56 protein-coding genes and 4 tRNA genes (1 of these 60 cut by a window edge) are annotated in these 55,581 nt (G+C 58.8%); 29 read left to right on the plus strand and 31 right to left on the minus strand.

The annotated features are described in order from the left end of the window. The first annotated feature begins 18 nt into the window (after positions 1–18). Both tig and HNQ72_RS00620 read left to right on the plus strand, forming a co-directional pair. Entirely contained in the window at positions 19–1,503 is a 1,485-nt protein-coding gene (gene tig, locus HNQ72_RS00615; RefSeq protein WP_183989114.1) for a trigger factor, read from the plus strand. Positions 1,504–1,591: 88 nt separating this feature from the next. Then, complete coding sequence (locus tag HNQ72_RS00620) at positions 1,592–3,214, plus strand: ABC-F family ATP-binding cassette domain-containing protein (protein ID WP_183989115.1); 1,623 nt, start codon at positions 1,592–1,594, stop codon at positions 3,212–3,214. A 9-nt stretch (positions 3,215–3,223) separates the two neighbouring features. On the opposite strand, the gene HNQ72_RS00625 is transcribed toward HNQ72_RS00620, so the two are convergent. After that, positions 3,224–3,982 carry a bestrophin-like domain gene (locus HNQ72_RS00625; protein ID WP_183989116.1) on the minus strand — a complete coding sequence of 253 codons (759 nt, stop codon included), beginning with the start codon at positions 3,980–3,982 and terminating at the stop codon, positions 3,224–3,226. A 174-nt stretch (positions 3,983–4,156) separates the two neighbouring features. Between HNQ72_RS00625 and HNQ72_RS00630 the strand changes: the two genes are divergently transcribed. Then, complete coding sequence (locus HNQ72_RS00630; protein ID WP_183989117.1) at positions 4,157–4,642, plus strand: hypothetical protein; 486 nt, start codon at positions 4,157–4,159, stop codon at positions 4,640–4,642. Positions 4,643–4,705: 63 nt separating this feature from the next. Here the strand turns inward: HNQ72_RS00630 and HNQ72_RS00635 are convergent, their stop codons facing one another. From HNQ72_RS00635 to HNQ72_RS00655, 5 genes are all read right to left on the minus strand, one after another. Then, a complete protein-coding gene (locus HNQ72_RS00635) occupies positions 4,706–5,086 on the minus strand; it encodes a hypothetical protein (RefSeq protein WP_183989118.1) in 381 nt (126 codons plus the stop codon). 114 nt (positions 5,087–5,200) lie between these two features. Further along, complete coding sequence (locus HNQ72_RS00640; RefSeq protein WP_183989119.1) at positions 5,201–5,542, minus strand: hypothetical protein; 342 nt, start codon at positions 5,540–5,542, stop codon at positions 5,201–5,203. Between the two features lie 100 nt (positions 5,543–5,642). After that, positions 5,643–6,269, minus strand: coding sequence for a glutathione S-transferase family protein (locus tag HNQ72_RS00645; protein ID WP_183989120.1), 627 nt, complete (start codon positions 6,267–6,269; stop codon positions 5,643–5,645). Positions 6,270–6,368: 99 nt separating this feature from the next. Further along, positions 6,369–6,824 (minus strand): GNAT family N-acetyltransferase, encoded by a 456-nt coding sequence (locus tag HNQ72_RS00650; RefSeq protein WP_148146425.1) that lies wholly within the window; start codon positions 6,822–6,824, stop codon positions 6,369–6,371. Positions 6,825–6,895: 71 nt separating this feature from the next. Then, positions 6,896–8,107, minus strand: a complete 1,212-nt coding sequence (locus HNQ72_RS00655) for an NADP-dependent isocitrate dehydrogenase (RefSeq protein ID WP_148146426.1) — start codon at positions 8,105–8,107, stop codon at positions 6,896–6,898. 228 nt (positions 8,108–8,335) lie between these two features. On the opposite strand from HNQ72_RS00655, the gene HNQ72_RS00660 reads away from it, so the two are divergent. The 9 genes from HNQ72_RS00660 (at position 8,336) to rpsD (ending at position 16,935) form a co-directional block, all read left to right on the plus strand. Continuing rightward, the gene (locus tag HNQ72_RS00660) at positions 8,336–8,866 is read left to right on the plus strand and encodes a hypothetical protein (protein WP_183989121.1); all 531 of its coding nucleotides are present in this window, start codon (positions 8,336–8,338) and stop codon (positions 8,864–8,866) included. A gap of 60 nt (positions 8,867–8,926) precedes the next feature. Further along, positions 8,927–10,927 carry an FUSC family protein gene (locus HNQ72_RS00665; protein ID WP_244654255.1) on the plus strand — a complete coding sequence of 667 codons (2,001 nt, stop codon included), beginning with the start codon at positions 8,927–8,929 and terminating at the stop codon, positions 10,925–10,927. Between the two features lie 62 nt (positions 10,928–10,989). Further along, positions 10,990–11,829: an RNA methyltransferase gene (locus HNQ72_RS00670; RefSeq protein WP_183989123.1), complete on the plus strand. Its 840-nt coding sequence runs from the start codon at positions 10,990–10,992 to the stop codon at positions 11,827–11,829. Beyond that, positions 11,813–12,613, plus strand: a complete 801-nt coding sequence (murI, locus tag HNQ72_RS00675; RefSeq protein WP_183989124.1) for a glutamate racemase — start codon at positions 11,813–11,815, stop codon at positions 12,611–12,613. Before HNQ72_RS00670 ends, murI begins: the two co-directional genes overlap by 17 nt. 398 nt (positions 12,614–13,011) lie before the next feature. After that, entirely contained in the window at positions 13,012–13,263 is a 252-nt protein-coding gene (locus HNQ72_RS00680) for a hypothetical protein (protein WP_183989125.1), read from the plus strand. Continuing rightward, positions 13,260–13,715, plus strand: coding sequence for a GNAT family N-acetyltransferase (locus HNQ72_RS00685; RefSeq protein ID WP_244654256.1), 456 nt, complete (start codon positions 13,260–13,262; stop codon positions 13,713–13,715). Before HNQ72_RS00680 ends, HNQ72_RS00685 begins: the two co-directional genes overlap by 4 nt. A 64-nt stretch (positions 13,716–13,779) precedes the next feature. Next, positions 13,780–14,418: a LysE family translocator gene (locus tag HNQ72_RS00690; RefSeq protein WP_183989126.1), complete on the plus strand. Its 639-nt coding sequence runs from the start codon at positions 13,780–13,782 to the stop codon at positions 14,416–14,418. Between the two features lie 151 nt (positions 14,419–14,569). Next, on the plus strand, positions 14,570–16,093 hold the full coding sequence (locus HNQ72_RS00695; protein ID WP_183989127.1) for a helicase HerA domain-containing protein: 1,524 nt from the start codon (positions 14,570–14,572) through the stop codon (positions 16,091–16,093). Positions 16,094–16,317: 224 nt separating this feature from the next. After that, positions 16,318–16,935 carry a 30S ribosomal protein S4 gene (gene rpsD, locus HNQ72_RS00700; protein WP_148146435.1) on the plus strand — a complete coding sequence of 206 codons (618 nt, stop codon included), beginning with the start codon at positions 16,318–16,320 and terminating at the stop codon, positions 16,933–16,935. Between the two features lie 121 nt (positions 16,936–17,056). Here the strand turns inward: rpsD and sthA are convergent, their stop codons facing one another. Both sthA and HNQ72_RS00710 read right to left on the minus strand, forming a co-directional pair. Beyond that, positions 17,057–18,556, minus strand: coding sequence for a Si-specific NAD(P)(+) transhydrogenase (sthA, locus tag HNQ72_RS00705; protein WP_183989128.1), 1,500 nt, complete (start codon positions 18,554–18,556; stop codon positions 17,057–17,059). A gap of 200 nt (positions 18,557–18,756) precedes the next feature. Continuing rightward, a complete protein-coding gene (locus tag HNQ72_RS00710) occupies positions 18,757–19,608 on the minus strand; it encodes a helix-turn-helix transcriptional regulator (protein ID WP_183989129.1) in 852 nt (283 codons plus the stop codon). A gap of 105 nt (positions 19,609–19,713) precedes the next feature. On the opposite strand from HNQ72_RS00710, the gene HNQ72_RS00715 reads away from it, so the two are divergent. Further along, on the plus strand, positions 19,714–20,610 hold the full coding sequence (locus HNQ72_RS00715; protein ID WP_183989130.1) for an SDR family oxidoreductase: 897 nt from the start codon (positions 19,714–19,716) through the stop codon (positions 20,608–20,610). Positions 20,611–20,623: 13 nt separating this feature from the next. On the opposite strand, the gene radC is transcribed toward HNQ72_RS00715, so the two are convergent. The 4 genes from radC to HNQ72_RS00735 are packed head-to-tail and all read right to left on the minus strand — an operon-like array spanning position 20,624 to position 24,961. Beyond that, positions 20,624–21,442, minus strand: coding sequence for a RadC family protein (gene radC, locus HNQ72_RS00720; protein ID WP_183989131.1), 819 nt, complete (start codon positions 21,440–21,442; stop codon positions 20,624–20,626). 3 nt (positions 21,443–21,445) lie between these two features. Continuing rightward, positions 21,446–22,285 (minus strand): type I methionyl aminopeptidase, encoded by an 840-nt coding sequence (gene map / locus HNQ72_RS00725; RefSeq protein ID WP_183989132.1) that lies wholly within the window; start codon positions 22,283–22,285, stop codon positions 21,446–21,448. 47 nt (positions 22,286–22,332) lie between these two features. Next, positions 22,333–23,076 carry a DNA/RNA nuclease SfsA gene (gene sfsA / locus HNQ72_RS00730; RefSeq protein WP_183989133.1) on the minus strand — a complete coding sequence of 248 codons (744 nt, stop codon included), beginning with the start codon at positions 23,074–23,076 and terminating at the stop codon, positions 22,333–22,335. Positions 23,077–23,086: 10 nt separating this feature from the next. Continuing rightward, positions 23,087–24,961, minus strand: a complete 1,875-nt coding sequence (locus tag HNQ72_RS00735) for a PHA/PHB synthase family protein (protein WP_183991185.1) — start codon at positions 24,959–24,961, stop codon at positions 23,087–23,089. Between the two features lie 102 nt (positions 24,962–25,063). Here HNQ72_RS00735 and HNQ72_RS00740 point away from each other — a divergent pair, with 102 nt between their 5' ends. The 5 genes from HNQ72_RS00740 (at position 25,064) to recJ (ending at position 30,519) form a co-directional block, all read left to right on the plus strand. Continuing rightward, positions 25,064–25,495, plus strand: a complete 432-nt coding sequence (locus HNQ72_RS00740) for a hypothetical protein (protein WP_183989134.1) — start codon at positions 25,064–25,066, stop codon at positions 25,493–25,495. A gap of 109 nt (positions 25,496–25,604) precedes the next feature. Beyond that, entirely contained in the window at positions 25,605–26,825 is a 1,221-nt protein-coding gene (locus tag HNQ72_RS00745; RefSeq protein ID WP_183989135.1) for an LL-diaminopimelate aminotransferase, read from the plus strand. A 71-nt stretch (positions 26,826–26,896) separates the two neighbouring features. Then, positions 26,897–28,216, plus strand: coding sequence for a homoserine dehydrogenase (locus tag HNQ72_RS00750; protein ID WP_183989136.1), 1,320 nt, complete (start codon positions 26,897–26,899; stop codon positions 28,214–28,216). A gap of 202 nt (positions 28,217–28,418) precedes the next feature. Continuing rightward, a complete protein-coding gene (locus HNQ72_RS00755) occupies positions 28,419–28,640 on the plus strand; it encodes a hypothetical protein (protein ID WP_183989137.1) in 222 nt (73 codons plus the stop codon). A 46-nt stretch (positions 28,641–28,686) separates the two neighbouring features. Next, positions 28,687–30,519 (plus strand): single-stranded-DNA-specific exonuclease RecJ, encoded by a 1,833-nt coding sequence (gene recJ, locus HNQ72_RS00760; protein ID WP_183989138.1) that lies wholly within the window; start codon positions 28,687–28,689, stop codon positions 30,517–30,519. Positions 30,520–30,544: 25 nt separating this feature from the next. Here the strand turns inward: recJ and HNQ72_RS00765 are convergent. From HNQ72_RS00765 to gloA, 5 genes are all read right to left on the minus strand, one after another. Continuing rightward, positions 30,545–30,619 (minus strand) — tRNA-Glu (locus HNQ72_RS00765). Between the two features lie 140 nt (positions 30,620–30,759). Next, positions 30,760–30,834 (minus strand) — tRNA-Glu (locus HNQ72_RS00770). A 141-nt stretch (positions 30,835–30,975) separates the two neighbouring features. Continuing rightward, a tRNA-Glu gene (locus HNQ72_RS00775) sits at positions 30,976–31,050 on the minus strand. Positions 31,051–31,167: 117 nt separating this feature from the next. Beyond that, positions 31,168–31,776 (minus strand): hypothetical protein, encoded by a 609-nt coding sequence (locus HNQ72_RS00780; RefSeq protein WP_183989139.1) that lies wholly within the window; start codon positions 31,774–31,776, stop codon positions 31,168–31,170. 126 nt (positions 31,777–31,902) lie between these two features. Further along, complete coding sequence (gloA, locus tag HNQ72_RS00785; RefSeq protein ID WP_183989140.1) at positions 31,903–32,343, minus strand: lactoylglutathione lyase; 441 nt, start codon at positions 32,341–32,343, stop codon at positions 31,903–31,905. 195 nt (positions 32,344–32,538) lie between these two features. On the opposite strand from gloA, the gene HNQ72_RS00790 reads away from it, so the two are divergent. Then, entirely contained in the window at positions 32,539–33,117 is a 579-nt protein-coding gene (locus tag HNQ72_RS00790) for a cold-shock protein (RefSeq protein ID WP_148146447.1), read from the plus strand. A 35-nt stretch (positions 33,118–33,152) separates the two neighbouring features. Next, the gene (locus HNQ72_RS00795; protein ID WP_244654258.1) at positions 33,153–33,629 is read left to right on the plus strand and encodes a DUF192 domain-containing protein; all 477 of its coding nucleotides are present in this window, start codon (positions 33,153–33,155) and stop codon (positions 33,627–33,629) included. A gap of 147 nt (positions 33,630–33,776) precedes the next feature. Here HNQ72_RS00795 and HNQ72_RS00800 read toward each other — a convergent pair. After that, positions 33,777–33,853, minus strand: a tRNA-Pro gene (locus HNQ72_RS00800). Between the two features lie 415 nt (positions 33,854–34,268). Between HNQ72_RS00800 and HNQ72_RS00805 the strand changes: the two genes are divergently transcribed. Together HNQ72_RS00805 and HNQ72_RS00810 are read left to right on the plus strand one after the other, a co-directional pair. Further along, positions 34,269–35,021: a pyridoxine 5'-phosphate synthase gene (locus HNQ72_RS00805; protein WP_183989142.1), complete on the plus strand. Its 753-nt coding sequence runs from the start codon at positions 34,269–34,271 to the stop codon at positions 35,019–35,021. A gap of 158 nt (positions 35,022–35,179) precedes the next feature. Continuing rightward, positions 35,180–36,445: an NAD(P)/FAD-dependent oxidoreductase gene (locus tag HNQ72_RS00810; RefSeq protein ID WP_183989143.1), complete on the plus strand. Its 1,266-nt coding sequence runs from the start codon at positions 35,180–35,182 to the stop codon at positions 36,443–36,445. 30 nt (positions 36,446–36,475) lie between these two features. Here HNQ72_RS00810 and HNQ72_RS00815 read toward each other — a convergent pair whose 3' ends face one another. Together HNQ72_RS00815 and HNQ72_RS00820 are read right to left on the minus strand one after the other, a co-directional pair. Continuing rightward, entirely contained in the window at positions 36,476–37,504 is a 1,029-nt protein-coding gene (locus HNQ72_RS00815) for a GlxA family transcriptional regulator (protein ID WP_148146450.1), read from the minus strand. 285 nt (positions 37,505–37,789) lie between these two features. Further along, positions 37,790–37,987, minus strand: coding sequence for a hypothetical protein (locus tag HNQ72_RS00820; RefSeq protein ID WP_183989144.1), 198 nt, complete (start codon positions 37,985–37,987; stop codon positions 37,790–37,792). A 174-nt stretch (positions 37,988–38,161) separates the two neighbouring features. On the opposite strand from HNQ72_RS00820, the gene HNQ72_RS00825 reads away from it, so the two are divergent. Next, a complete protein-coding gene (locus HNQ72_RS00825; protein ID WP_373289340.1) occupies positions 38,162–39,100 on the plus strand; it encodes a LysR family transcriptional regulator in 939 nt (312 codons plus the stop codon). Positions 39,101–39,133: 33 nt separating this feature from the next. On the opposite strand, the gene HNQ72_RS00830 is transcribed toward HNQ72_RS00825, so the two are convergent. The 4 genes from HNQ72_RS00830 to HNQ72_RS00845 all read right to left on the minus strand — a co-directional run bounded on the left by HNQ72_RS00830 (position 39,134) and on the right by HNQ72_RS00845 (position 43,276). Next, complete coding sequence (locus HNQ72_RS00830) at positions 39,134–41,173, minus strand: ASKHA domain-containing protein (protein WP_183989145.1); 2,040 nt, start codon at positions 41,171–41,173, stop codon at positions 39,134–39,136. A gap of 10 nt (positions 41,174–41,183) precedes the next feature. Further along, positions 41,184–42,149, minus strand: a complete 966-nt coding sequence (locus HNQ72_RS00835) for a methyltetrahydrofolate cobalamin methyltransferase (protein ID WP_183989146.1) — start codon at positions 42,147–42,149, stop codon at positions 41,184–41,186. Positions 42,150–42,195: 46 nt separating this feature from the next. Continuing rightward, positions 42,196–42,498, minus strand: coding sequence for a virulence factor (locus tag HNQ72_RS00840; protein ID WP_183989147.1), 303 nt, complete (start codon positions 42,496–42,498; stop codon positions 42,196–42,198). Positions 42,499–42,634: 136 nt separating this feature from the next. After that, positions 42,635–43,276, minus strand: a complete 642-nt coding sequence (locus HNQ72_RS00845) for a DUF1638 domain-containing protein (RefSeq protein WP_183989148.1) — start codon at positions 43,274–43,276, stop codon at positions 42,635–42,637. A gap of 14 nt (positions 43,277–43,290) precedes the next feature. On the opposite strand from HNQ72_RS00845, the gene HNQ72_RS00850 reads away from it, so the two are divergent. Further along, positions 43,291–43,452 carry an entericidin domain-containing protein gene (locus HNQ72_RS00850; RefSeq protein WP_148146456.1) on the plus strand — a complete coding sequence of 54 codons (162 nt, stop codon included), beginning with the start codon at positions 43,291–43,293 and terminating at the stop codon, positions 43,450–43,452. Positions 43,453–43,505: 53 nt separating this feature from the next. Here HNQ72_RS00850 and HNQ72_RS00855 read toward each other — a convergent pair whose 3' ends face one another. Beyond that, on the minus strand, positions 43,506–44,207 hold the full coding sequence (locus HNQ72_RS00855; protein WP_183989149.1) for a corrinoid protein: 702 nt from the start codon (positions 44,205–44,207) through the stop codon (positions 43,506–43,508). 252 nt (positions 44,208–44,459) lie between these two features. Between HNQ72_RS00855 and HNQ72_RS00860 the strand changes: the two genes are divergently transcribed. From HNQ72_RS00860 to HNQ72_RS00880, 5 genes are all read left to right on the plus strand, one after another. Beyond that, positions 44,460–46,034, plus strand: a complete 1,575-nt coding sequence (locus HNQ72_RS00860) for a trimethylamine methyltransferase family protein (protein WP_183991187.1) — start codon at positions 44,460–44,462, stop codon at positions 46,032–46,034. A gap of 109 nt (positions 46,035–46,143) precedes the next feature. Further along, on the plus strand, positions 46,144–46,839 hold the full coding sequence (locus HNQ72_RS00865; RefSeq protein ID WP_183989150.1) for a 4Fe-4S dicluster domain-containing protein: 696 nt from the start codon (positions 46,144–46,146) through the stop codon (positions 46,837–46,839). Positions 46,840–46,952: 113 nt separating this feature from the next. Next, positions 46,953–47,318 carry a hypothetical protein gene (locus tag HNQ72_RS00870; protein ID WP_183991189.1) on the plus strand — a complete coding sequence of 122 codons (366 nt, stop codon included), beginning with the start codon at positions 46,953–46,955 and terminating at the stop codon, positions 47,316–47,318. A gap of 165 nt (positions 47,319–47,483) precedes the next feature. After that, the gene (locus HNQ72_RS00875; protein ID WP_183989151.1) at positions 47,484–48,011 is read left to right on the plus strand and encodes an RNA polymerase sigma factor; all 528 of its coding nucleotides are present in this window, start codon (positions 47,484–47,486) and stop codon (positions 48,009–48,011) included. Positions 48,012–48,013: 2 nt separating this feature from the next. Then, on the plus strand, positions 48,014–50,038 hold the full coding sequence (locus HNQ72_RS00880) for a VWA domain-containing protein (protein WP_373289341.1): 2,025 nt from the start codon (positions 48,014–48,016) through the stop codon (positions 50,036–50,038). 118 nt (positions 50,039–50,156) lie between these two features. Here HNQ72_RS00880 and HNQ72_RS00885 read toward each other — a convergent pair whose 3' ends face one another. The 6 genes from HNQ72_RS00885 to HNQ72_RS00910 all read right to left on the minus strand — a co-directional run. Continuing rightward, entirely contained in the window at positions 50,157–50,507 is a 351-nt protein-coding gene (locus tag HNQ72_RS00885) for a hypothetical protein (protein WP_183989152.1), read from the minus strand. 19 nt (positions 50,508–50,526) lie between these two features. Further along, the gene (gene bmt / locus HNQ72_RS00890) at positions 50,527–51,540 is read right to left on the minus strand and encodes a betaine--homocysteine S-methyltransferase (protein WP_183989153.1); all 1,014 of its coding nucleotides are present in this window, start codon (positions 51,538–51,540) and stop codon (positions 50,527–50,529) included. 102 nt (positions 51,541–51,642) lie between these two features. Next, positions 51,643–52,695, minus strand: coding sequence for a quaternary amine ABC transporter ATP-binding protein (locus HNQ72_RS00895; RefSeq protein WP_183989154.1), 1,053 nt, complete (start codon positions 52,693–52,695; stop codon positions 51,643–51,645). Beyond that, entirely contained in the window at positions 52,688–53,596 is a 909-nt protein-coding gene (locus HNQ72_RS00900) for an ABC transporter permease (protein ID WP_183989155.1), read from the minus strand. The genes HNQ72_RS00895 and HNQ72_RS00900 overlap by 8 nt, the downstream gene beginning before the upstream one ends. Positions 53,597–53,783: 187 nt before the next feature. After that, positions 53,784–54,779, minus strand: coding sequence for an ABC transporter substrate-binding protein (locus HNQ72_RS00905; protein ID WP_183989156.1), 996 nt, complete (start codon positions 54,777–54,779; stop codon positions 53,784–53,786). A 721-nt stretch (positions 54,780–55,500) separates the two neighbouring features. After that, positions 55,501–55,581 carry the 3' portion of a hypothetical protein gene (locus HNQ72_RS00910; RefSeq protein ID WP_183989157.1) on the minus strand. It continues 63 nt past the right edge of the window, so the window shows 81 of its 144 coding nt (coding positions 64–144); its start codon lies off the right edge, out of view — the gene reads right to left on this strand; it ends in the stop codon at positions 55,501–55,503.

The following is a 55,581-nucleotide window of genomic DNA, read 5'->3' on the forward strand; positions in this document are numbered from 1 at the left end:
CGATATGAAGGTTTGAAAATGCAGGTTACCGAAACGCTCGCTGAAGGGCTGAAGCGCGAAATCAAAGTTGTCATCCCGAAGCAGGAGATGGAAGCACAGCTGAACGTGCGCCTCGCCGACGCGAAGGATAAGGTCCGCATCAACGGCTTCCGTCCGGGCAAGGTGCCGCTCGCGCACCTCAAGAAGACCTACGGCAAGTCGATCATGGCCGATCTCGTTAACGAGATCATCCGCGACCGTCCGGGCAAGATTCTCTCCGAGCGCGGCGAAAAGTCGGCTACCCAGCCGTCGATCGCAATGACCGAAGATCAGGCAGAAGCTGAGAAGATCCTTTCGGCTCAGGCTGATCTCGAGTTCACGCTCACCTACGAAGTCATTCCCCCGATCGAGCTGAAGTCGACCGACAAGATCACGGTTACTCGTGAAGTCGTCGAAATCGCTGAGGAAGAAGTCAACGAGCAGATCGTCAAGATTGCTGAAAGCGCTCGTACTTACGAAACCAAGAAGGGCAAGGCCGCCAACGGCGACCGCGTCACCATGAACTACCTCGGCAAGGTCGACGGCGTAGCCTTCGATGGCGGCGCTGCCGAAGATGCCGAACTGGTTCTCGGTTCCGGCCAGTTCATCCCGGGCTTTGAAGACCAGCTGGTCGGCGTAAAGGCCGGCGACGAAAAGGTCATCACGGTCACCTTCCCGGAACAGTATCCGGCTGCAAACCTTGCAGGCAAGGAAGCTACCTTCGACATCACCGTCAAGGATGTTGCGGCTCCGGGCGAAGTCGAAATCAACGATGAACTGGCTTCCAAGCTCGGCATCGAATCGGTCGATCGCCTGAAGGAAATCGTTCGCGGCCAGATCGAAAGCCAGTACGGCAACCTGACGCGTCAGAAGGTCAAGCGCCAGATCCTCGATCAGCTCGATGAAATGTACCAGTTCGACACGCCGCAGGGTCTGGTCGACGCCGAGTTCGACAACATCTGGCGCCAGATCAACACGGATCTCGCTCAGTCGGGCAAGACCTTCGAAGACGAAGACACGACCGAAGAAGAAGCTCGCGCCGAATATCGCAAGCTTGCCGAACGTCGCGTTCGTCTCGGCCTCGTTCTCTCCGAAATCGGTGAGAAGGCTGGCGTTGAAGTAACCGAGGAAGAACTGCAGCGCGCGCTTTACGCACAGCTGCAGCAGTTCCCGGGTCAGCAGAAGGAAATCCTCGATTTCTTCCGCAACACGCCTGGCGCTTCCAACTCGCTGCGCGCCCCGATCTTCGAAGAGAAGGTCATCGACAAGCTGCTTACCGAAGTGAAGGTCACCGACAAGACCGTCACCAAGGAAGAGCTGATGGCTGACGACGAAGCCGAAGGCGACGACAAGCCGGCCAAGAAGAAGGCTGCGCCGAAGAAGGCCAAGGCCGAAGCTGCGGCCGAGGGTTCTGAAGGCGAAGAAGCCGCTCCGAAGAAGAAGGCTGCTCCGAAGAAGAAGGCCGCTGAAGACAGCGCCGAATAATCTTCGTAAAAAATGATTAGAAAAGCCGGGTCGGCAACGATCCGGCTTTTTTATTGTCTGCAACCCATCAACTGACGTCTGCCGAGCCATGATCCGTATCGAAAATATCAGCAAGTCGAACAGCCATCGCATTCTCTACATCGAGGCTTCGGCTGCGCTTAATCGCGGTGAAAAAATTGGTCTCGTTGGCCCGAATGGCGCCGGCAAGACGACACTCTTTCGGATGATCACCGGCGGTGAGATCCCCGACGAGGGGCAGGTCTCGGTCGAAAAGCACGTCACCATCGGCTATTTCAATCAGGATGTCGGCGAAATGTCCGGCGTCAGCGCCGTCACAGAAGTGATGGATGGCGCAGGCCCGGTCAGCACTGTTGCGGCCGAATTGCGCGAACTCGAAGCCGCCATGGTCGATCCCGACCGGATGGACGAGATGGATGCCATCATCGAGCGTTACGGTGAGGTTCAGGCTCGTTACGAGGAGCTCGACGGTTATGGTCTGGAAAGCCGGGCCCGCGAAGTGCTCGCCGGTCTCTCCTTCAGCCAGGAAATGATGGACGGTGACGTTGGCAAGCTTTCGGGCGGCTGGAAGATGCGCGTCGCGCTCGCCCGCATTCTTCTGATGCGCCCCGATGTGATGCTGCTCGACGAACCCTCCAACCATCTTGATCTCGAAAGCCTGATCTGGCTGGAGCAGTTCCTGAAAGGTTATGACGGCGCGTTGCTGATGACCTCGCACGACCGCGAGTTCATGAACCGGATCGTCAACAAGATCATCGAGATCGATGCCGGGTCGCTCAATACCTATGCAGGTGATTACGGATTTTACGAGCAGCAGCGGGCGCAGAACGAAAAGCAGCAGCAGGCGCAGTTCGAGCGTCAGCAGGCAATGCTTGCCAAGGAAATCAAGTTCATCGAGCGCTTCAAGGCGCGCGCCTCCCATGCTGCCCAGGTTCAGAGCCGGGTGAAGAAGCTCGACAAGATCGAACGTGTCGAGCCGCCGAAGCGCCGCCAGTCGGTTGCTTTCGAATTCCAGGCTCCGCCGCGTTCGGGTGAAGACGTGGCCAACCTCAAGGGTGTCCACAAGGCCTATGGCAGCAGGACGATCTATGATGGGCTGGATTTCTCCATCCGTCGCAAGGAACGCTGGTGCATCATGGGTGTCAACGGCGCCGGAAAATCGACGCTTCTGAAGCTGATTGCCGGTTCGGCCGAACCGGATCAGGGATCGGTCGCGATCGGTGCCAGCGTCAAGATGGGCTATTTTGCCCAGCACGCCATGGACCTGCTCGATGGCGAGCAGACCGTGTTCGAATGGCTCGAATCGGAATTCCCGCGTGCCGGGCAGGGCGCTCTCAGGACGCTCGCCGGCTGTTTCGGTTTTTCCGGCAATGATGTCGAGAAGAGGTGCCGCGTGCTTTCGGGTGGTGAGAAGGCCCGCCTCGTGATGGCGGCCATGCTGTTCGATCCGCCGAATTTCCTCGTCCTCGACGAGCCGACCAACCACCTCGACCTCGATACCAAGGAAATGTTGATCAAGGCGCTGTCCGAATACGAAGGCACGATGCTCTTCGTCAGCCACGATCGCCATTTCCTTTCCGAACTGTCGAACCGCGTGCTGGAAGTCTCGGCGGAAGGTGTGCATCGTTATGATGGCGGCTACCGCGAATATGTCGAGCGCACCGGATATGAGGCGCCTGGTCTAGTAGCTTGAACTGGCCAATCAGTTTGTCATTTCGGCCAATGCGCGATGCAGAGGAGCATCCGAGATCTGGATCAGGCCTGCAAACGGTGAATCCATGTCGAGAACCAGATAGATCGATATGGCGATCAGCAGCGATGAGGCGTTGAACATGATCAGCACCACAGCGTTTTTCGGTGCCCGGTAACCGAAGCTGGCAAAAATCAGCGTCAACCAGGCGACCAGCATGCCAATGACAGGCGCAGGTATGACACCGGCTTGTTGCTCCACGATCATCCAGCGCTTCTCCACGATGCTGCGATATTGCTGCCTGATATCCTCCAGCAGCCTCGCTTGCGCAGGCTCCGTGGCTTGCAGGGCGTTCAGATCGTTGCCAACCTGTGTCAGGCGTTGCTCGGCGTCGTTGCGACGGTGTTGCAACGCATCGTCAGCCCGGCTGGGATCTGCGATTGCGTGTTCGACATAGGTGACGAGAGATTTGCGCACTCCGGCGGTCTCATCTCCATAAAATTCGAGTGAGCGATCGAAGAGAATCAATTGTGTGGCGTAGACATGGACATTGCTGTCGAGTGTCTCGAACGTGTTCTTCGATGAATTGATCATCAGGCCGAAAACGAGCGATGTCATCACCACGAAGATGTTAGCAACAAGCCTGACCACGGCATTCGTTTCATCGTCGCGATGAGATGCCCTCAGTCTTGGGTAAAAATGCACGCAGGTATAGGAGGCACCGCTCAGAAGCACAAAGACAAGAATCGCTATCGGCAATTCGCTGGGCATAGGTGGTTTCCTCCTGGCACCTGCGCATTCTTTTCAAGTTATAATTATGCAGCCTGTACGCGACGCCAATCCTCGACGTTCGGATTATAGTTCCATCTTTCGCCTTGATCCGTCTTCCATGCCCTCTAGCTAGGCCTCAGGAGGCTCTGGCAAGGAACAAGGCGATGTCGAAATATGGATTTTCAGACCCTGCATTTTCGGGCTATGGCCCGGTTGTCGATTTTGAGCGCCATTCTCGCATCCTGCACGATCCCGCCTGATACGTCGCGGGTCGTGGCAGAAAACTCGACCGTAACGGCTGCGCGCAAGGAGCTGGTCGGTCTCGACGAGGATGATGTGCGCATGTGCGCCGGCTTCCCTAGCGCCAGCAGCACCACCGCCGATGGCGGTTCGATCTGGGCCTATCGTCGTGACATGCCGCGCGGAAACTGGAACGTCGTCAATCCGTCCTTCACGCTTTTCGGCGCGATACCTGCGGTCAACACGTCGACAAGCGGTTCCTCGGGCGGCAATTGCAGCACGCAATTCCGATTCGCCGAAAACAGGCTGAAGCAGGTGGAGTTTGCGGGCGATAACAACACGACGACCGATCTGAATGGCCTCTGCGTCAGCTTGATCGACAATTGCCTGATCTATGCCCGCAAGAAGAAGGCGCGATAAGCAGGCGCCATCTCATGAAAAAAGCCGCGCGATGCGCGGCTTTCAAAAATCTTGCGATATGCCTCAACGGCAGACGCGGATCGATTCCATATGCCAGCCGCCATCATAGGCGTTGCGAACACGCTGATCCTCGAACCAGCAGCGCGGCGGAGGCGGTGGTGGCGGCTCCACATAACGAGGGCCACCGCTATTGGCCAGCGCGCCGCCGATCAGGCCGCCGACGATGCCTGCAGCGAGGCCGCCGGCAATGACCTTGCCGGTATTGTCGTGATGACGGTGATGGCGATCACGGTCGCGGTCCCAGCGCGGTGGTGGCGGTCCGCGACGGTCGTCCCAACGCGGTGGCGGTCCGTCGCGCCATTGCGCCATCGCTGTTCCGGCCGGGGCCATGGCCGCGCTGGTGAGGATGGCGATGGAGAGGACAGAAAGAGCAAACTTCTTCATGTGTTTCGTCCCTGGGCGCCGGATTGTCCTTGGCGCTTCGATGGCGGACATTGCGTCAGTCTGCCTTAACGTAGCTTGAACGAAATCGCTCTTTCCGTGGACATGGCTCCAGCCCTACTGATGGATCGTGTAGGATCCCATGGCGCAAAGATCCTGAGTGTCTTCCATGTCCTCGAAATTGGAATCTTCGGTAAACTCGAAACGCATGTCGTATTTGCAGGTCCTACGACCGTCGGCGATCGTAATCTTCATGCTATCGCCCGGCTCCAGCACGTCATCACCGAACACGTCATCTTCCCAATTATCCACGCCGGTCGGCGAAGTATAGAACCGCTCGAGCGTGCCGCTGGTTTTGTTGATCAATGTAAAGACGAGATCGTCTGCAGCGCGCGAGGCGCCAACGGAAAGAATAAGCGCTGCAAACGCACCGGCGGCGATGGAGGTGAACCGTGACATGTGAAAGATCCCAGCCCATGATTGGGCGGTATATCATTACCGTACTGGAAGATGCCTTCAACATGTCTCCGGATTCATGATGAATCTTGGCATTCGTCAGTCAGGTGGTTTGAAGTGCGGATGCCGCCATGTCGTCTTTTTCCACCGCACGCTGATAGGCGTCGCGAAGGGCGATGCGCCCGAAATATTGCTCGAAAGCCGGCCGTTTTTCGATCGAGCCGAATTGCAGCCCCCAGCCGATCTGCGAGCCGACATAGACATCCGCCGCGCTGAATTTTTCGCCGGCTATGTAGGAATTGCTGCGAAGGGCGAATTCCAGCGCGTCCATCACGTCGGCAAAACTGCCGTAGCCTATCATCCGCTCGCGGCCGGGTGGAACTTCAAAGCCGAGCGCGCGGTTGCTGACGGCTGCTTCGAGCGGGCCGGCGGCGAAAAACATCCATCGATAATAGTCGGCGCGGTCGGCGGGTGAGGGCGCCAGGCCCTTTTCGGGAAAGGCATCGGCAAGATAGGCGCAGATCGCCGCACATTCCGTCACCGTCTTTTTGCCGTGAATAATTGCCGGGACCTTGCCCATCGGATTGACTGCCTTGTAGCTGTCATCCTTCATCGTCGTGCCGAATTGCAGGATTTCCGTGCGGTAGGGGGCGCCGATTTCCTCCAGCATCCAGCGGGCAATGCGGCCGCGTGACATCGGGTTGGTGTAGAATAGGATCTCATCTGCCATCCGTCATTCTCCTGTTGCCGCTCCTTGTTTTGGAGCGCGCGGCGACACAATCAAGGTTTGAAGTTTTTAGGCGATGAATGGATCGGACCGGCGTGCTTGCTACAGGGGCTTGCGGTACTGGATAAATCCCGGCGCTACGGCGACGCGATCATAGAGGCGTCTTGCCGCGTCGTTCTTTTCCTGCGTCAGCCAATACAAACGACCGGCATTCTTATCGCGAGCAAGCAGCGCCACCTTCTCGATCAACGCCTCGCCGACGCCGCGGCCTCTCTGGCTGTCATCGACATAGAGGTCCTGCAGGTAGCATGTCGTATCCGGCAGCCAGGTCGAGCGGTGGAAGAGTGCATGCACGATGCCGACAAGCTTGCCCTCGTCGAATGCGCCCAGTGCATGCATAGGTTCTTCCGGGTCGTGAAACCGAGACCATGTGATGTCGTACTGCTCCTTCGGCAGCTCCGATTCATAAAAGCGGATATAGGCCTCGAACAATGGCTGCCACGCCTCGCGGTCGGATGGCGCGAGAGGACGGATTTCGACAGGACGATTGGCAGACATGCTAAGCCTCCGGCGCAAAAGAAAACGGCGGGGAAAACCCCGCCGTTCAAATCTACTCTGAAGATTATGGCTTACGCCATGGCCTTCTTCAGGTTTTCGTCGATCTTGTCGAGGAAAGCGGTGGTCGAGAGCCACGGCTGATCCGGGCCGATGAGCAGCGCCAGGTCCTTGGTCATGAAGCCGGCTTCGACCGTGTCGATGCAGACCTTCTCCAAGGTGTCGGCGAACTTCGTCAGTTCCGCATTGTCGTCCAGCTTGGCGCGGTGTGCGAGACCACGGGTCCAGGCGAAGATCGAGGCGATCGAGTTCGTCGAGGTTTCCTGGCCCTTCTGGTGCTGGCGGTAGTGACGGGTAACCGTGCCGTGAGCGGCTTCGGCTTCAACCGTCTTGCCATCCGGCGTCATCAGGACCGAGGTCATCAGGCCGAGCGAACCGAAGCCCTGCGCAACGATGTCCGACTGCACGTCGCCGTCGTAGTTCTTGCACGCCCAGACGTAACCGCCGGACCACTTCAGTGCGGAAGCGACCATGTCGTCGATCAGGCGGTGTTCGTACCAGATCTTGGCTTCGTCATACTGAGCCTTGAATTCGGCGTCGAAGATTTCCTGGAACAGGTCCTTGAAGCGGCCGTCATAGGCCTTGAGGATCGTGTTCTTGGTCGACAGGTAGCAGGGAACGCCGCGCTGCAGAGCGTAGTTGAACGAAGCGCGGGCGAAGTCGCGGATCGAGTCGTCGAGGTTGTACATCGCCATGGCAACGCCGGAAGACGGTGCGTCGAATACGTCATGCTCGATGGTCTGGCCATCGTCGCCGACGAACTTGATCGACAGCTTGCCCTTGCCCGGGAACTTGAAGTCGGTTGCGCGGTACTGGTCGCCGAAAGCGTGACGGCCGACGATGATCGGCTTGGTCCAGCCCGGAACCAGGCGCGGAACGTTCTGCATGATGATCGGCTCGCGGAAGATGACGCCGCCGAGGATGTTGCGGATCGTGCCGTTCGGGCTCTTCCACATCTTCTTCAGCTTGAATTCTTCAACGCGGGCTTCGTCCGGCGTGATGGTGGCGCACTTGATACCGACGCCGTGCTTCTTGATGGCGTTGGCGGCGTCGATCGTCACCTGGTCGTCGGTGGCGTCGCGGTTTTCGACCGAGAGATCGTAATATTCGATGTCGAGATCGAGATAGGGAAGGATCAGTTTGTCCTTGATCAGCTGCCAGATGATGCGGGTCATCTCGTCGCCGTCGAGATCGACGACTGGGTTGGCTACCTTGATCTTCTGCATGGACTTCCTCTTGTCGTGAGTGGGCCGGAGCGGCCCCGAATGGATCAACGGGTTGCGCTATAACATCGCAGGGCAGGTGTGCAAAGCCGTGAGACGGGGATTGGCGGCTTTTCTGTGAGATTTCAACGCAGGCGCCGTTCGGCTTTGAAAAACAGCAAGAATGGTCATTGCCAAATAAAGGCCGAGGGGTAATGTCCGCGCAAATCGCTTCGAATACGGATCACCGCCATGCGAACTCTGCCGCTCGCTCTTGCCCTGTCGTTTCTGTCCACGGTTTCGGTCGCTGCCGAACCCGTGGATCCGGTCAAGGAGGTGATGAAGGTCACCGAGGACAACTGGAACAGCAATGACAGCGACTGGAAGTTCATCTTCGATCCGGAGCCACTGGCACGCCTGTTCAGTAAGCGTTTCCAGACGGCCTATGCCGATGCCGCCAAGCACCCGGCCTATGAAACGGAAAACAACCAGCCAGGCGATCCTTTCGGTTACGATGTCGTCACCGCCTCGCAGGATGGCTGCCCGCTGCAGGATATCGTCATGGCGCCGGGCGTGGCCGCGAATGGCAAAACGGATTTTAAGGTCACATTCAAGCAATGGACCTGCATCGATGACGCCGATTTGAAGGACACGGTCTCCGAAGTGCATTTCGATGTGATCGATGAGGGCGGCAAGCCCGTGATCGACGACATCCACCGCGTGGCCGATGGTGAAAGCGATAGCGTCGTCGAGGAAATGCAGTCGATCGCCAAGGGCGAGTGATGCCGGGCATGCCCGGCTTTCGGAATGATACAATCGATGTTTAGGGCGCGGCGGATGGTCATGACCTTTGCTGATCGTCTGCTGGCCCATGATCCCGCCTTGTCACGGGTGAAGATGGGAGCGCGCGTGACGCTCACCATCCTCGCCTCGATCCTCACCCTGATCGCCATTCATGTGGCGGTAACGCCGCTGCCGTCGATTTCCTATGCGCTGGCGATCGTGCTGTCGATCGAAGGCGGCGTTGCGGTAAAGGACAAGAGGCCTGGCGACCAGCTGACAACGCGCTTGATGGGCTGTGCAGCAAGCCTTTTCTGCATCACGCTTGCGGCAGCACTGGAGCCTTACCGGATTGTCGCCGACCTGACATTCCTGTGCGTGATATTGGCTGCGAGCCTTGCGCGCGTGTTCGGTCCACGCGGTTTTGCAGTCGGCATGTTCGCCTTCATTTCCTATTTCATCGGCGCGTATTTGCGACCGACATTTTCTGAACTGCCGCTTGCGGCATTGGGTCCGCTTTTTGCCGTCGCCTTCGGGCACCTGATCCGCAAATACCTGCTGGTTGACGACTGGCGTCGCGATCTCGCCAAGACCCTTCGGGCGATAGAGCATCGTGTTTCGGATATGCTGATGCGACTTGCCAGCCTTTCTGCGAGCGGAACCCTGACGGAGAAAGACCGCTTCGAACTGCGCCAGATGGAAGAACAGCTGAAGGACGTGGTGCTGATGGCGGAAGGCCTTCTCCCGCGTAATGCCGACGCTTCCATGCCCAGTGACAACAGTCCCGTCATGGCCGTCTCTATCGCCATATTCGATCTTCACCTCGCCGCCGAAAGCGTCATCGTACAGTCGCTGGGGGCCTTGCCGCCTGCGGCTCTGCTTCATGCCGTTCTTCATGGCGATGCCGTTGCGGCAAAGCGGATCGCGGACGATCCGGATCTTGCGGGCGATGATGACCCGGCACGGCGCAGCGTTCACGCGCTGTTATGGCTACAGCGGGCTTCCTTCGCGCTGCGTGAGGCGGCCAACGATCGGGCATTCCAGCAATTGATGGCTTTTGGCGAAATACCGCAGACGGGACCGACTGTTAAACCTGACTTTTCGTGGAAGAACCCGCTCGTCCGCGCAGCTGTCCAGATCACCATCGCCTCCGGCATCGCCATGGTCTTCGGGCTGCTTCTGTCCCGCGACCGCTGGTTCTGGGCCGTGCTGACCGCATTTCTCGTGTTTAACAACACCCGCTCGCGCGGCGACGCGGCGCTGAGGGCGATTCAGCGATCGGTCGGTACGCTGCTCGGCGTTGCCATCGGCCTTGCCTTGGCGACGCTTCTTTCCGGTCACACGACTACAACTGTCGGCCTTGCGGCCGTCTGTGTATTTCTGGCCTTCTATTACCTGCAGGTCTCCTACGCGCTCCTGAGTTTCTTCGTCACCATCGTGCTATGCCTCGTCTATGGCCTGATCGGCCAGCTTACATATGAGGTCCTGTTGCTGCGGCTGGAGGAAACGGTGATCGGCTCAATCGCCGGCATGTTTGTCGCCTTCGTCATCTTTCCATCCTCCACCCGCTCGACCGTCGAACTGGCGCTTGCCCGATGGTACGACGCGCTCGGACAATTACTGGAGGCGGTGGACAAGGGGGAAGGCCGCTACCGGCTGATCGAATTGTCGAACCGCCTCGATGAGACTTACCGAGACCTGACCGTTGCAGCGCGTCCGCTGGGCAGCGCTTGGTCGCTGGTCACCCGGCCGGGGCCGATCCGCCAGACATTGGCGATTTTCCTCGCCACCTCCTATTGGGCCCGGATCCTGGCGCGGGATTTTGCAAATGCTGAAAACGGCAACGACCCGGAACTGCACCGCGCGATCGATAATGCAAGGCAGGCGCTGGAAAAGGCCGCAGCCAGGAAGGCGGACTGTTTTTCCATCAAGACGTCGCGTCATGCTGCTGCAAGCGGCAATCTGCCGGCACCGGGGCACGGCGCCGCACATGGGGCGGATATGGTCACCAATCTGCTCAACCGCCTTTATCCACCGGCTGCAGATGAGCAAAAGAGCCAATAACCGGCTTGCCGTTACTGTCCGACGGGTCTATTGCCCGGCTTCAAGAACAAGCGGAAACGAATATGTCGGGCACCAATAGCGAACGTGAACTCATTGCCGAAGGACCGGCGATCATTCTGGTCGAGCCGCAACTCGGCGAAAATATCGGCATGGTCGCCCGCGCCATGGCCAATTTTGGCCTCGTCGAACTCCGCCTCGTCAACCCGCGTGATGGCTGGCCGAATGAAAAGGCGCGCTCTGCCGCCTCCAAGGCCGATCACGTCATCGACGGCACCAAGGTCTATGACACGCTGGAAGAGGCGATCAGTGATCTCAATTTCGTCTATGCGACGACAGCGCGGGAGCGTTACGGCTTCAAACCGGTCCGCTCACCCGTCTTTGCTGCAGCCACCCTGCGGGAAAAATTCAAGGCAGGCGAAAAGACCGGCATCCTCTTCGGCCGCGAGCGCTGGGGCCTTAACAATGAAGAAGTGGCGCTTGCCGACGAGATCGTCACCTTTCCGGTAAACCCCGCCTTCGCGTCGCTCAATATCGCCCAGGCCGTGCTTCTCATGTCCTATGACTGGATGAAGTCGGGCATCGACGACCTTGAAGAGACACGCTTCCAGCCGATCGAACAGAACCCTTCGACGAAGGAACAGGTGCTCGGCATGTTCGAGCATATCGAAGAGGCGCTGGATGCCCGCGGTTATTTCCATCCGCCAGAAAAAAAGCCAAAAATGATCGACAACCTTCGGGCCGTCCTGTCGCGTCGGGCTTTTTCCGAACAGGAGATCAGCGTGTTTCGCGGGGTGATCAATTCGCTTGATCGCTTCCCGCGGCAGTGGCCGAAAAAGACGGTGCCGAGACAGAAGAAGGCCTCAGAGGCAGGGGAGACAGAGGGGAATGACAGCGGCGAATGAACTGAAGCCGATACTGGTGTTCGATTCGGGCATCGGTGGGCTGACGGTGCTGCGTGAGGCGCGCGTGTTGATGCCGGAACGCGGCTTCGTCTACGTCGCCGATGACGCGGCCTTTCCCTACGGAAGCTGGGAGGAGGGTGCATTGCAGGAGCGCATTCTTTCGCTGTTCGAAAAGCTGCTTGCGGAACACAGGCCGGAAATCTGTGTCATCGCCTGCAATACGGCCTTTACTCTAGCCGGTGCCGCTCTTCGCGAGAAATTCCCCGACATGACCTTCGTCGGCACGGTGCCGGCGATCAAACCGGCGGCCGAGCGCACCCGCTCGGGGCTTGTCTCCGTTCTGGCAACGCCCGGCACAGTCAAGCGCGCCTATACGCGCGATCTCATCCAGTCCTTCGCCACCCAGTGTCATGTCCGTCTCGTCGGATCCGAAAACCTCGCCCGCATGGCGGAAAGCTATATCCGCGGCGAGGCGATAGCCGATGACGAGGTGCTTGCCGAAATCGCCCCCTGCTTTGTCGAGAAGGATGGCGAGAAGACCGATATCGTCGTGCTCGCCTGCACCCATTATCCCTTCATGGCCAATCTCTTCCGCCGTCTCGCTCCCTGGCCGGTCGACTGGCTCGACCCTGCCGAAGCGATTGCAAGACAGGCGCGCCGCAAGGCGCCGCTCATCGAGGGCGTCGAACATCCCGAAGGTCTCGACTTTGCCGTCTTCACCTCGGGCAACCCGGATTTTGCCACCCGTCGCCTCATGCAGGGTTTTGGTCTTCGCACCGGCTGAGATACCGCCTGATCGTTAACTGTTGCCGTCGCGCAACAAAATCGCCTTTCAATGCAATTTTCGATTGTGAGTGCTTGCGCGTTTGAAAAGACCGTGCAATGTTCCAGCATCCGCAACCCAAACAAGGGAGAGCATCCATGAATACATATTCTGCTTATATGCGCCTCTCTGGCGGATTGGTCCGAACCGTGCGGGTAAATTACCCGCGCAATCTTCTCGGACTTGCTTTCCACGGCTGATAACGCCTGGAATCCGCCTTTTGGCAATTTTCTCGATCTAAACTCGATTTGACGTGACCGGTCTATCCGCCTGACGGTACTTGCCGTCTGCACTTCCGCGCGCGTCTTTCCAAACCACGAAAGGACCCGCTCGCACTCGCGAGACGGGGCGGAAAAGCTATGCGTGAAATGCACGTAATGGTTGCCGACGTTCTGTCGGCAGAAATGGATGCTCTCCACCGGCGCCACGGTCCATGGCGTCTGATCCGGGCACTTGTCGCGACCCTCGTCAGGCGCTCTTCGCCGTTTTCTGCGAACCGTTCGTCGGATCTCGACAATCACATGCTTCGGGATATCGGCCTGCCCGAGAATGTTCCTGAGGTCGATTTTGTCCTGCAGTCCCGGTTCGTCGACTGGAGGAACTACCTGTGAACGACGGTTTGACCTTCCGCCAACTGGCCCTTGCAGACATGGAGGCCGCGTCGAATGTGTTTCGCACCGCATTCGACGCGCAACTTCCATGGCTTGCGGGCCTTCACAAGCGGGAAGAGGATCGGGTTTTCTGGTCGGGATACCTGTTCTCGAACTGCGTCATCTGGGGTGCTGCGCGACAGGATGGGCTGCTCGGCGTCATCGCGTTTCGCCAAGGCTGGGTCGATCAGCTCTATATCCTGCCGCATATGCAGGGGCGGGGCATCGGTTCGCGCCTTCTTGGTCTAGTCACGGCCAGTCATGTTCGCCTTAATCTCTGGACATTTCAGAAGAATGCCGGTGCCCGGCGTTTTTATGAAAGTAAGGGGTTCGAGGCCGTTCGCGAAACCGATGGCGCTGACAACGAAGAACACGAGCCCGACATTCTCTACAGCTGGCGCCGCTACGCCTGAAACGCCCACTTGTCACGCTGATCTTTCCGTGACTTGATCTCATTATCCATCCGAGGAAACGCCCATGTCGTTCGAACACTGGCTTGCATTCGTTGCCGCATCCGCCGTGCTGCTGGCAATTCCGGGACCAACCATCCTTCTTGTCATTTCCTACGCGCTGAGCCATGGCCGCAAGGTGGCGAGCGCCACCGTGGCCGGCGTGGCGCTCGGCGATTTCACCGCCATGACCGCCTCCATGCTTGGCCTCGGTGCGCTGCTCGCAACATCCGCCATGCTGTTCACCGTGTTGAAATGGGTCGGTGCCGCCTATCTCATCTATCTGGGCATCAAGCTATGGCGCGCGCCGGTGTCCGGACAGGAGGCAGTCGTCGAAGATGCCGATGGGCCTGTCGTCCGACCATTTCGCGTTTTCCTCCATACCTATGCGGTGACGGCGCTTAACCCGAAAAGCATCGTTTTTTTCGTTGCCTTCCTGCCGCAGTTCCTCGATCTGACGCGGCCGCTCTTCTTCCAGATGGCTGTTTTCGAAGTGACCTTCCTGGTTCTGGCAACCATCAATGCCGCGCTCTACGGGCTTCTGGCCTCCATGGCGCGCAACACGATCCGCAAGCCCAAAGTCCAGCGTATCGTCAATCGCACCGGCGGGTCGCTGATGATCGGTGCGGGGCTTCTGTCACTCGGCTTCAAGCGGGCCGCCGCCTGATCGCAAAGCTCTGATCTTAATGCCTGTTGATTTTTCTCTCTTTCCCGAAGAAACGAATCTCGATCTCTGTTAAGGGGAGGGGTCGGCGCACTGCCTTACCGCAGCGAGACCGCCGACAAGACGTAAATCTTGGGCATACGAGGGCAGCATAGTGCAAGTCGGCATCGATATGGGAACTGTGACCGGTGGTACGCCGGCCAAGCTCGATATCGAGGAGCTTCTGGCGACGCGTCTGCTTGTCCAGGGCAATTCCGGTTCGGGCAAGTCGCATCTTCTGCGCCGTCTGCTGGAGCAGTCAGCTCCGTGGGTGCAGCAGGTCGTCATTGATCCGGAAGGCGACTTTGTCACTCTGTCGGACAAATACGGTCATGTGGTCGTGGATGGCGAGCGTACCGAAGCCGAGCTTGCCGGCATCGCCAACCGCATCCGCAAGAACCGCGTTTCCTGCGTGCTGACGCTCGAGGGTCTCGATCTCGAAGAGCAGATGCGTGCCGCAGCCGCTTTCCTCAACGGCATGTTCGATGCAGATCGCGATTACTGGTATCCGGTTCTCGTGGTTGTCGACGAAGCGCAAATGTTCGCCCCCTCCGTCGGTGGCGATGTTTCCGAAGACGCCAGAAAGATGTCGCTCGGCGCGATGACCAACCTGATGTGCCGCGGCCGTAAACGTGGTCTCGCAGGCGTCATCGCAACCCAGCGCCTTGCAAAGCTTGCCAAGAACGTTGCTGCCGAAGCCTCGAACTTCCTGATGGGCCGCACCTTCCTTGATATCGACATGGCGCGCGCGGCCGATCTTCTCGGCATGGATCGCCGCCAGGCCGAAATGTTCCGCGACCTGAAGCGCGGCAATTTCGTGGCGCTCGGGCCGGCTCTGTCGCGCCGTCCGCTGCCGATCGTCATCGGCAATGTCGAAACCTCAGCGCGCTCCTCCAGTCCCAAGCTGATGCCGCTGCCGGATGCACCGCAGGATGTCGAAGACCTGATCTTCACGCCTGATCCGGAAGAATTCGCCCGGCCGATTACCGCCGTGCGCCGTCCGACGCCGACACCGCGTCCGACGACCGATATTCTGGCTGAACTCTCGCGTTCGGCGCCTGCGGCAAGCCAGCCTGCGGCGAACGAGCCACGCGTGGCCATGCCGGAACTGACAGAGGAAGAGCGCGAGGAGCGGCTGACGGCGGTGATGTCGGAAATCCTCGATGATCCGCAATCGGCCTACCGCACTGACAGCGTGCTCTATCAGGATTTTCTCGTGCGCGCCCGCATGCGTCGTCTGCCCGGCCCGCCGATCTCGCTCAGCGATTTCCGCCGCCGCACCGCGATCGCCCGTTCTGGCGTCGATGCCACCATGGCGGCAAGCGAGAGCTGGGCGACCGTGCTCTCGCTGTCGAATGGCGTGTCCGATGACCTGCAGGGCGTATTCCTGATGATGGCAAAGGCAGCACTCGGCGCCGAGCCTTGCCCGTCTGACGCCCGCATCGCCCGCGCCTATGGAACGCATTCCGCCCGCCGCGCCCGCCGCCTTCTCGGTTATTTCGAGGAGCAGGGGTTGATCGTCGTGCACACCGATTTCGCCGGCAAACGCATCGTCGCCTTCCCGGACTTGCAGGCTGAAACGGCTCCGGGTGCCGCTGAAGCTCCTGATGAGGGCGATCTCAAGATCGCAGCGGAATAAACTGCTTAAGGTCCTTCCGCAGTTGACAATTCCATGACAGCCCCCTAAAGACCGGCCCAGCACCGGGTGGCAACGCCCGGTGTTTCATTTGACATGTCCCGTGGCACTCTCCGATCGCTTTCGTGAGAAGCCTGTCAGAACTTCCAAAACGAGGTTCAGAGGAGGGCGTGTTTCCTTCATCCGGTTTGGCAACAAACCGGTGCAACCGTTCGAAAGGAAATGCGATGAGCAAGCGCGAATCGTCCAAGTACAAAATTGACCGCCGTATGGGCGAAAACATCTGGGGCCGTCCGAAGTCCCCGGTTAACCGCCGCGAATACGGCCCGGGCCAGCACGGCCAGCGCCGCAAGGGCAAGCTCTCCGACTTCGGTGTTCAGCTCCGCGCAAAGCAGAAGCTGAAGGGCTACTACGGCGACATCCGCGAGAAGCAGTTCCGCGCGATCTACGAAGAAGCCAACCGTCGCAAGGGCGACACCGGTGAAAACCTGATCGGTCTGCTCGAGTCGCGTCTGGACGCCATCGTCTACCGCGCCAAGTTCGTTCCGACGGTCTTTGCTGCCCGTCAGTTCGTCAACCACGGCCACGTTACGGTCAACGGCGTTCGCGTCAACATCGGTTCCTACCGTTGCAAGGCCGGCGACGTTATCGAAGTTCGCCAGAAGTCCAAGCAGCTCGTAACGGTTCTCGAAGCCGTTTCGCTCGCTGAACGCGACGTTCCGGATTACCTCGAAGTCGACCACAACAAGATGGTTGCCACCTACGCTCGCGTACCGGCTCTCTCGGATGTACCGTACCCGGTCATCATGGAACCGTCGCTGGTCGTCGAATTCTACTCGCGTTAATCGCGACGAAATTTGCGGAAATGGCCCCTTATGGGGCCATTTTTGTATCTGCCGGTCAAAACAGGCCGCAAAAAAAAGCCGCCCCGAAAGGAGCGGCTTTTCTGTAGGTTGCGAATGTCGATTACTTCGAAGATGCCTTCTTCTTTTCGACGGTAACATTCGCCTCAACCGTTGTCGGTGTAGCGGCATCCGTCAGTTGAACGGTTTCGGCAGGCGTGTCTCCCGTCCGCTTTTCGCCCATCCTGTTCCAGGCATCGAGGCCGGCAATCTTGTAGGCTTCTGCGAGCGTCGGATAGTTGAAAGTGTTCTCGACGAAATATTCGACAGTGCCCTTGAGGTTGAGCACTGCCTGACCGATGTGAACCAGTTCGGTCGCACCTTCGCCGACGATATGCACGCCAAGCAGGCGCCGCGTCTTCAGCGAGAAGATCAGCTTCAGCAGACCACTGTCGAGCCCCATGATGTGGCCGCGCGAAGTCTCGCGGAACCGGGCAACACCGCATTCATAGGGAATGCCGCGCTCCCGCATCTCTTCCTCTGTCAGGCCGCAGGTCGAAATCTCCGGCACGGCATAGATGCCGTAAGGGAAATATTTCTGCGGCTCCTTTGCCATCGCGCCGACAGCAACACGGGCCGCGATCCGTCCCTGTTCCATCGACGTGGAGGCAAGGCTCGGAAAACCGACAACGTCGCCGGCGGCATAGATGCCTGCAACGGCGGTCTCGAAGGTTTCCGGGTTGACGCGCAGACGACCTCGGCTGTCTGCTTCAAGTCCCGCGGCGGAAAGGTTCAGCGTATCCGTCGCACCGACTCGTCCGGCGGCGTAAAGCACCATGTCGGCAACGATCCTGCGGCCGGTATCAACCGTTACGGCAATCTTGCCGTCCGGAAGCTTTTCCACTTTCTCGGCTTTTTGCCCGAGCAGAAGCTTCATGTTGCGGTCACGCAGTTGATAGGTGAAGTCTTCGATGATTTCCTTGTCGATGAAATCGAGAAGCGTCGATTTCGGATCGATGACGGTAACCGCAGCGTCGAGCGCGGAAAAGATCGTCGCGTATTCGATGCCGATGACACCGGCGCCGATCACAACGATCGAGCGAGGCAGGTTGTGGATCTCCAGCAATTCGTCGCTGTCGAGAACAGTCTTGTTGTCGAACGGAATCGAGTCCGGGCGATAGGGGCGGGTACCGACCGCCAGAAGGATGCTTTTGCCCGTGACGTGAACTGTGTCGTCGTCATCCTTGACGATCTGCATCGTATCCTTCGAAACGAAGCTCGCCTTGCCACGAATATGCTGAACTCTGTTACGGGCAAACTGATGTTCCAGAACATCAACTTCGTGGTCGAGCGTGATCAGCAGGCGCCGGCGCAGGTCTTCCGCACTGATCTCCTGCTTGACCCTGTAGGAGCGGCCGTAAAAGCCGCGTTCGCGCCAGCCGGAAAGATTAAGTGCGGTCTCTCGCAGCGTTTTTGACGGGATTGTGCCGGTATGAACCGATACCCCGCCGACGCGTCGACCCTGCTCGACGACAAGCACTTTTTTGTCGAGCTTTGCCGCCTGGATGGCAGCACGCCGTCCCGCCGGGCCGCTGCCAACCACGATGAGGTCGTACTGGTGCATGAAATTCTCCGTTTAGAACTCGCTGGTCCCGCCAGCCAAAACAACCAGACCTGATCTACACGACTATTCTAAAATTCTGATTGCATGCGGCAATGTTTCGAAAATGACAAAAGACAATTGCGTGGGCAAGGTCCAAGCCTGTCTAAAGATACGATTATTGTGCGGTGCAGTGATGACGGTTTTCGAGTGTTTGCCGGTGGTTATCGGCCGTTTCGCGCGGTCTCGAGCAACTGCCTGACGCGCTTGGCATCTGCTTCGGTCATCGGTGTGAACACGACAAGGCCGAGATCTGGCCGGCCATCGACCGTGAAGGAGGAATATTCCATCATCAGGTCGCCGGCGATCTCGTGGCGGAAATGTTTTGTTCCGGCACCATAGTTCTGAATGTCGTAATCCTGCCAGATCGCGCTGAACTCGGGGCTTGCCTGGCTGAGATCCTCGACCATCGCCTGCAGAGCTTGTGCAGGTGCCGCCTTGATCGCTTCGGCACGGAAAGACGCAACCGCCGAGCGAGCATCCCGTTCCCAGTTGACCATATGTCCGCGAACCCGCTCGTTGCAGAAAATCAGCTTCAGAATGTTGCGATCTTCCGGCGGCAGGAGAGCGTAGTCGGTCATGACAACGCTTGCCGCCGCGTTCCAGCCGACGACATCCCAAAGCGCGGTGCGCAGCACCGCCGAGCTGAATGTCATCGCATCCAGAACCCGCTGCAATTGCGCCGATATGGGCTCGAACGGCTGGTGACGAATTTCCGGCGGTCGGTGTTGTGCCAGCAGGAAAAGGTGTTCGCGTTCGGCGCTGGTGAGCGCCAGCGCCCTGGCGAGCCGGTCCAATACATCGCTCGACGGCGAGCCGCCGCGTCCCTGTTCCAGCCACGTATACCATGTGGCGCTGACATTGGCGCGCTGGGCAACTTCTTCGCGCCTAAGACCGGGCGTACGGCGCCGTCTTGTCTCGATACCAAATTCCGCTGGATCTAGCTTTGCCCGGCGATCCTTCAGGTAGCTTCCAAGCGGATTGTCATCCCGTGCTTTGTCGATCGCCTCTGCCATTGTCGTCAGCCTGTTAGTCCCGATACCGGTATAAGATCACGGCTTTTACTGCCCGTATCCGGATCATATCCGACATTCGTCAACATGCGAGCATGAGGTTTTCATATGCGTGTCTTCGTTACGGGTGCAACGGGTTTTGTCGGTACCGCGGTCGTACGCGAGCTTGTTTCAGCCGGCCATCAGGTCCTCGGCCTGTCTCGCTCCGAATCCGGCAGCGCCTCGCTGCAGGCTGCCGGAGCCCAGGTTCACCGTGGGTCTCTGGATGATCTCGCCAGCCTTCAGGCCGGCGCGGCTGCCGCAGATGCGGTGATCCATACCGGTTTCAATCACGACTTTTCGAGATTCAAGGAGAACTGCGAGGCGGATCGACGGATCATCGCAGCCTTTGGTGATGAGTTGGCCGGATCCGATCGTCCCTTATTGGTGACATCCGGCACGGGCCTGCTTCAGCTAGGTCGTCCAGCCACGGAAGATGATCTGCCGAATGTCGGCTCATCCGTCATCCCGCGTGTCGCCACCGAAGAGGCCGTTGCGGCAATTGTCGAGCGCGGGGTGAAAGCCTCCCTGATCCGCCTGCCGCCTTCGGTCCATGGAGCCGGTGATCACGGTTTTGTGCCGATGTTGATTGCCAGGGCGCGCGAGACAGGCGTTTCCGGCTATGTCGGCAATGGCGAAAACCGCTGGCCGGCAGTGCATCGGCTCGATGCCGCGACGGTCTACCGTCTGGCGCTGGAGCGGGGAGCGCTCGAGCCGCGTTATCATGCGGTTGCGGAAGAAGGTGTTCCGTTCAGGCAGATTGCCGAGCTGATCGGCCGTCGTCTGGATGTGCCGGTCGTCTCCAAGTCCCATGAGGAAGCCGCGGCGCATTTCGACTGGTTCGCCCATTTCGCCGGCATGGACAGCCCGGCATCGAGCGCGAAAACGAAAGAACGGCTGAAATGGAAACCGAACCAGCCTGGTCTGCTGGAAGATCTCGATCAGGACGCCTATTTCGCCGGATGAAACGGGCGAGGGCTCAGATCAGCCTCAATCCCTTGAGGCTGGCATGACCGTCCTTGCCGATGATGATGTGGTCGTGGACGGTAATGCCGAGCGGCTTTGCCGTATCCACGATCGTTTTCGTCATGTCGATATCGGCGCGTGACGGGGTAGGGTCCCCGCTTGGATGATTGTGAACGAGAATGATGGCGGTGGCGGAAAGCTCCAATGCCCGCCGCACCACCTCGCGCGGATAGACAGGCGTGTGATCGACCGTTCCCTTGCCCTGGATTTCATCGGCGATCAGCGCATTGCGCTTGTCGAGAAAAAGAATGCGGAACTGCTCGCGGGCTTCGTAGGCCATCACCGCATGGCAATAATCGATCACCGATGACCACGACGAGAGAACCTGCTTTTCCCGAAGCTCGCTTCGCAAAATCCGCTGGCCGACCGTCGCGACCAGTTTCAGGTCGAGCGCCACGCTCTCGCCGATCCCCTTGACCTCCTGCAGCAGGCTCGCCGGAGCGCCGAACACGCCTGCAAGCGAGCCGAAGCGGGCGAGCAGCGCTTTCGCCAGCGGCTTGGTATCCCGGCGTGGGATCGAACGAAACAGCAGGAGTTCTAGGATTTCGTAGTCGGCCAGCGATGTATCGCCATGGTCGCGGTATTTGTCGCGCAACCGCTCGCGGTGTCCGAGATAATGTTCGTCGGCTCCGGGCAACTGATCCGCCTTGAGCGGCGCCCGTTTTGCTACATGTTCGGCAAAATAACCGCGCTCGTCGGCGAACAGGTCGTCGCGGCCCGTCTCCTCGGTCGGTTCATGCGAATCTTGCGAGGAGGCGGGGCGCTTGTTCATGGATCAGCCTTCGAGCGGCGGAAGGCCGGGGCGGTCGAAACCACCGGGCGAAAGAGTGAAGATCTCGCAGCCCGTGGCAGTAACGCCGACCGTATGTTCATATTGTGCCGAAAGCGACCGGTCGCGGGTGACCGCCGTCCAGCCGTCGGCAAGAACCTTCACATGCGGTTTGCCGAGATTGATCATCGGCTCGATCGTGAAGATCATGCCTTCCTTCAGTTCCGGCCCTTCGTCGGATCGGCCGTAATGCAGGATGTTCGGCGAATCGTGGAACAGTTGCCCGACGCCATGGCCGCAGAAATCGCGCACGACGGAGCAGCGCTCCGCTTCCGCGTAGGTCTGGATCGCTTCGCCGATCGCACCGGTTCGCACGCCGGGCTTGACCACGGCAATGCCGCGCATCAGGCATTCATACGTCACTTCCAGAAGACGCTCGGCAGCGCGCTTGATCTGCCCGACGGGGTACATACGGCTGGAATCGCCGTGCCATCCGTCGAGAATATAGGTGACGTCGATATTGACGATATCGCCTTCACGCAGCGGCTTGTCGTCCGGCATGCCGTGGCAGACGACATGATTGATCGATGTGCAGACCGAATATTTGTAACCGCGATAGTTCAGCGTCGCGGGAAGCGCGCCGTGATCCATGCCGAATTCGAAGACGAACCGGTCGATCGCGCTGGTGGTGATGCCCGGCTTGATGATCGAAGCGAGTTCGTCGAGGCAACGCGCGGTCAGAAGACACGCCTTGCGCATGCCGGCAAAGTCGTCGGTCGTGTTGTAAAGACGGATTGCACCCGTATTCTTTGGGGGGGCGGAAACCGCCTCGATATAATTGACCATCATATTTCTCTCAATCGTTCCCCCGTTCATAATGCAGCACGCCCGCCTTAGTCCATGGCGAACAATAACTCCGACCGCATTCCTCCCGGCAGGGGCTTCATTTCGATCAGATCCAGCGGTTCTATTCCTTCGGGAGAAACCGCGCATTTGAGCGCGTATGCCTCGACACCACGGTTCTGTGCCCGGGCGAATGCCGCGGCATAAAACGGATCAAGATCGGAGCAGATCGAGAAGCTTTGGCAATCCGATCGCTGGATCAGATAAATCATCACTGCGCGGTGACCCGCATCCGTCATGTCTCCGAGTTCTTCCAGATGTTTGGCGCCGCGCTTGGTCACCGTATCGGGAAACTCGGCCAATCCAGCTTGCCTGCTGAAATGGACGTTCTTCACCTCAACATAAGCATCCGGCAGGCCGTCGCCCTTCAGCAGGAAATCGATCCTCGAGTTGCGGCCGTATTTCTGCTCTCTCAAGATTGTCGTGTAACCGGAAAGGCTGGGGATCAGGCCGGCGCGGATCGCTTCCTCCGTCAGCCGGTTCGGCATGCCGGTATTGACGCCGACCACTTCGCCCTCAGCCTCTATCATCTCGAAGACATGCCGGTATTTGCGCGTCGGGCTGTCGTGCTCGGAAAGCCAGATCCGCGATCCGGGTGTCGTCAGTCCGCGCATCGAGCCTGTATTGGGGCAGGAGCCTGTGATCGGCGTGCCGTCCTCCAGGATGGCGTCGAACAGAAAGCGCTTGTAGCGCTGCACCAGCGTGGCGGGAATAAGAGGAGGATGAAAACGCATGAAAGATCCGTCAGGCGCGCGCCAGAACATAGGTGCCGGGTGCGTCACCAAGTGGTGACAGAGCGTGGTCGCCAGGGATTCTGGCTGGTACACGGGTGGTTTCCTGCGCTTCCACCCATGCCTGCCAGTGCGGCCACCAGGAGCCGGCGGTTTCCGTCGCATCTTCCAGCCAACCGTCCAGCGTCTCGGCCGCTGCGCCTTTGGCCCAATAACGATATTTCGTCCGGCTCGGCGGGTTGACGACGCCGGCAATATGCCCGGAGCCGGAGAGAACGAATTCGACCGGCCCGCCGAACAGGCCGTTGCCGCGAAAGACCGAGCGGGCAGGGGCGATGTGATCCTCGCGGGTGGCGAGATTGTAGATCGGGATAGTTATGTCACGGAGATCGATCGCGCCGCCGCCGAGCTTCATCTGGCCGGCAGAGAGCGCGTTGTCGAGATAGCAGTTGCGCAGGTAGTAGGAGTGGTTGGCGGCCGCGACCCGCGTCGAATCGGAGTTCCAGTATAGCAGGTCGAAGGGCATCGGTTCCTTGCCCTTGAGGTAGTTGTTGACGACATAGGGCCAGATCAGCTCCGACGAACGGAGAAGGTTGAAGGCGGCCGCCATCTGCGACGCCGCCAGATAACCGCTTGCCTTCATCTGCGCTTCGATGACGGCAAGCTGTTCCTCATCGACGAACACCTTCAACTCTCCGGCCTCGGCAAAATCCACCTGAGCGGTGAGAAGCGTTGCGGAAGCGATCCGCGTATCCTTTTTCTGCGCATGCCAGGCAAGCGCTGCGGAAAGCAACGTCCCGCCTACGCAATAACCGATCGCGTTGACCTGCTTCTCTCCTGTCGCCTTCTCAGCCGTATCGAGCGCAAAGTCGATGCCTTCGCGAATGTACGATTCCCAGTCTTTTGCCGCATGGTCACGGTTCGGGTTGACCCAGGAGATGACGAACACCGTATGCCCCTGATCGACGCACCACTTGATGAAGCTTTTCTCAGGCGTCAGGTCGAGTATGTAGAACTTGTTGATCCAGGGCGGCACGATCACCAGCGGCCGTCTGAACACCGTCTCGGTCGAAGGCGCATATTGGATGATCTCGCAAAGCTCGTTGCGGGCGATCACCTTTCCCTGTGTGATCGCGAGGTTGTTGCCGACGGAAAACCGGGTGGCATCCGTCTGGCGCAGTCGCAAATGCCCGCCACCGGCGATCACGTCTTCGGTCAGCATCCGCATGCCGGTGACGAGGTTCATGCCCTGGCTTTCCACCGTCGCGCGCCACACTTCCGGATTGGTCATCGCGAAATTGCTGGGTGAAAACGCGGCGGTGAACTGCCTTACATAGAATCGGGCCTTGTACTTGGTGATCTCGTCCAGTCCATCTGCCTCGCTCACCAGCCTTTCGGCCCAGGAGGAGCTTGCCTGGTAGACCTGCCGCAGGAAAGAGAAGAATGGGTTGCGATACCAGTCCTCGTCGGCAAAGCGCCGGTCCTTGTTTGCCGCCATCTCTGCTTCGGCGCTGTTTTCTTGCCGCCCGCTCGCCTGTTGAATGCTGCGCATCCAGATCTCGAAGTAGGTCGACAGAAGCAGTGTCTGCGCCTCGAGCATGCGTTTCTGGTCGGAAGTCCAGTATTCTGTGAGCGCCGACATGGTCTTGATGAAATCGCCGATCGGTCCGGCGAAAAGATCGTCCGATGTCTCGCCGCGTTCACGCGGACCGAGCCATTCGGAGGCGGCGCGCCCCAGATTCTCGAATGCCCGCGCAGCATTCATCATCAGGGACTGAGGGTCCTTGATCGCATAGGCTTCGAAGAAACGCGTATCGAAGCCCGGAAATTCCTGTCCGGAATGCCCGTGATCGTCGGACTTTTGCGCCAATCGCAGCCTCCCGTGCATGACCGTTGTTTTCATTTGTACATCGCGCCCGAAACCGAATACAAGTGCCGGAAAGGACGACGACGGCGGATCACCGCCCGCGTCAGGGTCGGACAGGGTCCGATGACGGCATTGACGGAGATGGGGCAGGCCATGGGAATTCTAAAGCGCGGGATCGGATGTTTGTCTGTCGCGGCACCTCTGGCTCTATTGCCGCTGCTGGCCTCCTGCAACAGCCAGAGCTTTGCGCTTGACGACGGTATACCCAACACCGCACCGCCGGCCGTGATTTCCCAGTCGAAGACCGAACGTGCACCGGGTCCGCTGGTCAAGAAGGATACCGGAACCTATCCGACCTTCGATCGCACACTTCTTGCCGCCAATGAGCAGATCGAGGACGAGGATTACAACAAGTCCGAGCCCCGCATGGCAGCGCTCGCACGCGCCCGTCGCAGCGGCTCGATCAGCGAGGCCGAGTATAAAAGGCGTGTCGCCGAATACAGGAAACTGGCGGCCGATCACGGCACCGACGCGCTGAACGATATCTCTAAGTAACGCGTCGCCTGTCTTAGCACTTGCCTTTCGTCCTGTTTGGCCGCAAAGCAATCGGATGCGACACATTGATGTCGCTCAATTGCTGCTTCGTGCGCCAATGGGAAGAGAGATGGAAGAGTTTCATAAAGTCCGCAGACTGCCGCCTTACGTTTTCGAACAGGTCAACCGTTTGAAGGCCAGCGCGCGAGCGGGTGGCGCGGACATTATCGATCTCGGCATGGGCAATCCGGACCTCCCGACGCCTAAGGCGATCGTCGACAAGCTGTGCGAAGTGGTTCAGGACCCGCGCACCCACCGTTATTCGTCCTCCAAGGGCATTCCGGGCCTTCGTCGTGCGCAGGCCGCCTATTATGCCCGCCGATTCGGTGTGAAGCTCAACCCAGATACCCAGGTTGTCGCGACCCTCGGGTCGAAGGAAGGCTTTGCCAACATGGCGCAGGCGATCACCGCGCCCGGCGATGTCATTCTTTGCCCTAACCCGACCTATCCGATTCACGCCTTCGGCTTCCTGATGGCAGGCGGTGTGATCCGCTCCATGTCGGTAGAGCCGGACGACAGCTTCTTCCCGCCGCTTGAGCGTGCGGTAAAGCACTCGATCCCCAAGCCGCTGGCGCTGATCATCAATTATCCGTCCAATCCGACGGCCTATGTGGCGAGCCTCGATTTCTACAAGGATGTCATCGCTTTCGCCAAGAAACACGACATCATCGTGTTGTCCGACCTTGCCTATTCCGAGATCTATTTCGACGACAACAACCCGCCGCCGTCGGTTCTTCAGGTTCCGGGCGCGATGGATGTCTGCGTCGAGTTCACCTCGATGTCGAAAACCTTCTCCATGCCGGGCTGGCGCATGGGCTTTGCCGTCGGCAACGAGCGCCTGATCGCAGCGCTGACGCGAGTGAAATCCTATCTGGATTACGGCGCGTTCACACCGATCCAGGTTGCCGCGACCCACGCGCTGAACGGCGATGGTTCCGATATTGCGGAAGTCCGCAATGTCTACAAGCGTCGCCGCGACGTGATGGTCGACAGCTTCGGCAAGGCCGGTTTCGAAGTGCCGCCGCCGGCTGCCACCATGTTCGCCTGGGCAAAGATCCCGGAAAAGTTCCGTCACCTCGGCTCGCTTGAATTTTCCAAGCTTCTCGTCGAAAAGGCTGATGTCGCGGTCGCTCCGGGCATCGGTTTCGGCGAAATGGGCGACGATTACGTGCGCCTCGCACTTGTCGAGAACGAGCACCGGATCCGCCAGGCGGCCCGTAATATCAAGAAGTTTTTCTCGACCGTCGACGAGACGATGCACAACGTCATTTCGTTGAATACGCATCGCTAAGTCGGTCATCGACCGTCATAATCCTCAAGCGGCCCGTTCGTGGCCGCTTTTTCAAACATCGGGAATGCGAAATGGCAGACGCCCTCAAAGTCGGCATCGCGGGTCTTGGAACCGTGGGTGCTTCGCTGGTCAAGATCATCCAGACACGTGCCAATGAACTGGCCGTGACATGCGGACGAGCGATCGAGATCACTGCCATTACCGCCCGCGACCGCAACCGTGACCGTGGCTTCGACATGTCCGGCATGGCGTGGTTCGAAACACCGGAAAAGCTTGCAGCCGAAGCCGATATCGATGTCTTCGTCGAGCTGATGGGTGGCGCCACGGGTGCCGCGGCCGATTCCGTCCGGATTGCACTGGAGCGCGGCCTGCACGTGGTGACCGCTAACAAGGCGCTTCTGGCGGCTTCTGGCGTCGAGCTTGCGACGATCGCCGAGGAGAAGGGCGCTCTCCTGAACTTCGAAGCCGCCGTTGCCGGTGGCATCCCGGTCATCAAGGCGCTGCGTGAGAGCCTGACGGGAAACACCGTCTCGCGCGTCTATGGCATCATGAACGGCACCTGCAACTACATCCTTACCAAGATGGAGAAGGAAGGTCTGTCCTTTGCGGAATGCCTGAAGGAAGCCCAGCGTCTCGGTTATGCCGAAGCCGATCCCGCCTTCGATATCGAGGGTAATGACACGGCCCACAAGCTGGCGATCCTCACGACTCTTGCATTCGGCACAAAGATCGCAGCCGACGAGATCTATCTCGAAGGCATCACCAATATCTCGATCGACGACATTCTGGCCGCTGCCGATCTCGGTTACCGCATCAAGCTGCTCGGCGTTGCCCAGCGCACCGAAAGCGGTATCGAGCAGCGCGTTCACCCGACCATGGTGCCGCATGACAGCGTGATCGCACAGGTCGACGGCGTCACCAATGCCGTGGCGATTGAATCCGATATCCTGGGCGAACTTCTGATGGTCGGCCCCGGCGCCGGCGGCAATGCGACTGCCTCGGCCGTGCTCGGCGACATTGCCGACATTGCCAAGAGCCAGCCCGGCGCGCAGCGCGTGCCTGTTCTGGGCACTCCGGCAGTCGCACTCGCTCCCTACCAGAAGGCCCGGATGCGCAGCCATGAAGGCGGGTACTTCATCCGCCTGACGGTTGCCGACCGCACCGGCGTTTTTGCAAGCGTCGCGGCCCGCATGGCGGAGAACAATATTTCGCTGGAATCGATCGTCCAGCGGCCGAAGCCTGCGCAGACAGACACCTCCAAGACGATCATCCTCGTCACCCACGCCACCACCGAAGCATCGATCCGCAAGGCAGTCGAGGGGATCAAGCAGGAGACCTATCTCGTCGGCGAGCCGCAGGTGATCCGCATCGAGCGACCCCGCGCTTCCTGAAAAATCTCGGGCCGGCTGCGTAACAACGGCCGAGAACAACAAGCCAAAGAGTAGCGTGTAAACCTGACAGGGTGCGATGCGCTTTGGCTCTATTTTAGTATTTTGTGAAAATATTCCCGAATGACAGTTTGATGACTGGTCGCAGGGAGAAAATCACCGTACACTCTCCTCATTCACCATCGCAGGAGGAGGCGTTTGCGTGATGTCTATTGATATGAGTGACGGCCTTTATGGCCGACCCAAGCGTCAGAGCGGGCACGGCAGTGTGCCGTATCTGAAGCTTGTTTATTCGTTCAACGAGGATCTGGTTGGCGAAGACGATGGCGAACCTGAAAGGGCGGGCTCATTTGTTGTCGCTATCCTCGCTGTCGCATCGGCGTCTATGTTCGCTGCAGTGTGGTTGTTGATTCACAACTGGCTCTGACGCGAAAGCATTTCCGCTTCTGCACGTCGTCGGCTATGGATAGCCGATGACGACAAAGACATTTACCGCTTTAACGCCCCAGGAACCCGCGGATCCCGTCCAGAGGGCATTTCTAGGTGTTGAGCGGTCTGCATCCGGGCAGCGCTGGATGTCCAGGCTCGATCAGGCAGCACAGAACCGTGCGCTGGCAATCGCCCAAATCCATGGAATTCCCGAGATCATCGCCCGTGTTCTTGCCGGCCGTGGCGTGGCTTTGGATGACGCTCCGGCATTTCTGGATCCGACCATCCGCTCGCTAATGCCCGATCCATTGACGCTGACGGATTGCGACAAGGCTTCGGCGCGAATTCTCGAAGCGATCCGGCGGCGCGAACGTGTCGCCATCTTCGGCGACTATGACGTCGACGGAGCCTCGTCTTCGGCGCTGCTTTATCGCTTCCTGAAACATTTCGACATCGATGCCGAAATCTATATTCCTGACCGCATATTCGAAGGCTACGGCCCGAATGCTGCCGCCATGGAACAGTTGATCGCACGCGGTGCGAGCCTGATTGTCACCGTCGACTGTGGTTCGACCAGCCACGAATCGCTTGCCGCCGCCGCGGCGAAGGGATGTGACGTCGTGGTGATCGATCATCACCAGGTAGGAACCGAACTGCCGAAAGCGGTCGCGCTCGTCAATCCCAATCGCGAAGACGATTTGTCGGGGCAGGGACATCTATGTGCCGCCGGCGTAGTGTTTCTGGTTCTTGTAGCCACCGCGCGTCTTCTGCGTGAAGCCGGAGACCGACGAGCGGCAAATCTCGATCTTCTTGCATGGATCGATCTCGTGGCGCTCGCGACAGTGTGTGATGTTGTGCCGCTCAAGGGGTTGAACCGAGCTTACGTGGTCAAGGGGCTGATTGCGGCCCGCCATATGACAAATCTCGGCCTCGCGGCACTTTTCAGGAAGGCCGGCCTATCGGGACCGGTTACGCCTTATCATTTCGGTTTTCTCATAGGTCCGCGCATCAATGCCGGCGGACGCATCAGCGATGCAGCGCTCGGCAGCCGCCTCCTGACCTTGGAAGACAGCGTGCAGGCAGAGGAAATCGCAGCCCGCCTCGACGAACTCAACCGGGATCGCCAAGCGATGGAAGCGGCGATGCTCGCCGAAGCGGAAGCCGAAGTGCTGGCCGAATATGGAGACGGCGAGGGCGCCAATGTTCTGGTCACTGCACATGAAGGCTGGCATCCCGGCATCGTCGGTTTGCTTGCAGCTAGGCTGAAGGAGAAATTCAAGCGCCCGGCTTTCGCGATCGCCTTCGATTCGCAAGGGAAAGGCACCGGCTCCGGCCGCTCTATCAATGGTTTCGACATGGGCCATATGGTGCGCGCGGCCGTGGAAGACGGCCTGCTGGTGAAAGGTGGCGGTCATGCCATGGCAGCTGGCCTCACTGTTGAGCGCAGCAAGTTGGGAGCGCTGAGGGCATTTTTTGAGGAGAGCGCCGCCTCGCGCGTGCCGTCTCTTGTCTCGAGCCACTCATTGAAGATCGACGGCGCTCTGTCGGCATCAGGTGCGACCCTCGACCTTTTCGACCAGCTGGAAAAAGCCGGGCCCTATGGGTCGGGTCATCCGCAGCCGATCTTCGCCATTCCCTCCCATCGCCTGAGGGATGTCCGTCCGGTGGGCACCGCTCATATCAAGATCACGCTGGAAGCAATGGACGGCTCACGCCTGGATGGGATCGCTTTCCGTGCCGCAGAGACACCTCTGGGCGACCTCCTGATGAAATCCCGCGGCCTGCAGATCCATGCCGCTGGAAGCCTTAGCGCGGACTATTGGCAGGGCAGTCGACGGATACAGTTGCGCCTGCTGGATGCAGTGCTGGCAAAATGATTTTCCGATTTTTGGGGTAAGAAAGTGGCACGCCCTAGGGGAGTCGAACCCCTCTTTTCAGAATGAAAATCTGACGTCCTAACCGATAGACGAAGGGCGCGTGCGGTGAGCGCTCTCATAGGGGGGAAGAGCGAATATCGCAAGCGAAAAATGCGTGTCTTCGCCATCTTGTGCAGAAAAACAAAAATATCCACAAAGCCGAATAGGCTCGCTTGAACAATGACTTGGCGGAGGGGGGAGTGGCACGCCCTAGGGGAGTCGAACCCCTCTTTTCAGAATGAAAATCTGACGTCCTAACCGATAGACGAAGGGCGCGTGCTGTGGCGCCCTTATAGGGGCGTCGATTGAAGACCGCAAGCGCAAAAATGCACTTTTCAAAGGTCAAATTAAGAAAAATTCCAAACTGCCATCAGATGGTAATTGGGTAATTCTAACAATGACTTGGCGGAGGGGGAGTGGCACGCCCTAGGGGAGTCGAACCCCTCTTTTCAGAATGAAAATCTGACGTCCTAACCGATAGACGAAGGGCGCGTGCTGTGGTGCCTTATAGAGAGGGGATTTATTTCCCGCAAGCTGCAAAACGATCTTTTTTGCAAAAAAATGACAAGCGGTAGAAACTTGTGTGAAACAAGAGAAGCGCTCGTGAAATCAGCAGCTTATCATGTTTCCATTGGCGTCGTTGCCACAAGCGACGGGCGTACCGGTGCTGAATACGCTGCGCGTCATTGCGTTCACGCCGCCAGCCGGCATGGCTCTTGCTGCAGGATAGGGGGAATCGAGCGCAGTCGAGCCGGTCGTCGTTGTCGCCGCCATTTCCGGGCCAGCCGCCTGGGCGTGCCCGGAAAAGATGCTTGTATTGCCGGCACGCACGCCGGTCGGTTCGGTTACCGCGCCTGCGATCGATGCCTGGAGGGGCGAATAGGTCTGTGTCAGCGCGTTGTGGGTGGGCGTGCCGCCGGCAATTGCCCGCATGCCCATAACCTGCGTTCCCTTCTGAGGGATCTTGCGGCCATGTGCGGTTGTCACCATCGGATCGACATAAGCGCTTTGGGAGCCTGTTGTCGCGGTTCCGCCCCTTGCGAGCATGTCGACCGCCGCCGCTGCGGTATCCGCCTGGCTCGCATCATCTGCCTCGGCCACTTTTTTTGTCGTGGCGCAACTGCCGAGCAGGGTGATCAGAATTCCGGTCAGCGCAATCTGCCTGATGACGGTGCCTGTGGCGGAACGGGAAAAATGGGCGGGAAATATGGTCGTCAACGCTCTGGCCTTCCGGCTGGTGAGAAAGATTGAAGCCGCGAATCGCGTATCTTCAATCATCACCTTTAAGCTTGCGTGGACCCTGAGTGGTTGACGGCGACACGAATGCGCCGCCGTCAAAAGTCATTACCAGCTGCCGATATTCGGCATCGAAGCCCATGGCTCAGCAACCGGAAGATTGCCGCCTTTCTGGAGGATTTCGAATGAGATGCCATCCGGAGAACGCACAAAGGCCATGCGACCTTCGCGCGGTGGCCGGTTGATGGTCACGCCGTTCTTCTGCAGATGCTCGCAATATTCATAGATATTGTCGACTTCGTAGGCGAGATGGCCGAAATTTCGGCCGCCCGTATAGTCCTCGGTGTCCCAGTTATAGGTGAGTTCCAGGCAGGGTGCCTGATTGGCTGTCGCCTGATCGATATCGTCGCCTGCCGCGAGGAAAACGAGGGTGAACCGGCCCTTTTCGTTTTCGATTCGGCGGACTTCTTTCAGGCCGAGCAAAGTTGTATAAAAATGAAGGGAGGCATCCAGGTCTTTGACCCGGACCATAGTGTGGAGATATCGCATTTGGATCCCTCGATTTAAGCGTTTTCGCCACCTTCGATATGGAACAGCCGCCAGCCTGGAGCAAGCCACCGCGAATAGAAAGGACGTGAATAAGAAGAACACGAGACTTGCGCTGGACGGTTGGCGCAATGTTAATCTATCCTCTAAGAATCAGTTAACCGTCATGTGTGGCGCGTAACCGAGGGGCCGACAGGTATGGCAGACAGAATGTCATCGAAGGGCATTGCCAGTTTCGAAGAATTTGCGGGTGAACCGGTTGATCTGATCGAGATTACCGGCGTCGTGAAATGGTTCGACGTGGCCAAGGGCTTCGGCTTCATCGTGCCGGACAACGGCATGCAGGACGTGTTGCTGCACGTGACCTGCCTGCGCCGCGACGGATATCAGACCATTCTCGAAGGCACACGCATCGTGGCGATGATCCAGCGACGCGATCGCGGTTATCAGGCCTTCCGCATCCTTTCCATGGACCAGTCGACGGCAGTTCATCCATCACAGATGCCGCCGGTGCGCACTCATGTGCAGGTGACGGCGACGAGCGGTCTGGAGCGTGCACTGGTCAAGTGGTTCAACCGCACCAAAGGGTTCGGCTTCCTGACCCGCGGCGAGGGCACCGAGGATATATTTGTTCACATGGAAACATTGCGCCGCTTCGGCCTGACAGAATTGAGGCCGGGGCAGGTCGTTCTGGTGCGCTTCGGGCCTGGCGACAAGGGGTTGATGGCAGCCGAAATCCATCCTGATAATGTCGTGCCCACAAACCGGTCACATTGATGTTTGCAACAGTTCGGTCAGAAACCAAGAATATCATGAAAGGCGCCTTGATGGCGCTTTTCTTCGTTTTTGTTGCCGCCGGCGCGTCATCGCAGACGGCGCAGGCGCAACAGGATATCGTTTTTCCACGATCCGAGCTGTCCATTCGCACCGCCGGCGGCAAGACTTATCCTTTCACGATCGAACTTGCGCTCAACGACGCGCAACGCGAACACGGCCTGATGTTCCGCAAGCAGATGGACACCAATCACGGTATGCTCTTCGATTTCGGAGCGGAACGTCAGGTGTCCATGTGGATGGAGAATACGGTTCTGGCGCTCGATATGGTCTTCATCCGGACTGACGGGTCGATCGCCCATATCCGTGAAAACGCGGTGCCTTTCTCTCGCGATATAATCGATTCGCGTGGCCCGGTGAAATACGTGCTGGAACTCAATGCCGGCCGCACCAGAGCCCTTGGCATCAAGGTCGGCGACAAGGTAATCGGCAAGCCTTTGCACAATGGCGGCTGATTGCTGAGTTCGCGGAAACCACTTTAAAAAACCATCCCGACCATAGCTTAAAGACAGTCAACACAACAAGTTGCTGCTGTTTCGCAACAAAACGCGTTGAGATAAGCGCGTAAGCGCTTCAGAACAGATGATTTTTTGGGAAATAAATGGTCGGAGTGGAGAGATTCGAACTCCCGACCCTCTGGTCCCAAACCAGATGCGCTACCAGACTGCGCTACACTCCGTGCCAAGGTGAAGGCGAGATACACGGTTCCTGGGCAGGCCGCAACTGCAAAAATAGACATTCTACAAGACAGGGTACTTCAATCTGCGGATAGGAGGATATTTTCGGCTTATGAGCGCAAATCTCCTGCCCGATAACGAAGGATTACCCGGCTGTTCTGATACGGTCTGTTTTGTTTGCGGAAAGAAAGAAGTGACAGAATTCGCCGCGCCAGTCCCGGTCCGCCGCCTCGGTCCGGTGGGTGGTGGGTGAATTCTGTTAGATAAGGCTAATATAAAATCCGATCAAATCCAACCCTGCCGTGCACCAAAATCTCTTCGATGAAAATTCTTGATGACAATCATGGTCTTCGGTTGGTGGTTTTTGCGCGGCCGGTCATCTAAGAAGAATTGTCCTCCCATCAACGGATACCCGCCATGACTACATTGCTTTCCGTGAACCTGAATGCCGTTGCCATGCTGCGCAATCGTCGTGATCTTCCGTGGCCGAGCGTCGAAAATCTGGGGCGAATCGCACTTCAGGCGGGCGCTTCCGGCCTGACAGTTCATCCCCGGCCTGATCAGCGGCATATCCGCTTCTCGGACCTTCCGACGATCCGGGCGTTGATCGATGATGGGTTCCCTCATGCGGAATTCAATATCGAGGGATATCCGAGCGAGGATTTTCTCGCCCTCTGTGAAAACATCGAACCTGAGCAGGTTACGCTTGTGCCTGATGATCCGTCTCAGGCAACGTCCGATCACGGGTTTGATTTTCGCCGTGATGGCGAGATGCTGAAGCCGATTGTCGCGCGGCTGAAAAAGGGCGGCATACGGGTCTCGCTGTTTGCCGATGGTGATGGCGATACCGAGGCCGTCGAACTGGCAAAGGCCACGGGGGCCGATCGTATCGAGCTTTATACCGGTCCATATGGCGGCTGCTTCGACGATCCGCAGAAGGGCGCGGACATTCTTGTCGATCTGGGTAAGACCGCGGATGCCGCAATCGCTCTTGGTCTCGGCGTCAATGCCGGCCACGATCTGACGGTTGCCAACCTTCCGGCGCTGGTCAAACGTATCCCGAAACTGGCGGAAGTCTCGATCGGCCACGGCTTGACGGCCGATGCCTTGGAATTCGGCATGGCGGAAACTGTCCGCCGCTTCCGCCGCGCCTGCGGCCAGGCGGTCTGAGGTCTGCATCCTATCGGATCACTTTGAATTGGATCGGTGATATGCGCTCAGCGCATTTGTTCTTGAGGATTGTCAACCTAAGTCACTGTTAGCGCGGCTCCGCCTGTCGTGGTCGGGGCCTGCGTTCGTTGAAGCTGCCAGAAGAAAGGGCGCTTACAGTGACCAAGCATAGGATTGTCGTCGTCGGTGGTGGTTTTGGAGGAATCCAGACCGTTCATGGGCTTAAAGGCAGCTCGGCCGATATAACCCTGATCGACCGGCGCAATCACCATCTGTTCCAACCGCTTCTCTACCAGGTCGCGACGACATTGCTCGCAACCTCGGAAATCGCCTGGCCGATTCGCAGGCTTTACCGCGATCGGAAGGATGTGACCACCATTCTGGATGAGGTTGTCGGCGTCGATACGGAGGCCAAGCTCGTTCGCCTCCAATCCGGCCGCGCTATCCCTTATGACACGCTCGTTCTGGCAACGGGCGCACGCCATGCCTATTTCGGTCGCGACGAATGGGAAAAGCTCGCGCCCGGCTTGAAGACGCTGGAAGATGCAACGACGCTGCGTCGCCGTATCCTGCTTGCCTTCGAACGGGCTGAACTTTCGGAGAAGACGGCCGACCGCGATGCGCTATTGAACTTCGCCATCATCGGCGCCGGCCCGACGGGCGTCGAGATGGCCGGCACGATTGCCGAACTTGCTCAGAAAGTTCTGCCTCCGGAGTTTCGCAATATCGATACGACGGCCACGAAGGTGATGCTGATAGAGGCCGGCCCGCGGGTTCTTGCCGCCTTTTCCGAGGATCTGTCGGCCTATGCAAAATCAGCGCTGGAAAAGCTTGGCGTCGAAGTCAGAACCGGGAAGCCTGTAACTGAGATTACCGAGGAGGGCATCACGGTCGGCGAAACCTTCGTGCCTTGCCGAACGGTCATCTGGGCGGCTGGCGTGCAGGCATCTCCCGCCGCACAGTGGATTCAGGCCGAGGCCGACCGGGCAGGGCGTACCATTGTAGGTCCCGATCTTTCCGCGGTACACGATCCGAACATCTTCGTCATTGGCGACACAGCCTCGGTCAAACAGGACGATGGAAAGCCTGTTCCCGGTATCGCGCCGGCTGCCAAGCAGCAAGGTTCCTATGTTGCCAAGGTCATCAACGCACGGCTGGCGAATAAGCCGGCTCCAGCTCCTTTCAAGTATTTCCACCAGGGCAATCTTGCCACGATCGGAAAACGCGCCGCTGTCATCGATTTCGGCAGGATTAAGCTGAAGGGCGGTCTTGCCTGGTGGATATGGGGGCTCGCCCATATCTACTTCCTGATCGGCACGCGATCACGGCTCGCCGTCGCCTGGAGCTGGTTGTGGATCTATCTTTCGGGCCAGCACAGCGCCCGCCTGATAACCCAGAAGGAGACGCTGAAGGACGAGGCGTGACGGGCCAATAGGCGGCCCGCCATCTCCGGGTCAGACGACGACGCCGGTGCGCGCCGTGTTGAGCGTCAGCTTGCGCTCGGCGCGCTCCTGCTGCGGCGAGCGGTTATAAACCTCGCGATAGCATTTGGAAAAATGCGAGGCGGAAACGAAGCCGCAGGCGACGGCCACTTCGACCACCGGCATGGAGGACTGAACCAGCAGGTGACGGGCGCGGTCCAGTCTGATTTCGAGATAATAGCGTGCCGGCGAACGGCCCATTTCCTGGCGGAACAGCCGTTCGATCTGCCGACGGGATAGGCCAGCATCATCGGCGATCTCTATGAGCGACAAAGGCTCCGCAAGATTGTTTTCCATCAGTTCGATGATCGAAAGAACCTTGGAATTCTGCACCCCGAGACGCGCGCGAAGCGGCAGGCGCTGCCGGTCATGCGGGTTGCGCACACGGTCGGTCAATTGCTGTTCGCAGACCCTGTTGACGAGGTTATCGCCAAAATCCTGGCCGATCAGGTTGAGCATCATGTCGAGCGATGCCGTGCCGCCGGCGCAGGTATAGAGATTGCCGTCGACCTCATAGAGATCGGCATAGACCTCTGCCTGCGGAAAGGCTTCGGAAAAACCGGGCAGGTTTTCCCAGTGGATCGCACAGCGTTTGCCGTTGAGCAGACCCGCCTGGGCCAGGACATGCGCTCCGGTGCACAGGCTGCCGACGGCGATTCCACGATTATAGGTTTCGCGCAGCCACGCATTGACGGACTTGTTGTTGAATTCCTCGACATAAATACCTGAGCAGACGAGAACCATGTTTGGCCGGTTTTCGCCGCTAAGATGACGTCTTTCGTCTGCCAGCGACGAATTGACTTCTATACCTATCCCGCTCGACGAATATACCTTTTCGCCATCGGCGGAACAGAGCCGCCAGCTATAAGCCGAATAACCAAGCATGCGGTTGGCAATCCGCAGCGTTTCGATCGCCGCCGAAAACGGCAGCATGGTGAAGTGCGGAACGAGAAAGAAGACGATCGTGCGTTTCTTTACCTGTGGCTTGCTGGTCAGATCCATTGTCGTAGTTCCCCTTGCCGCCGCTTGATGCGGTCTTGCATTGCTTCAAAAGCGACACTCGCATGGATGCTATTCTTGAGCAGAGCTTTTGACGACAGGGAAATGGCATTTTTGCGACATCCAGGCGTCGCACTGGTGACAGGTTGCTGGCTTTTCCTGCATTTTATCAAATTGCCGGAATGCGACATGGTCCGCAGCGTCTGGCTGGCGGACCATGCTAGGGTACAGATCTCTGTATCGCCGGAACTATCCAGCCTGTGTAACGGGTCGCCCCCGTGATGCACATCACTTGCCGATCGTGGTCGGCCAGCCAATGTCCTTTCGGATTTCCTGCGGAAGCCCTTCCAGCATGCGTTCCGTCTTGCGGCGGTTCCAGGCTGCAACCACACGATCGAACAGGGACATGATCTGCTGCGGGCGGGAGGTCTGAGGCTTTGATGAGGCGCCTAACCGGCGCTGGTCGAGATAAGTGATAGTGGTCATTTCGTTTGCTCCTTGGATTCCATTCAGATTTTCGGCGCTTCCTTCTGGGAGGGAAAAGGCCAATCCATCAATCGATCGGATGGCTGTCGCACGTCTTATGAAATTCTGTTTTGTAACGATGCCTGCTTCCGATGTTTTGAAGTATCCGTCCTGTTTGACTTTCAATCAAACGAAATGATATGGTGCTTAAGTTCAGAAAATTTGATGGGTGCACCGATGACCGTACCGTTCAGAACGCCGCTGCCATTGCTTGATAATGATGTCCTGCGCACTTTCGTCGCCATTGCCGAGACCGGCAATTTTTCGACGGCTGCCGATGTCGTACTGCGAACGCCCTCGGCAGTCTCGATGCAGATCAAAAAGCTGGAAGAGCAGTTGAAGTCGACGCTTTTTCTGCGTGATGCCCGTTCGGTGACGCTCACCCAGAATGGCGAAGTGCTTTTATCTTATGCTCGGCGCATGCTGGCATTGTCCAATGAGGCCGTGTCGCGCTTTGTCATGCCGGAACTGTCGGGCGTGGTGCGCCTCGGCGCGCCGGATGATATATCCGAAAGGCTGCTGCCGAAGATCCTCAAGGATTTCGGCGAGCATTTTCCCGGCATCATGGTCGACGTAACTGTCGATCAGAGCACGCTGTTGCGCAAGCGTATGGAGGAACAGCGGCTTGATCTGGCACTGATCAACTGCGCCACCCGCCCGTTTCCGACCGGCGGCGAAATCATCCATACCGAAAAACTCGTCTGGGCCGGCGCAAAATGCGGCAATGCCTATCTGCGCGATCCGATTCCTATCTCTGTTTGGGAAGAAGGCTGCGTCTGGCGCAATGATGCGATCGCCCAGCTGGACAAACAGAAACGGCCTTACCGGATCGCCTATGCCAGCGCCCACACGATGGCGCAGCGTGCTGCAGTTGTTTCCGACCTTGCGATCGCGCCTTTCCCACTGTCCTACATTACCGAGGACATGCAGATCCTTGGTCCCAAGGAAGGCATGCCGGATCTCATCACGTTCGATATCCGCCTTCTGACCGCTCCGAATCTCTCCATTCCGGCCAAGGCGGTTGCGGAGAGCATCAAGGATGCCTTCAGTTCGCTGGATGCCGTCGCGGCCTGAGTTGCATCATTTCAAGATAATATCTGGCGCCGCTCACGTATCACGCGAGCGGCGCCTTCTGCGTCCGCCATCGGCACCTGCATCAGCCAACATCTTTCGTTCCGGCAGGGTAACGACCATCCCGAGGTTGGGAAACGCATCGACTTTGTTCGGCAGCGCCATCGCCGCCACGAAATGCTCCTGGAATTTCGGCTCCAGCGCAGTCTCGATCTTCTCGATCTTTCTGACCGTTTCCTCGATCTCGCGGCGATAATCGCGATTGAGCAGGCACATGCGCGCGCCGGTTCCCGCCGCATTGCCGACGGCCTTCACCTTATCGAGATCGCAGTCGGGGATCAGGCCCAGCACCATCGCGTATTTGGGGTCGATGAACGTGCCGAAGGCGCCTGCAAGTCCGATCCGGTCGAGATGGCTGACGCCCTGCTTGTCCATCAAAAGTTTTACGCCGGCATAAAGTGCCGCCTTGGCAAGCTGGATCGCCCGCACGTCGTTCTGCGTCACGGTGATCCTCGGCGTCCCATCATGTAGCAGATAGGAGAAGGTGCGGCCATTTTCGAGAATGCGCGAGCTGCGGGCGGCCATCGCGCCGTCGACGACGCCATCCTCAGAAATGATCCCCGAAAGATACATTTCGGCGATAACTTCGATGATGGCGGAACCGCAAATGCCGGTGACACCGATTTGCGCTGCCGCTTCGCCGAAACCCGGCTCGTCAGACCATGGCTCGACGCCGATCACGCGGAACCGTGGTTCGAGAGTGACTGCATCGATCCGCACCCGCTCGATCGCACCCGGTGCCGCGCGCTGGCCAGACGAAATCTCGGCGCCCTCGAAAGCAGGCCCGGTCGGAGACGAGGCAGCCACGACACGCGCCCGGTTGCCGAGCACGATTTCCGCATTGGTACCGATGTCGACCAGCAGCATCATCTCGTCCTGCCTGTGCGGTCCCTCGGAAAGGGTCGCCGCGGCAGCATCGGCACCCACATGTCCGGCAATACAGGGCAGGAGATAGGTCCGCGTGCCGGCGTTCATCGGCAGGCCGATTTCCGAAGACTTGACCTCCACGGCCCCTGAAACCGCCAGCGCGAACGGTGCTCCGCCCAGTTCCGTCGGATCGATGCCGAGAAACAGGTGGTGCATGATCGGATTTCCGACAAAGACACTGTCGAGAATGTCTTCACGCGAAATATCGCCCTCGGCGCATACCTTGTCGATCAAGCCGTTCAGAGCCTCGCGCACGGCATCGGTCATCGCTCCGCGTCCGTCCGGGTTCATCATCACATAGGAGACGCGGCTCATCAGGTCTTCGCCGAAGCGGATCTGCGGGTTGGACGTGCCTGCGGATGCCACCGTGCGGCCGGAGAGAAGCGACGAAAGATGCATGGCGATCGTCGTCGAGCCGATATCACAGGCGATCCCGTAAGCCTCGTTCTTCAGCCCCGGATAAAGGGCGATCAGGCGAGGGCGCTCGTCCTCGCGATCCTTGTGGATCGCCGCCGTCACCTTCCACTCGCCCTTGCGCAGGATCTGCTGCACCTGCGGGGTGATATGGAAATCCACTTCGACATCGTCGAAATGCCAGTCGGTCGCGAGCGCCACTTTCAGCCGGTCGAGATCACCGAGTGGCTTTTCCATGTCGGGCTCCTCGACCTCGACATAACACATGCGCACAGCCGGATTGCGGTCGAACACCCGCTCGTCGGCCGCCTTGCGCACCACTTGCGCGTTGATGACCGTATCCTGCGGCACATCGATGACTAGGTCGCCGAGGATCTGCGCCGAACAGGAAAGCCTGCGCCCTTCGGGCAGTCCGCGCACCCGGTCGTATCGTTCTTCCTTCGGTCCCGCCTCGGAGAGATGATCCACCGAAGAGACGATCCCATGCTTGGCGAAATTGCCTTCCTGCACGGAGATCTGGCAACGCCCGCATGTCGCCCGCCCGCCGCAGACGCTTTCCACATAAACCCCGAGCTGGCGCGCGGCATCGAGCACCTGCGTGCCGGCCACAAATCGGCCGCGCTTGCCGGATGGCATGAACAGAACAAGGGGATCTCTACGGGATGCGTCAGCCATTCTCGTTCGCTTACTCCGCCCTCGCTCCCGCTCCAGCCCGTGCGGCCCGTCCACCACGCCGTCCGCCACCAGCCGATGGGGCAGGGACCGCGGCTGCGGTCGCACCTCCCTCGGCAGGTTTGTAGTCGCGATAGGTCATGATCCAGTTGCCGCAGTTCTGGTCGGTGCCATTAAGCACATTTGCAGCGCGAACAGCCTCCATTTCCTGCGGCCGGCAGGGGTTCATGATCGCTGATGTCATGCCGGCACCGATGACCATCGGAATGAAACCTGCATTGATGCCGTGGCGATGCGGCAGGCCGAAGGAAATATTAGAAAGCCCGCAGGTCGTGTTGACCTTCAACTCTTCGCGCAGCCGGCGCAACAGTGCAAACACCTGCAGTCCCGCCGACCCGAGTGCGCCGATTGGCATTACCAGCGGATCGACAACGATGTCATGCGGCTTGATGCCATAATCGGCAGCGCGCTCGACGATCCTCTTGGCCACGGCAAAACGCACGTCGGGATCCATCGAAATGCCGGTCTCGTCATTCGAGATCGCCACGACCGGCACGTCGTATTTCTTGCAAAGCGGCAGGATCGCCTCGAGCTTTTCTTCCTCGCCGGTGACAGAATTGATCAGCGGCCGCCCCTTGGCGACCTTCAGCGCTGCCTCGATCGCTGCCGTAACCGAACTGTCGATCGACAGCGGCACGTCGACCAGTCCCTGGACGATTTCCAGCGTCTGCACCAGAAGGCCGGGTTCGGTCTCGTTCGGATTGACCGAGGTGACACCGGCATTGACGTCGAGCATCGTTGCCCCTGCTGCCACCTGTTCCAAGGCGTCCTTGATGACGGTGTCGAAATTGCCCTCGATCATCTCGGCGGCCAGCTTCTTACGCCCGGTCGGGTTTATCCGCTCTCCGATGACGCAGAAAGGCTGGTCGAAGCCGATCACGACTTCCCGGGTTGCGGATGCGACGATGGTACGTGTCATTGCGATCTCCGGCTAAAGGGGAGGTGATGGAGTGGATGACGATCGTTTATGCGCTCTCCCGGCCGCCGGCCTTCACCAGCGCCACGAGCCTGTCCTTGTCGTAGGCGGCTTCAAGGCCTGCCGCCGCCGTATCGGCCTCGGCTTCCAGATCGTCGGAAACCGGCACCGGATCGGCCTTGCGCCATTCGGCCAGATAATCGTCGGTTTCCGCAGCTCCGGTGCGCATGGCGCACATGTCGATTGCCTCGGTGAAGCGCAGCGAAAGCTCGCGTTTGGCGGTCTGCCGTCCCTTTTTAATGATCACCTGAGCCGGGATATCCCGCCAGAAGACGACAATGCGATCCGCCATGAGTTCCTCCGCTTATTCTTTGAACATGCACCGGAAGGTTCGCTCGGTCTGTGCTTGCCACGACGTCGCAACGAGCAAAAAGCGACGTCGCCTCATATTGGTCCTGCGCACATCTGCATGAATGCAGCAAAAGCCTTCAGGCCGACTTGATCGCCGAGTTCAGATCCCCATAGCCGGTAAAACGATATTCGTATTCCAGCCCCAGATAATCCGCGGCCTCGCGTGCCTTGCGCTGCAAGTCCTCGTCCTCCTCCTGCGAGAGATAGATGAGTTTTCTGTAATTGCCGAAATACATTGGCTTCAACTCGGGGTGGCGATCGAGGCCAAGCGGCTCGATGACGAAGGCACGAAACTGGCGTGCGAGAAAATCCGTGAGGAAGAATGACAGGAGATCATCGTCGGCCTTGTCTTTGAAGGCCTCATTGCCGGAGAAGAACGAATAACAGTGCGGCCCCTCGATCCGGGCAATGCCCTCGCGCTCACACAGCCGGTCGATCTCGCCGCCGGTGCCGCAATCGGCATAGGCGAAAAAGATTCTCTCGAACCCGTTTAGTCTGGCTTCTGCCACGGCCCGTTCCAGCCCCGGAACGATCTTTTGCGGATAGGCGTGCCAAATCGCCGGCAGGCAGTTAAGGTCGATATGATCGAGCCCCTGTTGCCTGGAAACAGCAAGAATTTCCCTTGCGATCGCTCCGCATGCGATCACGTGAACTTTTTCGCGAGTTGAACGTTCCATAGCCGGAAAATCACTTTCCGGCACATTTTGATCCTTACCCATCGGAGTATTCCATCATGACGGCCAAGACATTCACAGTTATCGCCGCACTTTTCGCCACCACGGTTTCGCTCAGCTCCTGCGGTAATACGATCCGCGGCATGGGTCAGGATACGGCAAATACCGTGAACGCCACCCAGGACGCCGGTCGTCGTGTAGACCGTGCAGCTTCGCACTAAATCGAGACGGTCGATAGAAACGCGCCGCATCACGTGAGATGCGGCGCTGCCCGTCAGGCGCCTGCGGCCATCAGGTTGTGACGGCGGCTGATGAAATCTTTCGCGGTTTCGACGGCGACTGCTGCGTCACGGCAATAGGCATCGGCACCGACCGCCTTGCCGAATTCCTCGTTGAGCGGCGCGCCGCCGACCAGCACGACATAATCGTCGCGAATGCCCTTTTCCTTCATGGTGTCGATCACGACTTTCATATAGGGCATAGTCGTCGTCAGAAGCGCCGACATGCCAAGAATATCCGGCTTTTCGCGCTCGATCGCATCGAGATAGTTCTCGACCGGATTGTTGATGCCGAGATCGACGACGTCGAATCCGGCGCCCTCCATCATCATGCCGACGAGGTTCTTGCCGATGTCGTGAATGTCGCCCTTCACCGTACCGATCACCACCTTGCCGAGTTTCGGAGCTCCGGTTTCTGCCAGAAGCGGCCGAAGGATCGCCATGCCGGCCTTCATCGCATTGGCAGACAGAAGCACTTCCGGCACGAAGAGAATGCCGTCGCGAAAGTCGATGCCGACGATCCGCATGCCCTCGACCAGAGCCTGGGTCAGAACGTCATAGGGCGTCCAGCCGCGCTCCAGCAGGATATTGGTCGCTTCTTCGATCTCTTCTCTGAGACCGTCATAGAGATCGTCATGCATCTGTTGAACGAGCTCTTCGTCGGAAAGCTCCGATAGAATGATGTCGTCGTCGGACATGAATTCTCTTCCCTGGTTGGGGGCGATGTTCCGGATCGCCCAGATCGTAACGATACCCGCAACTATGTCTAACCGTATTTTGTTTCGGGTTTTCTTTCGTAAGCGACGTCGCACGTCGGAAAGCGACACTCGGCGGCGCATGATAGAATGTCTGTCTCGCACAAGTAGGTGACGCATAAAGGCAGGAGCGTCGCTGTGCGGCGGCCTAGCATGACCATCAAAAGACCAGGTGAGATCGAGGCGAGGAAGATCATGGACGATATCAGCCAGCAGGCGGACGCGGGTGGTGGTTCTGGACGGCGCGGTCGGGGCGAGCGGGGAGCCGCCGGCAGGCGGGCAGCGCGAACGGGCGGCGGCCCCGGCGCATCCTTGCCCTATATCACCCGCAGGATCGGCTCTTACGAGGTCCTCGACGAAGAGGGGCTGGAGCTGATCGAACGCAATGCCGACATCATACTCGACGAGATCGGCATCGAGTTCCGCGACGACGAGGAAGCGCTGGAACTCTGGGCCAAGGCCGGTGCCGATGTGCGCGGCAGCCGCGTGCATTTCCCCAAGGGCCTGTGCCGTGAACTGCTGAAGACCGCTCCGAGCGAGTTTACCTGGCATGCGCGCAACCCGGAGCGCAGCGTCCATGTCGGCGGCAAGGCGACCATCTTTGCGCCCGTCTACGGCCCGCCCTTCGTCCGCGATCTCGATGGCGTCAGACGTTACGCGACGATCGAGGATTTCCGCAATTTTGTGAAACTGTCCTATATGGCGCCGTCGATGCATTCCTCCGGTGGCACGGTCTGCGAGCCGGTCGATGTGCCGGTCAACAAGCGTCATCTCGATATGGTCTACAGCCATATCAAATACTCCGACAAACCGTTCATGGGGTCGGTCACCGCTCCCGAACGCGCCGAAGATACGGTCGCCATGGCGAAACTCGTTTTTGGCGACGACTTCGTCGAGAACAATTGTGTCACGCTGAACCTCATCAACGCCAATTCGCCGATGGTCTTCGACGGCACGATGCTCGGTGCACTGAAAGTCTATGCACGGCATAACCAGGCTTCGGTCGTTTCGCCTTTCATCCTGTCGGGCGCCATGAGCCCGGTCACGGTTGCAGGAACGCTGACGCAAATTCTGGCGGAGGTTCTGGCCGGGGCCGCAACCACCCAGCTCATCCGCCCCGGCTCGCCCGTCCTGTTCGGCACTTTTGCGGCCTCGATCTCGATGCAGTCCGGCGCCCCGACATTCGGAACGCCCGAGCCTTCTCTTGTCTCTTACGGTGCAGCCCAGCTTGCCCGCCGTCTCGGCCTGCCGTTCCGTACCGGCGGTTCACTTTGTGCTTCCAAGGTTCCGGACGCACAGGCAGCCCACGAATCGGCCAATACGCTCAACATGACGCTGCTCGCCGGCACCAATTTCGTTCTCCATGCCGCCGGATGGCTCGAAGGCGGACTGGTCTCGTCCTATGAAAAGTTCATGATCGACCAGGACCAGCTCGGCATGATGCAGAGAATGGCGGAAGGCGTCGATCTGTCCCCCGAAGGCCAGGCCCTCGATGCGATCCGTGAAGTCGGGCCGGGCAGCCATTATCTCGGCTGCGGCCACACCCAGGCGCATTTCCAGACCGCTTTCTACCGCTCGCCGCTCGCCGACAACAATTCCTTCGAGCAGTGGGAAATCGAAGGCTCGAAGCGCATCGAAGACCGCGCCAACGCGCTGTGCCGCTCCTGGCTCGATCACTACGAAGCCCCGCCGCTCGATCCGGCGGTTGATGAAGCGCTTCTCGCCTTCATCAAGGGCCGCAAGGACAGTATGCCCGACGCCTTCACTTGAAGAGAGCCCGAGGCCGCCAGGGAGCAAGGCGGCGCAAGGCAGGTCGCCGATTTTATCCAAGGCAGCGTCTGGCGACCGCATTACGAATACAAGGGGCCGCGCTGAGACGATGAGCGACCCCTCGTCCATCTGTCGCGAGATCGAAGCTGCGCTTAAGCCGAGCGGTATCCAGATCCGCGGCGCGACGGATTTTGCCGAAGGCGAGGGGCCTTTGCTGGTTGATGGAAAATATGCCGCCTCGGTCGTTCTGCTCGGGAATGTTGGCGGCTCGATCTGGCCGGCCTTCTCTAGTTGGAAGGAGCACTACGACTGCCCTGATCCGCTCGACACATGGTCGAAGGAGATCATCCGTCCTCTGGCGAAAGCACTCGGCGGCACGCCCTATTTCCCCTCCGATCCGCCCTGGCAACCTTTCCAGCAATGGGCAATGCGTGCCGAAGGGCTCAAGCCTTCTCCGCTCGGCATCCTCATTCATCCCAAATACGGTCTCTGGCATGGTTATCGTGGTGCGATCGGTTTTCCCGCTATGGTCGGAAAGTCCCATGCCGGAAAGGCCGTCACCGGTGGGAGACATGCCTGTGACGTCTGCGAGACGAAACCATGCCTGACCACCTGTCCCGTTTCTGCCATCTGCATGGATCCTGCGGATTTCGAAGTTTCGGCCTGTCGCAGCCACCTCGTAATGCCATCGGGGCAGGGCGGTTGCATGGTCTCCGGTTGCCTTGCACGCAATGCCTGTCCGGTCGGCCAAGTGTACCGTTATCCCAGGGAACAGCTCAAATTCCACATGCGGGCGCTGGGCTGAGCCGCGTCAAAATCGCCATCGCATCTCAAGCGCATTGCGTCTGCCAACAGGCGCGCTACATTCATGATGTCTGACATATGAAACCAGCCGGGAGGAGTGACTGTATGAAACGTATGTGGCCTGACGAGTTTGACTACATTCTGGACAACGCCGAGGAGGTCATGCTGGAGGCCCCGGCCTCTGTGAATGAAGATGGTGTGGAGCTTGATGCGATCAATCGACCAGCCCTGAAGGTTCGTCTGTCACAGCAGGATTTCGAACGGATCTGGCCACTCGCCGAGGCCCGTTACCGGCTCGATGGACGCTTTGCCGGCAAGGCGATCACGCTGATCGCCAACAATCCACATTATCACGCCTGGCACCCGGCCGATGGCGGATCTGATGATACCGTCTCCGACAGTGGCGCAAAATACACGACGAAATATGTCGTCGCCCACTTCCTGTTCGATGACGTGCGCGAATCCGCGGTCGCAGCCTGACACGACTTGCTGACATGAGACCGAAAAAGGGCCGGTTCCTGACGAAAAGGGGCCGGCCTCTTTTATGTCGATAAGACGATGGAATATTTTTTTCGCTGACCACCCAAGGATTTTCTCCCGCCTGACGTCTAAGCTCCAGAAGACGAGAAAGCGGATAATACGAGCGTGAGCGCCGAGATCCTCAAGAGAGCGTGCGAAGGTGACCGGGATGCATTCTCGGCACTGATCGAAACGCATTACGATTTCATCCATGCGGTCGCCTGGCGGTGGTCCGGTGTCGCAAGCGATGCCGAAGATATCGCCCAGGAGGTCTGCATAAGGCTGGCCCGGGCGATCCGCGGGTTCCGGGGAAACTCTTCCTTGCGTACGTGGCTCTACACCATGACTCTGAATGCGGTACGCGATCACCAGCGCCAGGCCGCTCGCCGCAGTCGCGACGAGAAACGGCTCGCAAACGACCCGCTTTATGCTTCGCCGCCGCCTGAGCACGATAGTAGCGGCGATGACGCACTCTGGGCCGCTGTCCGTACTTTGCCGGAAAAACAGCGTGATGCGGTCTTGCTCGTTTATGCCGAAGGCCTCAGCCACGCTGCGGCGGCCGATGTGATCGGTTGTTCCGAAAAAACCGTGTCCTGGCATCTGCACGAGGCACGCAAACGATTGAAGGACCTTCTCAGGAAGGAGGCAGTCTGACCATGACCGACGAATTCGACAGATTGCGGAACAATCCGCCGGCTCCCACTCCTTCGGAGGCTGCACGCACCCGTGCGCTTTCCGCCGCCATGCAGGCTTTTGACGCGGAAGAAAAAAATGCGAGCCAGACCCAAGGAACAAGCTGGTGGCACCGTCAAAGCTCCATCCTCAACCGGATCTGGAGCAACAACATGATTACCCGGAATCACTACCTTGCAGGCTCGGCGCTGGCCACGCTTCTGCTTGTCCCTTCGGCCGCCTATCTTACTTTCGAACTGACGCGCGGCAGCCTGCCTGTTTCCACCGACATTTCCGCCCCGCCGCCAGCTGCAATGCCCGAGCTAAAGGCAGAAGGGCAGGAGGCTCTCCCGCCGGTCGACCATCGGAGCAATTTCGACGCGGGTGAGACTGCAGAATTGCTGAACAGGCAGGAGGCATCCGGCGGAGCTGCAAAACGATCGCTGCAGCAGCCGGTCAAACCATCGACAGCACCGTTGGTCGAGCCCGTGTCGCCTTCGCCCGCCGGCCCCATGGCCTCCCGTGCCGCGCCGCAGGCGGATGCGCGTTACGGCAATACCGCAACGTTTGACACGGTTGCCCCGCTGCCCGATCAGGGCCGGGACCGTTTCACCAATGCCGATCCCAATCCGGTCAAAAGCGTCGCCACCGATCCGGTCTCGACCTTCTCCGTCGACGTCGACACTGCCTCCTATGCTGTCGTCCGTCGTTCGTTGATGCAGGGAAGGTTGCCCGATCCCGACAGTGTTCGCGTCGAGGAGATGGTCAACTATTTCCCTTATGACTGGCCGCGCCCGCAATCGGCCGAAACGCCGTTCCGCACCACCGTCACCGTGACGCCGACGCCCTGGAATGCCGGCACACAGCTGATGAACGTGGCAATCAAGGGCTATGACCTGGCTCCGTCCACCACTCCGCCTGCCAACCTTGTGTTCCTGATCGACGTTTCCGGTTCGATGAATGAACCGGATAAGCTGCCTCTGCTGAAAAGTGCCTTCCGCCTATTGGTCGGCAAGCTGAGACCGGAGGACAAGGTCTCGATCGTCACCTATGCCGGTTCTGCCGGCACGGTGCTCGAGCCCACGTCCGCCAGCGAACGTGGCAAGATCCTGAACGCCATCGACACGCTGCAGCCGGGTGGCTCGACCGCCGGTGCGCAAGGCATCGAGGCGGCATACGATCTGGCGCGCCAGGCTTTCATCAAGGATGGCGTCAACCGCGTCATGCTGGCGACCGATGGCGATTTCAATGTCGGCGCATCGAGCGATGGCGATCTCAAGCGCCTGATCGAGGATCGCCGTCGCGACGGCATCTATCTGTCGGTGCTCGGCTTCGGTGAAGGCAATCTCAACGATAGCCTGATGCAGACGCTTGCCCAGAACGGCAATGGCACGGCCGCCTATATCGATACGCTGGCGGAGGCGCAAAAGGCGCTGGTGGACGAGGCTGGGTCGACGCTTTTCCCAATCGCCAAGGATGTAAAAATTCAGGTCGAATTCAACCCCGCGCGGATCGCCGAATACAGGCTGATCGGTTACGAGACGCGTGCGTTGCGACGGGAGGATTTCAACAATGACCGCGTCGATGCCGGCGATATCGGCTCCGGCCATGCGGTGACGGCGATCTATGAGGTCACTCCGAAAGGCAGCGAGGCCGTGCTCAACGATCCGCTGCGTTATGGCAAACCGTCCTCCGAAACGCCTGCTTCCGACGAACTCGCCTTCGTCAAGCTTCGCTACAAGCAACCGGATGGCGACACGAGCAGGCTCATCACCACCGCGGTGACACAGGCAAATGCCGTCAGCGATTTCAACGCGGCGCCGCAGGATGTCCGCTTTGCAACGGCGGTTGCCGCCTTCGGGCAGAAATTGCGGGGCGCCGGGGCGCTTGAAGCCTATTCCTACGGCTCGATCCTCGATATCGCCCGCAACGCGCGCGGCGAAGACCCGTTCGGTTATCGATCGGGTTTCCTGGATCTGGTCCGGCTCGCAGAGACGCTAAAGCGATAGGCCTGCAGCATGTCTCCCGAAAGTGGCCACCGGTTTCGGGATAAAGACATGCGCAAAAACAGGGAGCTAAAGCATGGCAAGCGAATCTTGAGCATCACGACGTGCTTTAGCTCGCTGATCAGACCGGCGCCTTGGGATAGGCTCGCTCCAGACCACCGGAGCGGGTCAAGCCTTGTTTGAAGGCCAGATAGGCGGGATGCTGGCTGGATTTTCCTGCTTCCGACAGACGGATTTGCAGGCGGTCCGGCGCTGTGTTGCCGAGCCACTCACCGCATTTTTCGAGCTTCAGCGTATTAAGGAAACGCGCCTCCGAAGCCTGGTCTAGATAGAGATGCAGACCAGCCAGGATCAGGTCGTCCTGGACCGGATTTTCCATCAGAAGGTTAAGCCAGCTCTGTTTGTCTTCGGAAAGGCTGGCCAGCCCTTCGGCTACGGTTTCGCGGCTGCCTATTGGCGATACACTGGTCATTCTGTTCGTCCCCGTTGCCTTAACTCCGGCGACGACGGCGCTCCCGGCCGGAATCGCCACCGGATTCGCTCGCCGTCTTATTGCGGAGCGGGCCGATCTTGTCGACGATTTCTTCGATTTTCGGGCGCGGGCGCGGCGTATAATCGTCCAGCGCTGCGCGCATGGCCGAAAGATGCTCGCAGGAAGTACCGCAGCAGCCGCCTATGATTTTTGCACCCGCATCGCGCGCCAGCCGCGCATATTCCGCCATCAGCGGCGGTGTGCCCGAATAATAGATTTCAGAACCGCGAAACTCCGGAATGCCGCAGTTGCCCTTGACGATGGTGATCGCATCCGGGTTGGCCTCGGTCATGTCGAGAAGCGAGGAAAGAATGTCGGACGCACCGACGCCGCAATTCGCCCCGACTGCTTCCGGTCCGCTGCCGACATCCGCGGCAACACCATGGATATCCTTGGGATTCAGCCCCATCATCGTTTTGCCGGCCGTGTCGAACGATCCGGTATAGGTGTACGGAAGGCCGACTTTCACCGCCGCTTCTGCCGCGGCACGGATCTCGTCCGCTGCCGACATGGTCTCGATCCAGGCGACATCGACGCCGCCGGCCTTCAAGCCTTCCATCTGTTCGGCAAAGGCCTCGACTGCATCCTCATAAGCCAAGGCTCCGAGCGGGATCAGCAATTCGCCGGTCGGCCCGACAGAACCAGCAACGATCACCTTTCGGCCCGCGTTGTCCGCCACTGTGCGCGCAATCTCGGCCGCTCGCCTGTTGAGTTCAAACACCCGGTCCTGCGCATGATGCAGCTTCAACCTGTGGCGAGTGCCGCCAAATGTGTTGGTGAGAATGATGTCCGCGCCAGCATCGACAAAATCCTGATGCAGCTTGGTGATCCGGTCCGGATGCGCCTCGTTCCAGAGTTCCGGCGCTTCGCCTGCTTCGAGCCCTGCGGCGAACAGATTGGTTCCGGTTGCGCCATCCGCTAGCAGAACGCCCTTTTCTGCAATGAGTGCGGTCAATGGATTGGCTGTCGGCATGGCACCCTCCTGAAGCTGAAAGTAAGACATAAGGATTTCTTTATATCCTTTCAACTGACAGGATATGTGCAGGCTGCGACGGCGGCGCTTCTGTTTCCGTCTTCACTCAGCCGCCATCTTGGAGGTGTCGGAACCGGCGGGTGTCACCATTGCCGCCATCATCGTCTGCAGGTCGAGTGTGCCGATCGGCGCTCCCGCCGCGTCGGTTATCGTCGCCTTGGTCTGACCGCTCTCGGTCATCGCCTTCGCGGCAGCTTCAAGCGTGGTTGTTGCCTCGATATGCACGCCGTCCGCCAGCCCGTCGAACGGCTTCATCACCGTTTTCGCCTGGATCACCCGGCCGCGGTTCACCTCCTTGACGAAGGCGGTGATATAGTCATCGGCCGGTGACAAAACGATCTCCTGGCCGGTTCCTTGCTGTACGACCTGGCCGTCACGCAGGATGGTGATCTTGTCACCAAGCCGCAAGGCTTCGTCGAGATCGTGCGTAATAAAGACCACGGTCTTCTTCAGTTCCGCCTGCAGGTCGAGAAGAACGGTCTGCATGTCGACGCGGATCAAGGGGTCGAGTGCCGAATAGGCTTCGTCCATCAACAGGATGTCAGCATCGTTGGTCAGTGCGCGGGCAAGGCCGACACGCTGTTGCATGCCGCCCGAAAGCTGGTTCGGATAGTGGTTCTCGAACCCGGACAGCCCTACGCGTTCGATCCAGTATTGACCTTTCTTCAGGCTTTCCGAGCGGGGAACGCCCTGGATATCGAGCCCGTAAACGGTGTTCTCTATCACTGTACGATGTGGCAGAAGCGCAAATTTCTGAAATACCATCGCCGTCTTGTGGCGGCGGAATTCGCGCAGGTCCCGCTCGTTCATGCCGCAGACATTGACACCGTCATAAATGACCTCGCCATAGGTCGGTTCGATCAGCCGGTTGATGTGACGGATCAACGTCGATTTTCCGGAGCCGGAAAGTCCCATGACAACGGTGATGCCACCGGCCGGCATGGAAATGTTGATGTCCTTCAGCCCAAGAACATGGCCGTAGCGTTCATTTAGTTCCGCTTTGGAAAGGCCGTTCCTCACTGCCTCCACATGCTGTCGGGCATTTGACCCGAAGATCTTGTAGAGGCCTTTTATCTCTATGCCGTGACTAGCCATGCACCACCTCCGAATGACGCTGAAGCCGCATGCCGAAGGCCTGGCTGGTTCGATCGAAGATGATGGCGATCGCCACAAGCGCAAAACCGTTAAGGAAGCCGTAGGTGAAGAACTGATTGTTGATCGCCTGCAGCGTGTTGCGGCCAAGCCCTCCGACCCCGACCATCGAGGCGACAACCACCATGGCAAGCGACATCATGATCGTCTGGTTGATGCCGGCCATGATCGTCGGCAGCGCCAGCGGCATCTGCACGTTCCAGAGTTTCTGGCCTCGGGACGATCCGAAAGCATCCGCCGCTTCCAGCACCTCCTTGTCGACCAGTCTGATGCCAAGATTGGTGAGGCGGATCATCGGCGGCACGGCGTAGATCACCACCGCTATCAGCCCGGGTACCTTGCCGATCCCGAAAATCACCACCACCGGTATGAGATAGACGAAGCTGGGCATCGTCTGCATCACGTCGAGGATCGGATTTATCACGCCCTGCACGCGTTCCGATCTCGCCATTAGGATGCCGATCGGCAGGCCGATGACGATGGCAATCAATGTCGACACGGTCACGATTGCCAGCGTCGTCATCGTGTCTTCCCACAGTCCCACAAGGCCAATGAGGAGCATCCCGATCGCGGTGCCGATGGTTATGCGGATGCTTCGGCTGCCAAAATAGACGATCACCAGCATGACGATCAGAACGACGGTCCAGGGGGAGGTGGTGAACAGCCTTTCGAGATAGTTTAGGAACCATTGAAGCGGTGCTTTCAGCGCATCGATTATATATCCGTATTCCCGCACGAGGCCTCTGAAACCGTCATCGATGACTTGGCGTGCCTGGCGAATATAACTGTCGCTGATGGCCGGAAACCGACAGAAGGCCTTTGGCAGGAACTCGCAGATCGCCATGCTCTTCCCCTTGTTTTGCCTGTTTGCATTTTGCCAGCATGGCTTTCCGACATTGTTTTATGCTCGGGCTGGCAATTGTCGCGGACGAATTGGCGCTCCGCACGCCCATAAGTCACCTTATGCTGCGCGCTTCCGTGACATCATCCGGTGGAGAGGCGGCGGCAATCCACCGCCTCTCTTGTCCGCATCAGAGAGATGCCTTGACCTTTTCGGCGATCTCCGGCGAAACCCACTTGGTCCAGACGTCCGGCTGGGTCTCCAGAAAATGCTTTGCTGCGTCCGCATTGGTGCCCTGGTTGTCGGTCTGCCAGGCGAGAATGCCGTTGACCGTCGCATTGGTCCACTTGCGGGCCTTGATATAATCCATCGCAACACCCGCCTTGTCGGCGAACTGCTTGGTCACGACCGTGAAGGCCTGCGATGTCGGATAGGAATTGATCTTCGGATCGGCGCAGTCCGGAACGGCGGTGCATCCGTCCCAGTTTGCCTTGTCGTGCGGCACGTCGAAGGACAGCTTTACCATCTCGTATTTGCCGAGAATGGCAGTCGGGGCCCAGTAATAGCCCAGCCAGCCGGTTTTCTTTTCAAACGCGTTGGCGATCGAGCCATCGAGGCCCGCAGCGGACCCGGTGTCGACCAGATCGAAACCTTTATCCTTGGCGCCGAGGGCGCGATAGAGATTTGCCGTCGAAACCTGGCAGTTCCAGCCGGATGGGCAGTTGGTCACTGCGCCCTTGGACGGATCTTCCGGGGCAGGGAAGAGTTCCGGATGTTTGAGCGCCTCTTCGACGGTCTTGATGTCCGGATGGGCGTCCGCCAGGAATTTCGGGATCCACCAGCCTTCGACGGCACCATCGGCAAGGATTTCGGCGGCCTCGATCAATCTGCCTTCCTTGACCGCCGCATCGAGCGGGGTGCGCACGGCATTGACCCAGAATTCGGGTGCCATGTCGGGCTGCGCCTTCTCGTTCATCGAAGTAAAGGTTGGCATCGTGTCGCCGGTAACGAGTTCAACGCTACAGCCATAACCTTCTTCAAGGATGATCTTGTCGACATTCGCGGCAACGCCGGCCGAAGCCCAGTTCATTTCAGCAATAGAGACGGAACCGCAGTCGGCATAGGCTGCTCCGGCAAACCCATAAAGACCGGCTGCAAAGACGGTGGAAGCGAGGAGTTTTTTCATCGTAAGACCTCCCAGTCTTGGTGTTGACAATCGATATGTGGAGCCGGTGTTACCGAAATCCGTGATGAAAGCGCCTGGGAGCGACGAGGCCGCACCCTCTGAATGGTCGCTGTCCCCATGCGTCTTTTTGCTACCTGGCAACAGCCACAGATAGGGCGCATTTTTCTGTCAGCGCAGGCAGCGTACGGCTTAAATCAAATAAATCAACAGTAGCTGTCAGCGCTGCTTATCCGAGAGTTTCTCGTAACTCCTTGGAAGAACGTGATTTGTACTGCTTGGAAGGCCTAAAAACGATCAATTGCCGCCTATCTGCGCTGTCCGTATCGGCGCAACTTCGGCGCGATCATAAATGGCGATAAAGTCACGCCCGAAATTTGACCTTTTGTAGCCGATTAGCGGCGCGAAAAAATTTCGGAAAAAAGTACGGTGCACCGAAAAAACGCGTGATCGGTAAATATTGTTTGCTTCTCGCACTCCCCAATAACCATCCGGTAAGGAAGTGTCGCTAAATTTCGTGACGCGGACAAGACATCCGTCAGTGGCGCCGGATTTTTGGTAGTGCGTACCGGCTGCCTCTTTATAGCCCTCAGGCTAGTTCATCATATCTAAGGTATTTCGGAAACGTGACGCAGCAAGGATGCACTTTTAAGTGGCATCAAGGCGGCTTGCTATCCACCGTCCGCGTGATGTGCGGGAAAGCCCCAATATCGGTTGGCGGGCTTTAACCGGAATTGGATGTTCTGATGAAGCCGAACAGCGACATGCGGCGTGCGGTGTCCGACGGGCGCGTCTGACGGAATGC

The sequence above is a fragment of the Aliirhizobium wenxiniae genome (genome assembly GCF_014201355.1).
GTDB lineage: Bacteria > Pseudomonadota > Alphaproteobacteria > Rhizobiales > Rhizobiaceae > Neorhizobium > Neorhizobium wenxiniae.

What these genes read in the sequence shown, in the direction of transcription:
- HNQ72_RS00830 (WP_183989145.1), bottom strand. Translation starts at nt 41,173, where the DNA reads ATGGCTGACGCATCCCGTAGAGATCCCCTTGTTCTGTTCATGCCATCC.
- HNQ72_RS00850 (WP_148146456.1), top strand. Translation starts at nt 43,291, where the DNA reads ATGACGGCCAAGACATTCACAGTTATCGCCGCACTTTTCGCCACCACG.
- HNQ72_RS00665 (WP_244654255.1), top strand. Translation starts at nt 8,927, where the DNA reads ATGACCTTTGCTGATCGTCTGCTGGCCCATGATCCCGCCTTGTCACGG.
- recJ (WP_183989138.1), top strand. Translation starts at nt 28,687, where the DNA reads ATGACGACAAAGACATTTACCGCTTTAACGCCCCAGGAACCCGCGGAT.
- HNQ72_RS00840 (WP_183989147.1), bottom strand. Translation starts at nt 42,498, where the DNA reads ATGGCGGATCGCATTGTCGTCTTCTGGCGGGATATCCCGGCTCAGGTG.
- sfsA (WP_183989133.1), bottom strand. Translation starts at nt 23,076, where the DNA reads ATGCGTTTTCATCCTCCTCTTATTCCCGCCACGCTGGTGCAGCGCTAC.
- HNQ72_RS00660 (WP_183989121.1), top strand. Translation starts at nt 8,336, where the DNA reads ATGCGAACTCTGCCGCTCGCTCTTGCCCTGTCGTTTCTGTCCACGGTT.
- HNQ72_RS00690 (WP_183989126.1), top strand. Translation starts at nt 13,780, where the DNA reads ATGTCGTTCGAACACTGGCTTGCATTCGTTGCCGCATCCGCCGTGCTG.
- rpsD (WP_148146435.1), top strand. Translation starts at nt 16,318, where the DNA reads ATGAGCAAGCGCGAATCGTCCAAGTACAAAATTGACCGCCGTATGGGC.
- HNQ72_RS00880 (WP_373289341.1), top strand. Translation starts at nt 48,014, where the DNA reads ATGACCGACGAATTCGACAGATTGCGGAACAATCCGCCGGCTCCCACT.
- HNQ72_RS00750 (WP_183989136.1), top strand. Translation starts at nt 26,897, where the DNA reads ATGGCAGACGCCCTCAAAGTCGGCATCGCGGGTCTTGGAACCGTGGGT.
- HNQ72_RS00865 (WP_183989150.1), top strand. Translation starts at nt 46,144, where the DNA reads ATGAGCGACCCCTCGTCCATCTGTCGCGAGATCGAAGCTGCGCTTAAG.
- HNQ72_RS00815 (WP_148146450.1), bottom strand. Translation starts at nt 37,504, where the DNA reads ATGGATCTGACCAGCAAGCCACAGGTAAAGAAACGCACGATCGTCTTC.
- gloA (WP_183989140.1), bottom strand. Translation starts at nt 32,343, where the DNA reads ATGCGATATCTCCACACTATGGTCCGGGTCAAAGACCTGGATGCCTCC.
- HNQ72_RS00620 (WP_183989115.1), top strand. Translation starts at nt 1,592, where the DNA reads ATGATCCGTATCGAAAATATCAGCAAGTCGAACAGCCATCGCATTCTC.
- HNQ72_RS00820 (WP_183989144.1), bottom strand. Translation starts at nt 37,987, where the DNA reads ATGACCACTATCACTTATCTCGACCAGCGCCGGTTAGGCGCCTCATCA.
- HNQ72_RS00735 (WP_183991185.1), bottom strand. Translation starts at nt 24,961, where the DNA reads ATGCACGGGAGGCTGCGATTGGCGCAAAAGTCCGACGATCACGGGCAT.
- HNQ72_RS00740 (WP_183989134.1), top strand. Translation starts at nt 25,064, where the DNA reads ATGACGGCATTGACGGAGATGGGGCAGGCCATGGGAATTCTAAAGCGC.
- HNQ72_RS00670 (WP_183989123.1), top strand. Translation starts at nt 10,990, where the DNA reads ATGTCGGGCACCAATAGCGAACGTGAACTCATTGCCGAAGGACCGGCG.
- HNQ72_RS00635 (WP_183989118.1), bottom strand. Translation starts at nt 5,086, where the DNA reads ATGAAGAAGTTTGCTCTTTCTGTCCTCTCCATCGCCATCCTCACCAGC.
- murI (WP_183989124.1), top strand. Translation starts at nt 11,813, where the DNA reads ATGACAGCGGCGAATGAACTGAAGCCGATACTGGTGTTCGATTCGGGC.
- HNQ72_RS00900 (WP_183989155.1), bottom strand. Translation starts at nt 53,596, where the DNA reads ATGGCGATCTGCGAGTTCCTGCCAAAGGCCTTCTGTCGGTTTCCGGCC.
- HNQ72_RS00755 (WP_183989137.1), top strand. Translation starts at nt 28,419, where the DNA reads ATGTCTATTGATATGAGTGACGGCCTTTATGGCCGACCCAAGCGTCAG.
- bmt (WP_183989153.1), bottom strand. Translation starts at nt 51,540, where the DNA reads ATGCCGACAGCCAATCCATTGACCGCACTCATTGCAGAAAAGGGCGTT.
- HNQ72_RS00860 (WP_183991187.1), top strand. Translation starts at nt 44,460, where the DNA reads ATGGACGATATCAGCCAGCAGGCGGACGCGGGTGGTGGTTCTGGACGG.
- sthA (WP_183989128.1), bottom strand. Translation starts at nt 18,556, where the DNA reads ATGCACCAGTACGACCTCATCGTGGTTGGCAGCGGCCCGGCGGGACGG.
- tig (WP_183989114.1), top strand. Translation starts at nt 19, where the DNA reads ATGCAGGTTACCGAAACGCTCGCTGAAGGGCTGAAGCGCGAAATCAAA.
- HNQ72_RS00835 (WP_183989146.1), bottom strand. Translation starts at nt 42,149, where the DNA reads ATGACACGTACCATCGTCGCATCCGCAACCCGGGAAGTCGTGATCGGC.
- HNQ72_RS00710 (WP_183989129.1), bottom strand. Translation starts at nt 19,608, where the DNA reads ATGGCAGAGGCGATCGACAAAGCACGGGATGACAATCCGCTTGGAAGC.
- HNQ72_RS00895 (WP_183989154.1), bottom strand. Translation starts at nt 52,695, where the DNA reads ATGGCTAGTCACGGCATAGAGATAAAAGGCCTCTACAAGATCTTCGGG.
- HNQ72_RS00845 (WP_183989148.1), bottom strand. Translation starts at nt 43,276, where the DNA reads ATGGGTAAGGATCAAAATGTGCCGGAAAGTGATTTTCCGGCTATGGAA.
- HNQ72_RS00655 (WP_148146426.1), bottom strand. Translation starts at nt 8,107, where the DNA reads ATGCAGAAGATCAAGGTAGCCAACCCAGTCGTCGATCTCGACGGCGAC.
- HNQ72_RS00885 (WP_183989152.1), bottom strand. Translation starts at nt 50,507, where the DNA reads ATGACCAGTGTATCGCCAATAGGCAGCCGCGAAACCGTAGCCGAAGGG.
- radC (WP_183989131.1), bottom strand. Translation starts at nt 21,442, where the DNA reads ATGAACAAGCGCCCCGCCTCCTCGCAAGATTCGCATGAACCGACCGAG.
- HNQ72_RS00870 (WP_183991189.1), top strand. Translation starts at nt 46,953, where the DNA reads ATGTGGCCTGACGAGTTTGACTACATTCTGGACAACGCCGAGGAGGTC.
- HNQ72_RS00715 (WP_183989130.1), top strand. Translation starts at nt 19,714, where the DNA reads ATGCGTGTCTTCGTTACGGGTGCAACGGGTTTTGTCGGTACCGCGGTC.
- HNQ72_RS00645 (WP_183989120.1), bottom strand. Translation starts at nt 6,269, where the DNA reads ATGGCAGATGAGATCCTATTCTACACCAACCCGATGTCACGCGGCCGC.
- HNQ72_RS00825 (WP_373289340.1), top strand. Translation starts at nt 38,162, where the DNA reads ATGATATGGTGCTTAAGTTCAGAAAATTTGATGGGTGCACCGATGACC.
- HNQ72_RS00640 (WP_183989119.1), bottom strand. Translation starts at nt 5,542, where the DNA reads ATGTCACGGTTCACCTCCATCGCCGCCGGTGCGTTTGCAGCGCTTATT.
- HNQ72_RS00805 (WP_183989142.1), top strand. Translation starts at nt 34,269, where the DNA reads ATGACTACATTGCTTTCCGTGAACCTGAATGCCGTTGCCATGCTGCGC.
- HNQ72_RS00790 (WP_148146447.1), top strand. Translation starts at nt 32,539, where the DNA reads ATGGCAGACAGAATGTCATCGAAGGGCATTGCCAGTTTCGAAGAATTT.
- HNQ72_RS00680 (WP_183989125.1), top strand. Translation starts at nt 13,012, where the DNA reads ATGCGTGAAATGCACGTAATGGTTGCCGACGTTCTGTCGGCAGAAATG.
- HNQ72_RS00795 (WP_244654258.1), top strand. Translation starts at nt 33,153, where the DNA reads ATGAAAGGCGCCTTGATGGCGCTTTTCTTCGTTTTTGTTGCCGCCGGC.
- HNQ72_RS00625 (WP_183989116.1), bottom strand. Translation starts at nt 3,982, where the DNA reads ATGCCCAGCGAATTGCCGATAGCGATTCTTGTCTTTGTGCTTCTGAGC.
- HNQ72_RS00650 (WP_148146425.1), bottom strand. Translation starts at nt 6,824, where the DNA reads ATGTCTGCCAATCGTCCTGTCGAAATCCGTCCTCTCGCGCCATCCGAC.
- HNQ72_RS00630 (WP_183989117.1), top strand. Translation starts at nt 4,157, where the DNA reads ATGGATTTTCAGACCCTGCATTTTCGGGCTATGGCCCGGTTGTCGATT.
- map (WP_183989132.1), bottom strand. Translation starts at nt 22,285, where the DNA reads ATGGTCAATTATATCGAGGCGGTTTCCGCCCCCCCAAAGAATACGGGT.
- HNQ72_RS00745 (WP_183989135.1), top strand. Translation starts at nt 25,605, where the DNA reads ATGGAAGAGTTTCATAAAGTCCGCAGACTGCCGCCTTACGTTTTCGAA.
- HNQ72_RS00855 (WP_183989149.1), bottom strand. Translation starts at nt 44,207, where the DNA reads ATGTCCGACGACGACATCATTCTATCGGAGCTTTCCGACGAAGAGCTC.
- HNQ72_RS00905 (WP_183989156.1), bottom strand. Translation starts at nt 54,779, where the DNA reads ATGAAAAAACTCCTCGCTTCCACCGTCTTTGCAGCCGGTCTTTATGGG.